The organism is Citrobacter sp. LUTT5 (assembly GCF_009905315.1).
Lineage (GTDB): Bacteria > Pseudomonadota > Gammaproteobacteria > Enterobacterales > Enterobacteriaceae > Citrobacter > Citrobacter freundii.
In genome coordinates this window covers 2,238,662-2,296,332 of the sequence record NZ_CP047606.1, presented here as the reverse complement: position 1 = coordinate 2,296,332, position 57,671 = coordinate 2,238,662, and the positions used below count along the sequence as shown (strand labels likewise).

55 protein-coding genes, 2 tRNA genes, 1 other RNA gene, 1 pseudogene and 1 other annotated feature (2 of these 60 running past the window's edge) are annotated in these 57,671 nt (G+C 50.3%); of the genes and pseudogenes, 25 read left to right on the top strand and 34 right to left on the bottom strand.

The window, feature by feature from the left end:
• The 4 genes from pyrF to pgpB form a co-directional block, all read right to left on the bottom strand.
• Positions 1–364 carry the 5' end (the start) of an orotidine-5'-phosphate decarboxylase gene (pyrF, locus tag GUC46_RS10985; protein ID WP_003840720.1) on the bottom strand. It extends 374 nt beyond the left edge of the window, so the window shows 364 of its 738 coding nt (coding positions 1–364); its start codon is at positions 362–364; its stop codon lies beyond the left edge, outside the window.
• Between the two features lie 190 nt (positions 365–554).
• Positions 555–1,724 (bottom strand): lipopolysaccharide assembly protein LapB, encoded by a 1,170-nt coding sequence (gene lapB / locus GUC46_RS10980; RefSeq protein ID WP_003020592.1) that lies wholly within the window; start codon positions 1,722–1,724, stop codon positions 555–557.
• Between the two features lie 6 nt (positions 1,725–1,730).
• The gene (locus tag GUC46_RS10975) at positions 1,731–2,039 is read right to left on the bottom strand and encodes a LapA family protein (protein ID WP_003020595.1); all 309 of its coding nucleotides are present in this window, start codon (positions 2,037–2,039) and stop codon (positions 1,731–1,733) included.
• Positions 2,040–2,188: 149 nt separating this feature from the next.
• The gene (gene pgpB / locus GUC46_RS10970) at positions 2,189–2,953 is read right to left on the bottom strand and encodes a phosphatidylglycerophosphatase B (protein WP_003840717.1); all 765 of its coding nucleotides are present in this window, start codon (positions 2,951–2,953) and stop codon (positions 2,189–2,191) included.
• Between the two features lie 202 nt (positions 2,954–3,155).
• On the opposite strand from pgpB, the gene ribA reads away from it, so the two are divergent.
• Complete coding sequence (gene ribA, locus GUC46_RS10965) at positions 3,156–3,746, top strand: GTP cyclohydrolase II (RefSeq protein ID WP_003020601.1); 591 nt, start codon at positions 3,156–3,158, stop codon at positions 3,744–3,746.
• A 49-nt stretch (positions 3,747–3,795) separates the two neighbouring features.
• Here ribA and acnA read toward each other — a convergent pair whose 3' ends face one another.
• The 5 genes from acnA to topA form a co-directional block, all read right to left on the bottom strand.
• The gene (gene acnA / locus GUC46_RS10960; RefSeq protein WP_032935577.1) at positions 3,796–6,471 is read right to left on the bottom strand and encodes an aconitate hydratase AcnA; all 2,676 of its coding nucleotides are present in this window, start codon (positions 6,469–6,471) and stop codon (positions 3,796–3,798) included.
• Between the two features lie 307 nt (positions 6,472–6,778).
• Positions 6,779–6,949, bottom strand: a complete 171-nt coding sequence (locus tag GUC46_RS23920; RefSeq protein WP_169328871.1) for a hypothetical protein — start codon at positions 6,947–6,949, stop codon at positions 6,779–6,781.
• A 2-nt stretch (positions 6,950–6,951) separates the two neighbouring features.
• Entirely contained in the window at positions 6,952–7,092 is a 141-nt protein-coding gene (locus tag GUC46_RS10955; protein ID WP_213083937.1) for a YmiA family putative membrane protein, read from the bottom strand.
• Between the two features lie 314 nt (positions 7,093–7,406).
• Entirely contained in the window at positions 7,407–8,381 is a 975-nt protein-coding gene (gene cysB / locus GUC46_RS10950; RefSeq protein WP_003020610.1) for an HTH-type transcriptional regulator CysB, read from the bottom strand.
• A gap of 208 nt (positions 8,382–8,589) precedes the next feature.
• Positions 8,590–11,187, bottom strand: a complete 2,598-nt coding sequence (gene topA / locus GUC46_RS10945) for a type I DNA topoisomerase (protein ID WP_121540120.1) — start codon at positions 11,185–11,187, stop codon at positions 8,590–8,592.
• A gap of 398 nt (positions 11,188–11,585) precedes the next feature.
• Here topA and GUC46_RS10940 point away from each other — a divergent pair, with 398 nt between their 5' ends.
• A complete protein-coding gene (locus tag GUC46_RS10940; protein ID WP_003020616.1) occupies positions 11,586–11,837 on the top strand; it encodes a YciN family protein in 252 nt (83 codons plus the stop codon).
• A gap of 110 nt (positions 11,838–11,947) precedes the next feature.
• On the opposite strand, the gene sohB is transcribed toward GUC46_RS10940, so the two are convergent.
• Positions 11,948–12,994 (bottom strand): protease SohB, encoded by a 1,047-nt coding sequence (gene sohB, locus GUC46_RS10935; protein ID WP_003843986.1) that lies wholly within the window; start codon positions 12,992–12,994, stop codon positions 11,948–11,950.
• A gap of 221 nt (positions 12,995–13,215) precedes the next feature.
• Here sohB and GUC46_RS10930 point away from each other — a divergent pair, with 221 nt between their 5' ends.
• Complete coding sequence (locus tag GUC46_RS10930) at positions 13,216–13,977, top strand: YciK family oxidoreductase (protein ID WP_044710922.1); 762 nt, start codon at positions 13,216–13,218, stop codon at positions 13,975–13,977.
• Positions 13,974–14,564 (top strand): cob(I)yrinic acid a,c-diamide adenosyltransferase, encoded by a 591-nt coding sequence (cobO, locus tag GUC46_RS10925; protein WP_071685618.1) that lies wholly within the window; start codon positions 13,974–13,976, stop codon positions 14,562–14,564. Before GUC46_RS10930 ends, cobO begins: the two co-directional genes overlap by 4 nt.
• An 83-nt stretch (positions 14,565–14,647) precedes the next feature.
• On the opposite strand, the gene rluB is transcribed toward cobO, so the two are convergent.
• The 3 genes from rluB to rnm all read right to left on the bottom strand — a co-directional run bounded on the left by rluB (position 14,648) and on the right by rnm (position 17,119).
• The gene (gene rluB / locus GUC46_RS10920) at positions 14,648–15,523 is read right to left on the bottom strand and encodes a 23S rRNA pseudouridine(2605) synthase RluB (RefSeq protein ID WP_016150338.1); all 876 of its coding nucleotides are present in this window, start codon (positions 15,521–15,523) and stop codon (positions 14,648–14,650) included.
• Between the two features lie 100 nt (positions 15,524–15,623).
• The gene (locus GUC46_RS10915) at positions 15,624–16,244 is read right to left on the bottom strand and encodes an L-threonylcarbamoyladenylate synthase (RefSeq protein ID WP_003020628.1); all 621 of its coding nucleotides are present in this window, start codon (positions 16,242–16,244) and stop codon (positions 15,624–15,626) included.
• Entirely contained in the window at positions 16,241–17,119 is an 879-nt protein-coding gene (rnm, locus tag GUC46_RS10910) for an RNase AM (protein ID WP_130714608.1), read from the bottom strand. Before rnm ends, GUC46_RS10915 begins: the two co-directional genes overlap by 4 nt.
• Before the next feature lie 135 nt (positions 17,120–17,254).
• Between rnm and trpL the strand changes: the two genes are divergently transcribed.
• The 6 genes from trpL to trpA all read left to right on the top strand — a co-directional run bounded on the left by trpL (position 17,255) and on the right by trpA (position 23,923).
• Positions 17,255–17,299, top strand: coding sequence for a trp operon leader peptide (gene trpL, locus GUC46_RS10905; RefSeq protein ID WP_191229385.1), 45 nt, complete (start codon positions 17,255–17,257; stop codon positions 17,297–17,299).
• Positions 17,276–17,370, top strand: a sequence feature (Trp leader region). Its footprint overlaps the gene before it by 24 nt.
• 23 nt (positions 17,371–17,393) lie before the next feature.
• The gene (locus GUC46_RS10900) at positions 17,394–18,956 is read left to right on the top strand and encodes an anthranilate synthase component 1 (protein WP_057064033.1); all 1,563 of its coding nucleotides are present in this window, start codon (positions 17,394–17,396) and stop codon (positions 18,954–18,956) included.
• Positions 18,956–20,551 carry a bifunctional anthranilate synthase glutamate amidotransferase component TrpG/anthranilate phosphoribosyltransferase TrpD gene (trpD, locus tag GUC46_RS10895; RefSeq protein ID WP_003020639.1) on the top strand — a complete coding sequence of 532 codons (1,596 nt, stop codon included), beginning with the start codon at positions 18,956–18,958 and terminating at the stop codon, positions 20,549–20,551. Before GUC46_RS10900 ends, trpD begins: the two co-directional genes overlap by 1 nt.
• Before the next feature lie 3 nt (positions 20,552–20,554).
• Positions 20,555–21,913 carry a bifunctional indole-3-glycerol-phosphate synthase TrpC/phosphoribosylanthranilate isomerase TrpF gene (gene trpCF, locus GUC46_RS10890; RefSeq protein ID WP_003841280.1) on the top strand — a complete coding sequence of 453 codons (1,359 nt, stop codon included), beginning with the start codon at positions 20,555–20,557 and terminating at the stop codon, positions 21,911–21,913.
• Between the two features lie 10 nt (positions 21,914–21,923).
• Positions 21,924–23,117, top strand: coding sequence for a tryptophan synthase subunit beta (gene trpB / locus GUC46_RS10885; protein WP_003841283.1), 1,194 nt, complete (start codon positions 21,924–21,926; stop codon positions 23,115–23,117).
• Positions 23,117–23,923, top strand: a complete 807-nt coding sequence (gene trpA, locus GUC46_RS10880) for a tryptophan synthase subunit alpha (RefSeq protein ID WP_130714606.1) — start codon at positions 23,117–23,119, stop codon at positions 23,921–23,923. Before trpB ends, trpA begins: the two co-directional genes overlap by 1 nt.
• A 32-nt stretch (positions 23,924–23,955) precedes the next feature.
• Here the strand turns inward: trpA and GUC46_RS10875 are convergent, their stop codons facing one another.
• Both GUC46_RS10875 and GUC46_RS10870 read right to left on the bottom strand, forming a co-directional pair.
• Complete coding sequence (locus GUC46_RS10875) at positions 23,956–25,428, bottom strand: GGDEF domain-containing protein (protein WP_032935568.1); 1,473 nt, start codon at positions 25,426–25,428, stop codon at positions 23,956–23,958.
• A gap of 186 nt (positions 25,429–25,614) precedes the next feature.
• Positions 25,615–25,890, bottom strand: coding sequence for a hypothetical protein (locus GUC46_RS10870; RefSeq protein WP_003841288.1), 276 nt, complete (start codon positions 25,888–25,890; stop codon positions 25,615–25,617).
• A 260-nt stretch (positions 25,891–26,150) separates the two neighbouring features.
• On the opposite strand from GUC46_RS10870, the gene GUC46_RS10865 reads away from it, so the two are divergent.
• The gene (locus GUC46_RS10865; protein WP_226807665.1) at positions 26,151–26,588 is read left to right on the top strand and encodes a hypothetical protein; all 438 of its coding nucleotides are present in this window, start codon (positions 26,151–26,153) and stop codon (positions 26,586–26,588) included.
• Positions 26,589–26,660: 72 nt separating this feature from the next.
• Here GUC46_RS10865 and GUC46_RS10860 read toward each other — a convergent pair whose 3' ends face one another.
• Both GUC46_RS10860 and ompW read right to left on the bottom strand, forming a co-directional pair.
• The gene (locus GUC46_RS10860) at positions 26,661–27,377 is read right to left on the bottom strand and encodes a YebC/PmpR family DNA-binding transcriptional regulator (protein WP_003020658.1); all 717 of its coding nucleotides are present in this window, start codon (positions 27,375–27,377) and stop codon (positions 26,661–26,663) included.
• Positions 27,378–27,945: 568 nt separating this feature from the next.
• Positions 27,946–28,584 carry an outer membrane protein OmpW gene (gene ompW / locus GUC46_RS10855; RefSeq protein ID WP_003833354.1) on the bottom strand — a complete coding sequence of 213 codons (639 nt, stop codon included), beginning with the start codon at positions 28,582–28,584 and terminating at the stop codon, positions 27,946–27,948.
• 283 nt (positions 28,585–28,867) lie between these two features.
• Between ompW and GUC46_RS24055 the strand changes: the two are divergent.
• From GUC46_RS24055 to yciA, 4 genes and pseudogenes are all read left to right on the top strand, one after another.
• Positions 28,868–28,954: pseudogene (locus GUC46_RS24055) on the top strand (YkgJ family cysteine cluster protein); the annotation flags it as partial.
• Positions 28,955–28,982: 28 nt separating this feature from the next.
• Positions 28,983–29,726 carry a YciC family protein gene (locus GUC46_RS10850; RefSeq protein WP_003020663.1) on the top strand — a complete coding sequence of 248 codons (744 nt, stop codon included), beginning with the start codon at positions 28,983–28,985 and terminating at the stop codon, positions 29,724–29,726.
• Between the two features lie 54 nt (positions 29,727–29,780).
• The gene (locus GUC46_RS10845) at positions 29,781–30,320 is read left to right on the top strand and encodes a septation protein A (protein ID WP_003020667.1); all 540 of its coding nucleotides are present in this window, start codon (positions 29,781–29,783) and stop codon (positions 30,318–30,320) included.
• Positions 30,321–30,485: 165 nt separating this feature from the next.
• Entirely contained in the window at positions 30,486–30,887 is a 402-nt protein-coding gene (gene yciA, locus GUC46_RS10840) for an acyl-CoA thioester hydrolase YciA (RefSeq protein ID WP_003020670.1), read from the top strand.
• Between the two features lie 64 nt (positions 30,888–30,951).
• Here the strand turns inward: yciA and tonB are convergent, their stop codons facing one another.
• Positions 30,952–31,680, bottom strand: coding sequence for a TonB system transport protein TonB (gene tonB, locus GUC46_RS10835; protein ID WP_168150127.1), 729 nt, complete (start codon positions 31,678–31,680; stop codon positions 30,952–30,954).
• Positions 31,681–31,895: 215 nt separating this feature from the next.
• Between tonB and GUC46_RS10830 the strand changes: the two genes are divergently transcribed.
• Positions 31,896–32,192, top strand: a complete 297-nt coding sequence (locus tag GUC46_RS10830) for a YciI family protein (protein WP_003020675.1) — start codon at positions 31,896–31,898, stop codon at positions 32,190–32,192.
• Positions 32,193–32,242: 50 nt separating this feature from the next.
• On the opposite strand, the gene GUC46_RS10825 is transcribed toward GUC46_RS10830, so the two are convergent.
• Positions 32,243–32,416: a YciY family protein gene (locus tag GUC46_RS10825; RefSeq protein WP_003020684.1), complete on the bottom strand. Its 174-nt coding sequence runs from the start codon at positions 32,414–32,416 to the stop codon at positions 32,243–32,245.
• A 142-nt stretch (positions 32,417–32,558) separates the two neighbouring features.
• Here GUC46_RS10825 and cls point away from each other — a divergent pair, with 142 nt between their 5' ends.
• Both cls and GUC46_RS10815 read left to right on the top strand, forming a co-directional pair.
• Positions 32,559–34,019: a cardiolipin synthase gene (cls, locus tag GUC46_RS10820; protein WP_003020687.1), complete on the top strand. Its 1,461-nt coding sequence runs from the start codon at positions 32,559–32,561 to the stop codon at positions 34,017–34,019.
• Between the two features lie 34 nt (positions 34,020–34,053).
• Complete coding sequence (locus GUC46_RS10815; RefSeq protein WP_003020691.1) at positions 34,054–34,383, top strand: HI1450 family dsDNA-mimic protein; 330 nt, start codon at positions 34,054–34,056, stop codon at positions 34,381–34,383.
• Between the two features lie 37 nt (positions 34,384–34,420).
• Here GUC46_RS10815 and GUC46_RS10810 read toward each other — a convergent pair whose 3' ends face one another.
• From GUC46_RS10810 to ychE, 7 genes are all read right to left on the bottom strand, one after another.
• Entirely contained in the window at positions 34,421–35,257 is an 837-nt protein-coding gene (locus GUC46_RS10810; RefSeq protein WP_003020693.1) for an ion transporter, read from the bottom strand.
• Positions 35,258–35,302: 45 nt separating this feature from the next.
• Positions 35,303–36,307, bottom strand: coding sequence for a murein tripeptide/oligopeptide ABC transporter ATP-binding protein OppF (gene oppF / locus GUC46_RS10805; RefSeq protein WP_003020696.1), 1,005 nt, complete (start codon positions 36,305–36,307; stop codon positions 35,303–35,305).
• Positions 36,304–37,317, bottom strand: coding sequence for a murein tripeptide/oligopeptide ABC transporter ATP-binding protein OppD (oppD, locus tag GUC46_RS10800; RefSeq protein WP_003833364.1), 1,014 nt, complete (start codon positions 37,315–37,317; stop codon positions 36,304–36,306). The genes oppF and oppD overlap by 4 nt, the downstream gene beginning before the upstream one ends.
• A gap of 11 nt (positions 37,318–37,328) precedes the next feature.
• Entirely contained in the window at positions 37,329–38,237 is a 909-nt protein-coding gene (gene oppC, locus GUC46_RS10795) for an oligopeptide ABC transporter permease OppC (RefSeq protein ID WP_003020701.1), read from the bottom strand.
• Between the two features lie 14 nt (positions 38,238–38,251).
• Positions 38,252–39,172, bottom strand: coding sequence for an oligopeptide ABC transporter permease OppB (gene oppB / locus GUC46_RS10790; RefSeq protein WP_003020708.1), 921 nt, complete (start codon positions 39,170–39,172; stop codon positions 38,252–38,254).
• 122 nt (positions 39,173–39,294) lie between these two features.
• Positions 39,295–40,926: an oligopeptide ABC transporter substrate-binding protein OppA gene (gene oppA, locus GUC46_RS10785; protein ID WP_003844005.1), complete on the bottom strand. Its 1,632-nt coding sequence runs from the start codon at positions 40,924–40,926 to the stop codon at positions 39,295–39,297.
• Positions 40,927–41,697: 771 nt separating this feature from the next.
• A complete protein-coding gene (gene ychE / locus GUC46_RS10780; RefSeq protein ID WP_003020714.1) occupies positions 41,698–42,345 on the bottom strand; it encodes an NAAT family transporter YchE in 648 nt (215 codons plus the stop codon).
• Between the two features lie 487 nt (positions 42,346–42,832).
• Between ychE and adhE the strand changes: the two genes are divergently transcribed.
• Positions 42,833–45,511: a bifunctional acetaldehyde-CoA/alcohol dehydrogenase gene (gene adhE, locus GUC46_RS10775; protein ID WP_003020717.1), complete on the top strand. Its 2,679-nt coding sequence runs from the start codon at positions 42,833–42,835 to the stop codon at positions 45,509–45,511.
• Positions 45,512–45,748: 237 nt separating this feature from the next.
• Here the strand turns inward: adhE and tdk are convergent, their stop codons facing one another.
• On the bottom strand, positions 45,749–46,366 hold the full coding sequence (tdk, locus tag GUC46_RS10770; protein WP_003020720.1) for a thymidine kinase: 618 nt from the start codon (positions 46,364–46,366) through the stop codon (positions 45,749–45,751).
• Between the two features lie 610 nt (positions 46,367–46,976).
• On the opposite strand from tdk, the gene hns reads away from it, so the two are divergent.
• Complete coding sequence (gene hns, locus GUC46_RS10765; RefSeq protein WP_003020723.1) at positions 46,977–47,390, top strand: histone-like nucleoid-structuring protein H-NS; 414 nt, start codon at positions 46,977–46,979, stop codon at positions 47,388–47,390.
• A 136-nt stretch (positions 47,391–47,526) separates the two neighbouring features.
• Here hns and galU read toward each other — a convergent pair whose 3' ends face one another.
• The 3 genes from galU to rssA form a co-directional block, all read right to left on the bottom strand.
• Positions 47,527–48,435 carry a UTP--glucose-1-phosphate uridylyltransferase GalU gene (galU, locus tag GUC46_RS10760; protein ID WP_003020727.1) on the bottom strand — a complete coding sequence of 303 codons (909 nt, stop codon included), beginning with the start codon at positions 48,433–48,435 and terminating at the stop codon, positions 47,527–47,529.
• A gap of 204 nt (positions 48,436–48,639) precedes the next feature.
• Positions 48,640–49,653 carry a two-component system response regulator RssB gene (rssB, locus tag GUC46_RS10755; protein WP_003841305.1) on the bottom strand — a complete coding sequence of 338 codons (1,014 nt, stop codon included), beginning with the start codon at positions 49,651–49,653 and terminating at the stop codon, positions 48,640–48,642.
• Between the two features lie 90 nt (positions 49,654–49,743).
• On the bottom strand, positions 49,744–50,655 hold the full coding sequence (gene rssA, locus GUC46_RS10750) for a patatin-like phospholipase RssA (RefSeq protein WP_003020732.1): 912 nt from the start codon (positions 50,653–50,655) through the stop codon (positions 49,744–49,746).
• Between the two features lie 111 nt (positions 50,656–50,766).
• Between rssA and GUC46_RS10745 the strand changes: the two genes are divergently transcribed.
• From GUC46_RS10745 to GUC46_RS10725, 5 genes are all read left to right on the top strand, one after another.
• On the top strand, positions 50,767–51,222 hold the full coding sequence (locus tag GUC46_RS10745) for a YchJ family protein (RefSeq protein WP_057101424.1): 456 nt from the start codon (positions 50,767–50,769) through the stop codon (positions 51,220–51,222).
• Between the two features lie 55 nt (positions 51,223–51,277).
• Positions 51,278–52,120 carry a formyltetrahydrofolate deformylase gene (gene purU / locus GUC46_RS10740; protein ID WP_003020737.1) on the top strand — a complete coding sequence of 281 codons (843 nt, stop codon included), beginning with the start codon at positions 51,278–51,280 and terminating at the stop codon, positions 52,118–52,120.
• 156 nt (positions 52,121–52,276) lie between these two features.
• Positions 52,277–52,361, top strand: a tRNA-Tyr gene (locus tag GUC46_RS10735).
• 44 nt (positions 52,362–52,405) lie between these two features.
• Positions 52,406–52,537: non-coding RNA, RtT sRNA (locus tag GUC46_RS10730), on the top strand.
• 36 nt (positions 52,538–52,573) lie between these two features.
• Positions 52,574–52,658: transfer RNA gene (locus GUC46_RS10725), tRNA-Tyr, on the top strand.
• Between the two features lie 235 nt (positions 52,659–52,893).
• On the opposite strand, the gene narI is transcribed toward GUC46_RS10725, so the two are convergent.
• The 4 genes in view from narI to GUC46_RS10705 are tightly spaced (each overlapping or abutting the next) and all read right to left on the bottom strand, a layout consistent with a single transcriptional unit that may run on beyond the window.
• Positions 52,894–53,571 carry a respiratory nitrate reductase subunit gamma gene (gene narI / locus GUC46_RS10720; protein ID WP_003020743.1) on the bottom strand — a complete coding sequence of 226 codons (678 nt, stop codon included), beginning with the start codon at positions 53,569–53,571 and terminating at the stop codon, positions 52,894–52,896.
• Entirely contained in the window at positions 53,571–54,281 is a 711-nt protein-coding gene (narJ, locus tag GUC46_RS10715; RefSeq protein ID WP_003020745.1) for a nitrate reductase molybdenum cofactor assembly chaperone, read from the bottom strand. The genes narI and narJ overlap by 1 nt, the downstream gene beginning before the upstream one ends.
• Positions 54,278–55,816, bottom strand: coding sequence for a nitrate reductase subunit beta (narH, locus tag GUC46_RS10710; RefSeq protein ID WP_003020747.1), 1,539 nt, complete (start codon positions 55,814–55,816; stop codon positions 54,278–54,280). Before narH ends, narJ begins: the two co-directional genes overlap by 4 nt.
• Positions 55,813–57,671: the 3' portion of a nitrate reductase subunit alpha gene (locus GUC46_RS10705; protein WP_016150348.1), read on the bottom strand. 1,885 nt of this gene lie beyond the right edge of the window; the window shows 1,859 of its 3,744 coding nt (coding positions 1,886–3,744); its start codon lies beyond the right edge, outside the window — the gene reads right to left on this strand; its stop codon occupies positions 55,813–55,815. Before GUC46_RS10705 ends, narH begins: the two co-directional genes overlap by 4 nt.

Below are 57,671 nucleotides of genomic sequence, written 5' to 3'. Positions count from 1 at the left end.
GTGCGTCCTTGCCAAAAGGTAATAAGGCTTCACGTGCGGCGGTCATCATACGCGCCCCACCAGAAGCATGAACGTTAACCATCCACACGCCAAGCTCAGCCGCTGCCGCAACGGCATGCGCGGTAGTGTTGGGAATATCATGAAATTTCAAATCAAGAAAAACGTCAAAACCACGCTGTTGTAAATCGCGAACCAACTGAGGTCCAAAAAGCGTGAACATCTCTTTGCCCACTTTCAAACGGCAATCACGAGGATCAATTCTGTCGACAAAAGCTAATGCTTTATCACGATTGGAATAATCGAGAGCGACAACGACAGGAGAATCAGTAACAGCACGAGAAGAAGATGAAGCAGTAAACGTCATGACCAGACCTTCTTGAGGATGGGCGCCGACAGTAGCGCGAAATGGGTAAACGGCGTGCATTCTACCTGCGGTAATAGAAAATTAACAGGCGCGATTCCATTTCTGCCAGGCGAATTTGGCAACGGTGGCTGAGGATGGCTTTGTTATCCATCATTAGTATGTTGTAACTAAAGTAAGATTTTTTTAAAAATTACAACCCATCAAGTCCGCGAATAGGCTTAATGGTTGACCATGAGCGACAAGATGGACAGTGCCAGTACAGTGTATATGCGGTAAATCCGCACTTCTGGCAACGATAGCGCGGCTTGCTGCGCACCTGCTCCCCGACCATATCGCGCAGAACCATCAGGCTCTCTTTCGCGCGCCCTTCTTCTGCTTCGTTAAGATGGTAATCCATTAATTTGTGGAAAACGCGCATCGTAGGATGGCGTTGTAGTTGGCGGGTAATATAAACCTGAGCGGTATCAGTCCCCTCACGCGCTTCAAGAATATCGGCCAGCATCAGCTCGGCGGCGGCGCCAGTATTCTCTTCAACGGCCCGACGTAAAAACTCTGCCCACTCATCGGTTTTCCCCAGATGCTGGTAGCAGCTTTGCAGCATTTCCAGCGTTTCGCTGACCAGTTCTTTATCCTGAGAAATCACGCGTTGCAGACTTTCAACGGCTTTCGCGTACTCGCCTTTCACCATGTACACACGGCCCATCATGATGGAAACCCGGGCACTGTTTTTGTCTGCCGCAGCCCCTTTTTTCAACAGCGCCATGGCGCGATCCATATCGTCGCTGCCCATCTGCTGTAAGGCCAGTTCGCAGTAGAAGTGGGCTATCTCAATACGCTGTTTATCTTTGCCTAGCTTCACCAGACGTTCTGCGACATCAATGGCTTTCTGCCAATCGCTGGTCGCCTGATAAATTTGCAGCAGTTGCTGTAATGCACCGACGCGAAAATCTGTTTCATCGGTAAGCTGATTGAACATGTCTTCCGCGCGGTCGTACAGACCTGCGGCCATGTAATCGCGCCCCAGCTGTTGTACGGCCAACAAACGCTGCTCGTAGGTCAGCGAAGCACTTTCCATTAACGTTTGATGGATGCGGATTGCGCGATCGACTTCACCGCGCGAGCGAAACAGGTTTCCGAGAGTGAGATGAGCCTCAACGGTGCCCGTATCCTCTTTTAGCATATCGAGGAACAGATCCACCGCTTTGTCTTGTTGGTTGCTCAGGAGGAAGTTAACCCCGGCGACATAGTCACGGGAAAGACGGTTAGCTTCATCCTGCTTGGTTTGTTGCGCACTTCTGCGACCCATATACCACCCATAGGCAGCGGCTACAGGTAAAAGCAGAAACAACAACTCCAACATAAATAATTATTCCTTCACAACCGACGAATCGGCAGAAACCGCAACGTCGGTCGCAGGCGTAAGCTGGTTTTCCAGTCGTTTGATTTTACGTTCGGCGCGCGCAAGAGACACTCGAACCTTCAGCCAGAAAAGGCCGCAAATTAACCAACCAATCGCAAAACCTGCGGCAAACAATACAGCAAGCAGCGTAGAGATACGATACTCACCCTGAGCCAGCAGGTAATTAAACGTAACCTGTTGATCGTTTTGCGCACCTAATGTCACCGAAATAACAAAAATCGCCAACACCAGTAAGAAAATGAGTAAATATTTCACATTACTTCCCGTTATGTGGTTTAAGCGAATAAATCGTGTACAACTTACCGCGTTGAGCCCTTTAAATTACCATTTTCACAACGAGTGCGAAATGGAAAAGCGCTTTCCGCTTTCTGATTTAAGGGCAAAATTTGAAAAATCAATCATAGCTAGCTTTCTTGCTCGCGTTGCGCGATTTCTTTTGCCTCCTGCACAGGCGGCGTAAGTGGCCCGCATACTCGCTGCGCGAGCCAGGTCGCCAGCGTTACCAGCAGCCATGAAATCAGCGTTGCAACGACCAAATCACGCGGCCAGTGCATGCCCAACAGCAAGCGGCTACCCATAACACCTGTCGCCCAGATAAGCAAAAACACAATCGTCAGCGTACGTCGGCGTGGCCATAACAGCCCTACTGCCAGTAAAGCCCAACTGGCAGCAAACATTGTATGTCCTGACGGAAAGGCAAAACCCGTTTCTTTTTGCCAGTGCTTACGTAGAAACGTCGGAATATCCTGTTGTTCGGCCAATTGCTCTTTAACTAAGTTGCCACGATCTTTACGTTTTAAAGTGTAGAACTCATCAACCGGGATATGGTGCGTTTTTTCCAGCCATACGACAAAGGGCCGAGGTTCCTGCACCCTGTCTTTAACCCAGGACTTCACACCCTGACCGACTAAAATTGCCACGGCCAGGATCGCAAACAGCATTACCGCAGCTTTCAGACGAAAACGCAGACACCACAGAAACCATGCGCAGAGCACAACGTGAGTGATAATCCCCCACGGCTGCGTCACCGTTTCCGTTACCCAGTACAGAGATTTTAGCCACCAAACGTTGTGTCCCGGCTGCCAGCTCCAGCCCGATACCCATACAGCAACCGGCATAATAAGTAGCAGCCCGGCCCCGACCGCAGTGCGCTTTGCAATTGACAGCATTGCCTCTCCTTTCGTCTATAAGTCTCACAATCATAACTGAAAAAAGTGCATGCCGGGAAAATTGACATTTTTGTGCCATTCCAAAGGCGAATCCGTTGTCGCGATTAGGTGAACATCGTTGCCTTATGGCAAAATAGTGCAATACAGAACAAGAAGCCAACAGGCGACGGCACGACAGTGCCAGCATAATCTGGAGAATTACATGCAGCTTAAACGTGTGGCAGAAGCCAAACTGCCAACCCCCTGGGGTGATTTCCTGATGGTGGGATTTGAAGAACTGGCAACCGGACACGATCACGTCGCACTGGTTTTTGGCGATATCACAGGTCAAACGCCTGTTCTGGCGCGTGTCCACTCCGAATGTCTGACTGGCGATGCATTGTTTAGCCTGCGTTGCGATTGCGGCTTCCAGCTCGAAGCGGCTCTCACCCACATTGCTGAAGAAGGGCGCGGTATCCTGCTTTATCATCGTCAGGAAGGACGCAATATCGGCCTGCTCAATAAAATCCGCGCCTACGCGTTGCAGGACCAGGGTTATGATACCGTTGAGGCTAACCATCAGTTGGGCTTTGCAGCAGATGAGCGTGATTTCACGCTGTGTGCGGATATGTTCAAGCTGCTGGGCGTGGACGAGGTTCGTTTGCTGACCAATAACCCGAAAAAAGTGGAAATTCTGACCGAAGCGGGAATCAATATTGTTGAACGCGTGCCGCTGATTGTGGGTCGTAACCCGAACAATGAACATTACCTGGACACCAAAGCCGCCAAGATGGGGCATTTGCTGGGCAAGTAATGGTTGTTACCGCCGATAAAAAAGCCTGCTCTCGCAGGCTTTATACATTTTAATTCAACATATTACGAATCACGTAGTGCAGAATACCATCGTTCTGGTAGTAAGTTAGCTCCGTCGCGGTATCGATACGGCAGCGGCATAAAATCACCTCTTTACGTCCATCTGAGCGAACCATATTCACCGGCACTGTTGCGCCCGGCTTGATGTTTTGCAGGTCCGTAATATCGATCGCTTCCTCACCGGTTAGTCCCAGCGTTTTGCGCGTGACGCCCTGTGGAAATTCCAGCGGCAAAATCCCCATACCAATCAGGTTAGAACGGTGAATTCGCTCAAAGGACTCAGCGATAACCACGCGAATCCCCAGCAAGCGTGGGCCTTTTGCCGCCCAGTCGCGACTGGAGCCAGAGCCATACTCTTTCCCGGCAATAACCGCCAGGGGGATATTCTCCTGTTGATATTGCATAGCCGCATCATAGATAGCCACTACCTCGGTTCCCGGCAAATGACGCGTCATCCCACCTTCCACTCCGGGTACCATCTCATTACGAATACGAATATTGGCAAAGGTACCGCGCATCATCACTTCATGATTCCCGCGGCGTGAACCATAGGAGTTAAAATCTTTACGCTCAACGCCGTGGCTTTGCAGATAACGACCTGCCGGGCTATCCGGCTTAATACTGCCGGCAGGAGAAATATGGTCGGTGGTGACGGAATCTCCAAGCATTGCGAGGATACGCGCACCATGAATGTCCTGGACCGGATCCGGCGTAGCCTGCATACCATCGAAGAACGGCGACAAGCGGATATAAGTTGAGTCAGACTGCCAACCATAGGTATCAGCCCGATCAACCTGGATAGCTTTCCATTCTGGCGTACCTTCAAAGACTTCAGCGTATTCTTTATGGAACATGGCGGTAGAAACCTGCTCCACGGCACGGGCAATTTCCTGAGCCGTCGGCCAGATATCTTTCAGATAAACGGGATCGCCCTTTCTGTCATGGCCTAACGGATCTTTCGTCAGATTGATATTCATATTCCCTGCTAGCGCATAGGCCACCACCAGCGGCGGAGACGCCAACCAGTTGGTCTTCACGAGCGGATGGATACGCCCCTCAAAGTTTCGGTTGCCGGAAAGCACGGCGCCAACGGTGAGATCGCCTTTTTTGATGGCTGTCTCGATAGGATCGGGTAACGGACCCGAGTTACCAATACAGGTGGTACAGCCATAACCTACAAGGTTAAATCCCAGCTCATCAAGGTACGGCGTGAACCCAGCCTGCGCCAGATAATCAGACACCACCTTCGATCCTGGCGCCAGCGAGGCTTTCACCCACGGCTGACGTTTCAGACCAAGTGTCACTGCTTTTTTCGCCAACAGTCCCGCCGCCATCAATACGCTTGGGTTGGAGGTGTTGGTACAGGAAGTGATAGCTGCTATCACCACCGCACCGTCCGGCAGCTTATACTGCTGGCCGCTCATGGTGTAGTCCACGGGCTGACGGTCTTTCAGCGAGCTATTTACTTCGAGTTCATTGCTCGCCGAAAACGCTTTCGGAACATCAGCCAGTGCCACCCGATCCTGCGGGCGCTTCGGTCCGGCAAGGCTAGCTTCCACACTGCCCATATCCAGCTCCAGTGAACTGGTAAATACGGGTTCATCCCCTGGATTACGCCACATTCCCTGCGCTTTGGCATAGGCGCTGACCAACTCAACCTGCTCCTCACTGCGTCCACTCAGACGCATATATTCAAGAGTGATGCCATCGATCGGGAAGAAACCGCAGGTTGCGCCGTATTCCGGTGACATGTTCGCAATGGTTGCCCGATCGGCCAGCGGTAAGGTGTCGAGGCCATCACCATAGAATTCAACAAATTTACCGACCACGCCGTGCTTACGCAGCATCTGGGTAACGGTTAAAACCAGGTCGGTAGCGGTGATACCTTCCCGCAGTTTGCCCACTAGTTTAAAGCCTACGACATCCGGGATAAGCATAGAGACCGGTTGACCCAGCATTGCTGCTTCAGCCTCAATGCCTCCAACGCCCCATCCCAGCACACCGAGACCATTAATCATTGTCGTATGGGAATCGGTACCGACCAGCGTATCGGGATAAGCCACCCACTCACCGTCCTGTAACTCGCTCCAGACGGCTTTGCCAAGGTATTCAAGGTTTACCTGGTGGCAAATCCCCGTTCCCGGCGGTACAACGCTGAAGCGACTAAATGCCTGCTGTCCCCATTTCAGGAACACATAACGTTCATGGTTACGTTCCATTTCCAGGCGAACGTTTTCTTCGAAAGCATCATCATCACCAAAACGGTCCACCGTTACCGAGTGGTCAATGACAAGGTCCACTGGCGAAAGCGGATTCACTTTTGCCGTATCTCCCCCCAGACGTTTCACCGCTTCGCGCATGGCGGCAAGATCGACCACCGCCGGAACGCCGGTAAAATCCTGCATCAGAACACGAGCGGGTCGATAGGCAATTTCACGATCGGCGTGGGCGGTCTTCAGCCAATGTGCGAGAGCATGAATATCATCTTCGGTAACGGAATTACCATCCTGCCAACGAAGCAGGTTTTCCAGCAACACTTTTAGCGATTTGGGTAGTCGGGTGATATCACCCAATGATTTAGCAGCCAGGGGTAAACTGTAGTAGCGGTAGGTTTTATCTTTAACCTGCAATGTGTCCTTACTGGCTTCTCGTAGGGTCGACGACATAGCTCCTCCTTAAATGACAGGGTTGGATCCCCTGACTTTCCTCAGGGTTAGTATTAAAGATAACACAAACAAAATGTAACGCTTTGATAACAACTCAAAATGATAAAAGTAGCGGGCGATATAAAAGCGCGAACTTAGGTCGATGGTAAGGAGGAAGGTCTAACCGTGTAGTTAATAGGATGAATATTCAGCAGGCAATAGAGCAATGGATAATACGTTGATTAGGTTGTTGATGACGATTACATGGATAAATGATTCGATATTCAAGGGCACAAGGTAATCGTTATTATTATAAAATACGTACGAATTATTGTTTCTGTTCATCATCATCAGTTAACAGATCAATAAACGCCCGTTGTTCAGGAGAAAGGTTCCAGGATTCGGGTACCTTCTGCCCCTTCTCTGCGACGGTTTTGCTCTCTTGTTCATGGTCATGAGGCGATAGCCTTTCGGTAGAGTGCTGCTCTGGTGCGGACATACTTACCCCCACACATTCCAGGCCACGAGTGCGACAATAATCCAGAATATCGCAGAACCAAGAAATACGGCGAACCAGGCTTTACGTTTCATCACCGGATCCCTGCGTGCTGGCTGGTTTCCTGAAGGCATCGCTAACCTCATACTATCGAAATCACTTATCATTTAGGCACCAAACAATCGGTACAATTAATCATCAGATAGGAGGAATCCTAATAAAAAAGGCGAAAAAAAGCCAGTTAATTTTCAGACTCGTCCTGATAAATAAATCGATTGTTTGATCGGTTATAAATATTTGAAAGGAATTTTTGGCAAGCTGACTAATTTGAAACTACTTTAGAGAATTTTTTCCACAAGCTATATATGGTTAATTTATCCACGGTAAATTATCAATTAATTCAGTGTTTCCCGTCGGTATCGCTTTATGCTTATGGATACCGACGAGGTTACAGTCGTTATTATTTCTCAGGCAATTTAATATCTTTAAACATGGCTTCAATATCATCGTTGGAACGCAGCGCCACCGCCGTGTCCACCACATCACGCGTCAGATGCGGCGCGAAACGTTGAATGAAATCATACATGTAACTACGTAAGAAGGTGCTGCGACGAAAACCAATTTTGGTGGTGCTATGGCTGAAGATATCGTGAGCATCCACGCGTACCAGGTCAGGATCGGAAACAGGATCAACCGCCATACTGGCAATCACACCCACGCCAAGGCCCAGACGGACATAGGTTTTAATGACATCAGCATCGGTCGCGGTAAAGACAATACGTGGCTCCAGACCCGCGCGGTTAAACGCGGTGTCCAGCTCCGAGCGTCCGGTAAAACCAAACGTGTAGGTCACCAGCGGATACTGTGCCAGTTCCTCAATAGAAACCGAAGATTTCCCCGCCAACGGATGATCCGGCGTGACGACGATCGAGCGGTTCCAGTGGTAGCAAGGTAACATCACCAGGTCGTCATACAGGTGCAAGGCTTCCGTCGCGATAGCAAAATCTGCATTTCCTTTCGAAACGGCTTCGGCGATTTGTGTCGGCGATCCCTGGTGCATATGCAATGAGACGCGAGGATAGCGCTCAATAAAACCTTTAATCACGTTCGGTAAAGCGTAACGCGCCTGAGTGTGCGTAGTGGCGATATATAACGAGCCTTTGTCCGGCCAGGTATGTTCGCCAGCAACGGACTTAATGGCATCCACCTTCGACAGAACTTCTCGCGCAATACGAATAACTTCCTGCCCCGCTGGCGTAACTTGCGTCAGGTGCTTACCGCTACGGGCAAAAATCTGGATGCCAAGTTCATCTTCCAGCATACGAACTTGCTTACTGATACCGGGCTGCGAGGTATAAAGCCCTTCCGCTGTTGAGGAGACATTAAGGTTGTGGTTCACCACCTCAACAATGTAGCGAAGCTGCTGTAATTTCATGTTATGCCATCCCGATTCGCGCCATCAAATCATCGTTTCAGTGCAGGCTCGCGGGCGCTGCTAATACGATTTAATAATAAAAACTCTGTTAACTATAACCACTATATCATTTATATGTACGCTGTATAGGTATGACAAAAAATAATATGCGAGAAACAAAAAGGGCCGCTTACGCGACCCTTTGAGGAGAAATTCAGCCGAAACGCTGTTATTTCTTCCCTTCTACCCATTTGCCGTCAACAAAGAACGCGGACCAGCCAGTCGCCTTACCGTCTTTCTCAGCGGCAACGTATTGCTGCTTGGTTTTACGGCTGAAACGAACCATGGACTTGTTACCATCCGGATCAGTTTGCGGCGCATCTGCCAGATAACGCAGTTTTTCCGGCAGGCGATCGCGGAAGCGGTACAACTCTTCCACCAACGGCGCACGAGTCTCACGTGATTTCGGGAACGTATTGGCCGCCAGGAAGATACCTGCAGCACCATCACGTAACACGAAATACGCGTCAGATTTTTCACACGGCAGTTCCGGCAACGGAACTGGGTCTTCTTTCGGCGGAGCGACTTCACCGTTACGCAGGATCTTACGGGTGTTTTTGCACTCGTCGTTAGTACACGCCATGTACTTGCCGAAACGTCCCATTTTCAGGTGCATTTCAGAACCACATTTTTCGCACTCGACGATAGGACCGTCATAACCCTTGATACGGAACTCGCCCTCTTCGATCTCGTAGCCGTCGCAGGTTGGGTTATTACCACACACATGCAATTTACGCTTAGGATCGATAAGATAACTGTCCATTGCCGTACCGCACTTCTGGCAGCGGCGTTTGGCGCGCAATGCGTTCGTTTCCGCGTCGTCGCCTTCCAACACGTTCAATACTTCGTTTTCCGGCACCAGGTTAATGGTGGTTTTGCAACGCTCTTTCGGGGAAAGTGCATAGCCGGAGCAACCAAGGAAAACGCCGGTACTGGCGGTACGAATACCCATCTTGCGTCCGCAGGTCGGGCAATCAATGCTGGTCAGCACCATCTGGTTCGGACGCATACCGCCTTCTTCAGGATCTTTCTCGGCTTTATCCAGTTGCTGAGTAAAATCAGTGAAGAAGTTGTCGAGTACGCCCTTCCATTCGGCTTCTTTATTCGCCACCTGGTCGAGGCTATCTTCCATCTGCGCGGTAAAATCGTAGTTCATCAGTTCGCGGAAGTTTTCTTCCAGACGATCGGTGACGATTTCACCCATTTTTTCAGCGTAAAAGCGACGGTTTTCAACGCGAACATAACCACGATCCTGAATCGTAGAAATGATCGACGCATAGGTAGATGGACGACCAATGCCACGCTTTTCAAGCTCTTTAACCAGCGAAGCTTCACTGAAGCGCGCAGGCGGTTTAGTAAAGTGCTGTGCTGGCGTCAGTTCGATAAGCGTCAGCGTATCGCCTTTGTTCACCGCCGGTAAGATGCGATCTTCATCGCCTTTACGCAACGCTGGCATCACTTTCGTCCAGCCATCGAAGCGCAGAATACGACCGCGCGCCTTCAGGCGGAAATCACCCGCACCCACGGTGAGCGTTGTGGAATCATATTTAGCTGGGGTCATCTGACAGGCAACAAACTGGCGCCAGATCAGCTGATACAGTTTTTGCGCATCAGCTTCCATATCTTTCAGCGATTCCGCCTGTACGGCGACATCGGAAGGACGGATAGCTTCGTGCGCTTCCTGCGAGTTCTCTTTGCTGGCGTACTGATTCGCGTTTTCCGGCAAATATTTTTTACCAAAATTATCGCTGATGTAATCGCGAACCATGGTCACTGCATCCTGGCTCAGGTTGGTTGAGTCAGTACGCATGTAAGTGATGTAACCCGCTTCATACAAGCGCTGCGCCATCATCATGGTTTTCTTCACACCGAAGCCGAGACGCGTGCTCGCAGCCTGCTGTAGCGTGGAGGTAATGAACGGTGCGCCCGGCTTGCTGCTGGTCGGTTTATCTTCACGTTCCAATACGCTATAGCGCGCTTTTTCCAACAGGCTAACAGCGGCAAGCGTTTGTTCCCGATTTACGGGACGGAACGGCTTATCATTTTGATGCGTCACCTCAAGCGGCAACGCGTCGCCGCCCGGCGTGGTCGTGTTAGCATCAATTTCCCAGAACTCTTCTGGAACAAATGCTTTGATTTCGCGTTCACGCTCAACCACCAGACGCACAGCCACAGACTGTACGCGACCGGCAGACAGACCGCGTGCAATTTTTTTCCACAGCAGTGGCGACACCATATAGCCCACAACACGGTCCATAAAGCGGCGCGCCTGTTGCGCATTAACACGATCGATGTTCAACTCGCCCGGTTTTTCAAACGCCTGGCGAATAGCATTTTTGGTAATTTCATTAAACACCACGCGGCTGTAGCGGGTGTCGTCGCCACCGATGACTTCCCGCAGGTGCCATGCAATGGCTTCCCCTTCGCGGTCAAGGTCAGTTGCGAGATAGATGTGGTCGGCTTTTTCAGCCAGTTGCTTCAGTTCAGAAACAACTTTCTCTTTACCAGGCAGCACTTCATAGCGCGCATCCCAGTTGTGCCACGGGTCAACACCCATACGGTTGACGAGAGCGCCACGTTCATCCTTTTTGGGCTTTTTAGCCGTTTTGGTGGAGGTTGAGTCGGCGCTCTTTTTAGTTGCTGAGCCACTGGTCGGCAAATCACGGATATGACCGACGCTGGATTTCACCACGTAGTCATTACCCAGATACTTGTTGATCGTTTTGGCTTTTGCCGGGGACTCAACGATGACAAGAGCTTTACCCATATTCACCTTTACCTAATTTGATTCTTCCAGAATGCGTCGCACGTTGATTCACCTTCCACTGGCGACGAGACATCGATATGGTCTCTGCGTCGGCGGATATCAACCCTTTAAACTGATTCGCGCTTGTAATGTAACTCTCATGTAACTGAGTTAACAGGCTTTTTTTCTCACAAACGCTCTAGCACGACGAAGTATTGGTCGAATGTCAAGCAAATCTGTTGCCAGATTGACGAAAGCGTCACACTGTACCTGATAAAATGCGTTACGCAACTTTATTAGCATGCAAAAACAAATCTCGCCAGTTGTAACACTGTCGTAAAACCTTCATTTATGTCAGGGAATATTTGCCCATAAGGCGGGCTCAGCGTAGACTAATGTCCTTGTTTAAGGAGTAAATCATGCATAAAGACACTCAACCCATCGATCGCGAAACACTGCTGATTGAAGCCAACAAAATCATTCGTGAGCATGAGGACACGCTGGCGGGGATTGTCGCCACCGGCGTTACGCAGCGAAACGGCGTGCTGGTTTTCAGCGGAGATTACTTTTTAGACGAGCAAGGGCTACCAACGCCCAAAAGTACGGCGGTGTTTAATATGTTTAAACACCTGGCGCACGTACTTTCCGAAAAGTATCACTTGATCGATTAACACGAGTAATAATTTGCCGGATGGCGGCATCGCCTTATCCAGCCTATATTGATGCATATTTGTAGGCCGGATAGGAGATATATGAGCATCGCTATCCGGCAATGACAATTTTACATCAGTGGCTTCTGCCCCCGCTGCCACCAGCGCATCAGCAAACGATCGGCGCTCTCCGCCGCACTACCGGTAAAACGATCCATCAGCTTTTTACGCTGCAGATAGCGAACGTTCAATACTTCACGACCTTCCATCAGCCCGAGGATCACCTCATCGCTGGTATTGATCTCATCCACCAGCCCATTTGCCAGCGCCTGTTGACCAAACCAGTGTTCACCGGTGGCAACCTGCTCAATGTCCAGAGTCGGACGCATGCGCTGCACAAAATCTTTAAACAGATGATGCGTTTCGTTCAGATCTTCGCGGAATTTCTGCCGCCCTTCTTCCGTGTTTTCACCGAGTAAGGTCAACGTACGCTTATACTGTCCGGCGGTGTGCAGTTCGATATCAATATCTTTCCCTTTCAGGAAGCGGTTAAAGTTCGGGATCTGCGCCACCACGCCAATTGAGCCGACGATAGCAAACGGCGCCGAGACAATTTTATCCGCCACGCAGGCCATCATATATCCGCCGCTCGCAGCGACTTTATCTACCGTAACGGTCAGCGGGATCTGCTTATCGCGCAGACGTTGTAACTGGGACGCAGCCAGGCCATAACCATGTACCACACCACCCGGACTTTCCAGACGAACCACCACTTGATCCTGAGGTTTAACAACCGCCAGCACAGCCGTCACCTCTTCGCGTAATGCGCTGACCTCATGGGCATCCATACTGCCTTTAAAATCAAGCACCCATACACGAGGTTTATCTGATGACGTACTGTCACCCAGTTTCGCTTTTGCCTTAGCCGCTTTCGCCTCCAGCTTTTGTTTCTTTTTCTGCGCCTTATGCCAGAATTTTTGCTGATGCCCATCCAATAAGGCTAGCGACAGGTCTTCCTTCATCTCTTTATATTGATCGCTGAGGTTAATAACCCGCAATTCCCCACGCTGACGTTTGCGTTGTGTCGCGTTTACGATCAGCATCACCACCACTGCAATAGCCACCACGACAGTGACAATTTTTGCCAAAAACAACCCATATTCAGACAACAATTCCACGAGACCCACCTTGGTTAAACAACGCGACTTCCGCTCAGTGTACAACAGGCGTGTCACCTCGTCTTGCTTCATACATCCAGTGCTGAATCAGTAAAAAGCATGACAAAGCGTTCATTTTGCGGTGTTATTGCCTTTGGCTGATTGAAAAAGTACAGGGTTTAAGGCATAAAGCCCAAAAGTTATCGCGAACGAGATATCCAGGACGTCGCCGAGGAGTAGCCGTGCATTACCAACCTAAACAAGACCTTCTACAGGGCCGCATTATTCTTATCACCGGTGCCAGCGATGGTATCGGACGCGAAGCCGCGCAGACCTATGCACGCTATGGCGCGACCGTTATCCTGCTTGGGCGTAAAGAAGAAAAACTGCGTCAGGTTGCCCGCACTATCGCCGATGAAAACGGAACACAACCACAGTGGTTTACACTGGATCTACTGACCTGTACCTCTGAAGAATGCCACCAGCTTGCGCAGCGCATTGCTGCACATTTCCCTCGTCTGGATGGCGTACTGCATAACGCCGGATTACTCGGCGATATTTGTCCAATGAGTGAACAAAACCCGCAGGTCTGGCAGGATGTGATGCAGGTAAATGTAAATGCCACTTTTATGCTGACTCAGGCATTGCTGCCGTTGTTACTCAAATCCGATGCCGGATCGCTGGTCTTTACCTCTTCCAGTGTCGGTCGCCAGGGACGCGCCAATTGGGGAGCATATGCCACCTCAAAATTTGCGACCGAAGGGATGATGCAGGTTCTGGCTGATGAGTATCAAAACCGTCATCTGCGCGTAAACTGTATCAATCCTGGTGGGACGCGAACTGGCATGCGAGCCAGCGCATTCCCAACGGAAGATCCGCAAAAATTGAAAACTCCCGCCGATATTATGCCGCTCTACCTGTGGCTGATGGGCGATGACAGCCGCCGTAAAACCGGTATGACTTTTGATGCCCAGCCGGGCCGTAAACCAGGAATTGCCCAATGAGTGAAGAACGCTATCAGCAACGTCAACAGCGCGTAAAAGATCGGGTTGACGCACGCGTTGCCGCAGCGAAAGATGAGCGCGGAATTATCATCGTGTTCACCGGAAATGGTAAGGGTAAAACCACCGCCGCATTCGGTACCGCCACGCGTGCTGTGGGCCATGGTAAAAAAGTCGGCGTCGTACAATTTATTAAAGGTACGTGGCCAAACGGAGAACGTAACTTACTTGAACCCCACGGCGTAGAGTTTCAGGTTATGGCGACAGGATTTACCTGGGAAACGCAGAACCGCGAGTCTGACACCGCAGCCTGTATGGCCGTGTGGGAACACGGCAAGCGGATGCTGGCCGACGATGAACTGGATATGGTGATACTGGATGAGCTGACCTACATGGTGGCATACGACTATCTGCCGCTTGAAGAGGTCATCAATGCCCTGAACGCGCGCCCAGCCCATCAAACGGTCATTATTACCGGCCGTGGATGTCATCGCGATATTCTGGAGTTAGCTGACACGGTTAGCGAGCTGCGCCCGGTCAAGCATGCGTTTGAAGCGGGCGTGAAAGCCCAAGCAGGGATCGATTATTGAGTGTAGGCCGGATAAGGCGTTTGCGCCGCATCCGGCTCCACGCTAACGCCTGATGGCGCTTAGCTTATCAGGCCTGGTCATGATTAACCGTTGTTGCTGCGACCACCCGGACGACGGCTGCCGCCGACCTGAGAGTGGCGCTTCACCGCACGACGGATCTGATTCGCCTTCATGCGACGACGATCTTTCTCGACGGCCACTTTAGAGGTCGTTTCCGGCTTCAGGTCCACCAGTTCACGCAGATAGTTGGTCTGAGCAAGATCAAGCTCTGTCCAGCCACCACGCGGCAGGCCTTTCGGCAGAGGGATATCACCATAACGGACACGAATCAGACGGCTTACCTGTACACCTACAGCTTCCCACAGGCGGCGGACTTCACGGTTACGTCCTTCGGTCAGCGTGACGTTATACCACTGGTTGATCCCTTCACCACCGCTGAACTTGATCGTTTTAAATGCCGCCGGACCATCTTCCAGCTGCACGCCACGACTCAGATCGCGCAGTTTTGCATCATCAACCTGACCAAACACACGTACCGCATATTCACGCTCAACTTCGCGGCTTGGGTGCATCAGACGGTTAGCCAGTTCACCATCGGTGGTAAACAGCAGTAAACCGCATGTATTCACGTCCAGACGCCCTACGGCAATCCAGCGCGCATCACGCAGTTTTGGTAAACGATCAAACACGGTCGGACGACCTTCCGGGTCGTTACGGGTACACAGTTCGCCTTCTGGCTTGTAATAGGCCAGAACACGGCAGATTTGCTCCGCAGACTCTTTAACCGAAATCAGATGACCGTCGATACGGATTTTCAGACCCGGAGTGACTTCAACGCGATCGCCGAGCGTGGCAATTTTGCCATCAACGCTCACGCGACCCGCGGCAATAATAGATTCGATTTCACGGCGAGAACCGTGGCCAGCGCGCGCCAGCACTTTTTGTAACTTTTCGCTCATAGAGCTTCCTTTAGGTGTCGCCTTCACAGGCGTCGAACAGGAGAATCAACGGCGCCAGTCAGCGCCATTTTAAGGCCGCGTAGTATAGCGGTTCACGCCCTTATAAGAAAGGTTTAACGTCACCGACGCCTTCACGCAACACCACCGGAGAATCGTCGGTTAAATCAATGACCGTGGTCGGCTGTTGGCCGAGATATCCGCCGTGGATAATTAAATCCACCTGTTTCTCCAGGCGGTCTTTAATTTCTTCCGGATCTGACTCGGTAAATTCGCTACCCGGCAGCATCAGTGACGTGGAGAGCATCGGCTCGCCCAGCGCTTCAAGCAGCGCCAGTGCTATCGGGTTTGAGGGTACACGCAGGCCGATGGTCTTACGTTTTTCTTGCAACAAGCGGCGCGGAACCTCTTTCGTCCCCTTCAGGATGAAGGTGTAGTTGCCCGGCGTGTTGTTTTTGATTAAACGGAAGGCCACGTTGTCGACAAACGAATAGGTCGACAGTTCAGACAGGTCACGGCACATCAGCGTAAAGTTGTGCCCGTCCGGCAGGTGACGGATTCGGCAAATGCGCTCCATTGCGCCTTTATCTTCAATTTTGCAGCCCAACGCATAGCCGGAGTCGGTTGGATAGACGATCACCCCACCTTTACGCACGATTTCAACGGCCTGATTGATCAGGCGCTGCTGCGGGTTTTCGGGATGAATATAAAAAAACTGGCTCATACTTTCCTCTCTGTGATCTCGGGCTGCTCCCAAAGTTGCCAGACGCCTTCTACGCCTGCGGGCAACCAAAGTTTACGACCCAACTCAATCCATGGGCAGGGTAGATGAAAATCAGACCCTTGCGATGCCCACAATTGATGCTGACGCGCAAGCGTCGCCAGATGGGTGCGTTCATTGGGAGACTGCTGACACTGCGCTACTTCCATCGCGTCACCGCGATGTTCAGCAAAATGTGCAACCAGTCTTTTCAGCCACTTAGCGCTAAGATCGTACCGCCCAGGATGAGCCAGAACAGCCTTACCGCCAGAATGATGAATGACATCAATAGCTTGTTCTATTGTACACCACTGTGGCGGAACGTAACCGGTTTTCCCACGGGCAAGATATTTTTTAAAGACATCCGCCATGGTTGTGGCTTTGCCACATTCCACCAGGAAACGCGCAAAATGGCCTCGCGTAACCGCCCCGCCATCAGCCAGGCGCAACGCCCCTTCCCACGCGCCGGGGATATGCGCTTTGTCGAGTCGTTCGGCAATCAGGCGCGCACGCTGCTGACGACGTTCCGTTTGTTGCGCCAGAAAATCGCACATCATGGGATGGGCGATATCAATGTTCAGACCCACTATATGGATCTCATGGTTTTCCCAGACAGTTGATATCTCGACACCAGGGATCAAATTTAACGCTAAACCCGAACGTGAAATTTCTTCTCTTGCCGCCGCAATCCCCGCCGTAGTGTCATGATCGGTGATCGCCAGTGTACCGACTCGCATCTCTACCGCACGCTGTACTAAGGCTTCTGGGGTTAATCGCCCATCGGAGGCTGTAGTATGACTATGCAGGTCATAAATCACTGCGTAATTCGTGTCGCTCAAGGCGGCTCCCGTTTCAATAAATGTCGTAACACGCCCATCATAGCGGTTTCGGCAAATATACTGAAATCAGGTGTTGACTTTATCCCATCGAACTAGTTAACTAGTACGCAAGTTCACATGAAGAAGGTATCTGCAATGAAAGCAACATTTTTTCTGCACGGTTGGTGGCGCACTTCCTGATTTCGGGCAGTGTCTTACGTCTGCAATTTGCAACCAGATACCCGGCCCGCCTAATGAGCGGGCTTTTTTTTGAACAAAATTAATGAGAATAACGATGCAAACACAAAAACCGATACTCGAACTGCTTGCCTGCGATGCCGCCTACCGTGAGAATCCGACGTCGCTGTTTCATCAGGTGTGTGGCGCACGTCCGGCAACGCTGCTGCTGGAATCTGCAGATATCGACAGCAAAGACGATCTGAAGAGCTTGCTGCTAGTCGACAGCGCATTGCGCATTACCGCTCTCGGTGACACCGTCACTATTCAGGCGTTATCCGCAAACGGCGCATCGCTGCTGCCCTTGCTGGATGCTGCCCTGCCCGCTGGCGTTGAGAATGAAAAACAGACGAATGGTCGTCATCTGCGATTCCCTGCCGTCAGCCCGCTGTTGGATGAAGACGCCCGTTTATGTTCTCTTTCCGTATTTGATGCTTTTCGCTTACTGCAGGGGCTGGTGAATGTTCCTGTGCAAGAACGTGAAGCGATGTTCTTCGGCGGTCTGTTTTCCTACGACCTGGTTGCCGGTTTTGAAGATTTACCTCAGCTTGAAGCGGGCAACCGTTGTCCTGACTACTGCTTCTATCTGGCAGAAACGCTGATGGTTATCGACCACCAGAAAAAAAGCACCCGAATTCAGGCCAGTGTTTTTACCCCCAATGATGCGGAAAAACAGCGACTTAACGCCCGTCTGGCGCAGCTGAGCCAGCAGCTTACCGAGCCTGCGCCGCCGTTGCCGGTCACTGAAGTCCCGCAGATGCGCTGCGAGTGCAATCAGAGCGATGAAGAGTTCGGCGCCGTAGTACGTGGCATGCAAAAAGCGATTCGCGCGGGCGAAATTTTCCAGGTAGTTCCGTCCCGACGTTTCTCGCTGCCCTGCCCGTCACCGCTGGCAGCCTACTATGTGCTGAAGAAAAGTAACCCCAGCCCATACATGTTTTTCATGCAGGACAACGACTTCACGCTGTTTGGCGCCTCCCCGGAAAGCTCGCTGAAATACGATGCCACCAGCCGCCAGATTGAGATCTACCCGATTGCCGGCACTCGCCCGCGTGGTCGTCGTGCGGACGGTTCGCTTGACCGCGACCTTGACAGCCGTATCGAGTTGGAGATGCGTACCGACCATAAAGAGCTTTCTGAGCACCTGATGCTGGTTGACCTTGCGCGTAACGACCTGGCGCGCATCTGTACGCCTGGCAGCCGCTATGTTGCTGACCTCACCAAAGTCGATCGTTACTCCTTCGTAATGCACCTGGTTTCGCGTGTGGTAGGCGAGCTGCGTAGCGATCTGGATGTGCTGCACGCTTACCGCGCCTGTATGAATATGGGCACGTTAAGCGGAGCGCCAAAAGTTCGCGCTATGCAGCTTATCGCCGAGGCAGAAGGTCGTCGCCGTGGCAGCTACGGCGGCGCGGTAGGTTACTTCACGGCTCATGGCGATCTGGATACCTGTATTGTCATTCGTTCCGCCCTCGTGGAAGACGGTATTGCCACCGTACAAGCCGGTGCCGGGATTGTTCTGGATTCTGTACCGCAGTCTGAAGCCGATGAAACCCGTAATAAAGCGCGCGCGGTTCTGCGTGCTATCGCCACCGCGCACCACGCACAGGAGACCTTCTAATGGCTGACATTCTGCTGCTCGATAATATCGACTCTTTTACCTATAACCTGGCGGATCAGCTGCGTACTAATGGTCACAACGTGGTGATTTACCGCAACCATATTCCGGCCCAGACGTTGATTGACCGCTTAGCAACGATGAAAAATCCTGTGCTGATGCTCTCTCCAGGCCCAGGTGCGCCAAGCGAAGCAGGTTGCATGCCGGAGCTGTTAACCCGTCTGCGCGGCAAGCTGCCAATCATCGGCATTTGTCTGGGACATCAGGCCATTGTTGAGGCCTATGGTGGATATGTGGGCCAGGCTGGAGAAATCCTGCACGGCAAAGCGTCCAGCATTGAACACGACGGTCAGGCAATGTTTGCTGGTCTGGCTAATCCGCTGCCGGTGGCACGCTATCATTCGCTGGTTGGCAGCAACGTTCCGGCAGGATTAACCATTAACGCCCACTTTAACGGCATGGTGATGGCGGTGCGTCACGATACCGATCGCGTCTGCGGCTTCCAGTTCCATCCGGAGTCCATTCTGACCACCCAGGGCGCGCGTCTGTTGGAACAAACGCTGGCCTGGGCGCAACAGAAGCTTGAACAAACCAATACGCTGCAACCAATTCTGGAGAAACTGTACCAGGCGCAGACGCTGTCTCAGCAGGAAAGCCACCAGCTGTTCTCCGCCGTGGTCCGCGGTGAACTGAAGCCGGAACAACTGGCTGCGGCGCTGGTGAGCATGAAAATCCGTGGCGAACACCCGAATGAAATTGCCGGTGCGGCAACCGCGCTACTAGAAAACGCCGCTCCGTTCCCGCGTCCTGATTATCTGTTTGCCGATATTGTCGGTACCGGCGGCGACGGCAGCAACAGCATCAATATTTCTACCGCGAGCGCCTTTGTTGCAGCGGCTTGCGGACTGAAAGTTGCCAAACACGGCAACCGCAGCGTCTCCAGCAAGTCAGGTTCTTCGGATCTGTTAGCGGCATTTGGCATCAATCTGGATATGAACGCCGACAAATCACGTCAGGCGCTTGACGATCTCGGCGTGTGTTTTCTGTTTGCGCCGAAATACCACACCGGTTTTCGCCATGCCATGCCGGTACGCCAGCAGTTGAAAACCCGCACGCTGTTTAACGTGCTCGGCCCGTTGATTAACCCGGCACATCCGCCGCTGGCGCTGATCGGCGTTTACAGCCCGGAGCTGGTGCTGCCGATTGCCGAAACGCTGCGCGTGCTCGGATATCAGCGGGCAGCCGTAGTGCACAGTGGTGGCATGGACGAAGTTTCGCTGCATGCACCGACCATTGTGGCAGAGCTGCACGATGGGGAAATCAAGAGTTATCAACTGACGGCAGAAGACTTTGGCCTGACGCCTTACCACCAGGAACAGCTGGCTGGCGGCACGCCGGAAGAAAACCGTGACATTCTTAGTCGCTTGTTACAAGGTAAAGGTGAAGCCGCTCATGAAGCCGCTGTTGCCGCGAATGTCGCCATGTTAATGCGCTTGCACGGTGAAGAAGATTTAAAAGCCAATGCGCAAACCGTGATTAATGTACTGCGCAGCGGTGCGGCCTATGACCGTGTCACTGCACTGGCAGCAAGAGGGTAAATGATGCAAACCGTTTTAGCGAAAATTGTCGCAGACAAGGCGATTTGGGTAGAAGCCCGCAAACAGCAACAACCGCTGGCCAGCTTTCAAAATGATGTTCAACCCAGCTCTCGTGATTTCTACGATGCGCTGCAAGGTGCGCGCACCGCCTTTATTCTGGAATGTAAAAAAGCATCTCCGTCAAAAGGCGTGATCCGTGATGACTTCGATCCGGCACAGATTGCGGGCGTTTATAAACATTATGCTTCCGCGATTTCCGTACTGACCGATGAGAAATATTTCCAGGGCAGTTTTGATTTCCTGCCTATCGTCAGCCGCATCGCGCCGCAACCTGTTCTGTGTAAGGACTTTATTATCGATCCTTACCAGATTTACCTGGCGCGTTTCTACCAGGCGGACGCCTGTTTGTTGATGCTGTCGGTCCTCGATGATGAACAATATCGTCAACTCGCCGCCGTCGCCCACAGCCTGAAAATGGGCGTACTGACCGAAGTCAGCAACGAAGAAGAGCTGGAGCGCGCTATCGCACTGGGCGCCAAAGTCGTTGGTATCAACAACCGCGATTTACGCGACTTGTCGATTGATTTGAATCGCACCCGCCAGCTTGCGCCGCGACTGGGCCACGGTGTGACCGTCATCAGCGAGTCCGGGATCAATACCTATGGTCAGGTGCGCGAGCTCAGCCACTTCGCCAACGGTTTTCTGATTGGTTCCGCGCTGATGTCGCATGATGATCTGCACGCTGCCGTGCGTCGCGTACTGCTCGGCGAGAATAAAGTCTGCGGTTTAACCCGGGCTCAGGATGCCAACGCGGCGTATAAATCCGGCGCGATTTATGGCGGACTGATTTTTGTACCCACATCGCCACGCGCGGTTAGCGTTGAGCAAGCGCGAGAGGTCATGACCGGCGCGCCGCTGCAATATGTCGGGGTGTTTCGCAACACAGATATTATCGACGTACGTGAAACAGCGGCTGCTCTGGGACTCACTGCCGTGCAACTGCATGGTAGCGAAGATCAAGCCTACGTAGACGCGCTACGCAATGCGCTACCCGCACAGGTACAAATCTGGAAGGCGCTCAGCGTCAGCGATAAGTTGCCAGCCCGGGATTATCAGCATGTCGATAAATACGTATTCGACAACGGTCAGGGCGGCAGCGGGCAACGCTTCGACTGGTCACTTTTAGGCGGACAATCGCTGGATAACGTATTACTGGCTGGCGGACTGGGCGCAGATAACTGCGTTGACGCGGCAAAAACCGGCTGTGCCGGTCTCGATTTCAATTCTGGCGTAGAGTCACAGCCGGGCATCAAAGATGCACGTCTTCTGGCTTCGGTCTTTCAGACGCTGCGCGCATATTAAGGAAAAGGACATGACAACATTACTCAATCCGTATTTTGGTGAATTTGGCGGTATGTATGTGCCACAGATTCTGATGCCTGCCCTGCGCCAGCTGGAAGAAGCTTTTGTCAGCGCGCAAAAAGATCCTGAATTTCAGGCGCAGTTTACAGACCTGCTGAAAAACTATGCGGGTCGCCCAACCGCACTGACCAAGTGCCAGAACATTACTCAAGGCACCAACACGACGCTGTATCTCAAGCGTGAAGATTTACTGCACGGCGGCGCGCACAAAACCAACCAGGTGCTGGGCCAGGCGTTGCTGGCGAAGCGCATGGGTAAAACGGAAATTATCGCCGAAACAGGCGCGGGGCAGCACGGTGTTGCATCTGCTCTCGCCAGCGCACTGCTGGGGTTGAAATGCCGTATTTACATGGGCGCGAAAGATGTTGAACGTCAGTCGCCGAACGTTTTCCGTATGCGTTTGATGGGTGCAGAAGTTATCCCCGTTCACAGCGGTTCCGCAACGCTGAAAGATGCCTGTAACGAAGCGCTGCGCGACTGGTCTGGCAGTTACGATACTGCGCACTATATGCTCGGTACAGCGGCAGGTCCGCACCCCTTCCCGACTATTGTGCGTGAGTTCCAGCGGATGATCGGTGAAGAAACCAAGGCGCAGATTCTGGAAAAAGAAGGTCGTCTGCCGGACGCCGTTATCGCCTGCGTGGGTGGCGGTTCTAACGCAATCGGTATGTTCGCCGATTTTATTAATGAAACCAGCGTCGGTCTGATTGGCGTAGAGCCAGGCGGTCACGGGATTGAGTCTGGAGAACACGGCGCGCCGTTGAAACATGGGCGTGTTGGGATTTATTTCGGCATGAAGTCCCCGATGATGCAGACCGAAGAAGGACAGATTGAAGAGTCTTACTCTGTTTCCGCCGGGCTCGACTTTCCGTCGGTCGGGCCACAGCATGCGTACCTGAACAGCATTGGTCGCGCCGATTATGTTTCAATAACCGATGATGAAGCACTGGAAGCCTTCAAAACGCTGTGTCTGCACGAGGGGATTATTCCGGCACTGGAGTCCTCCCATGCCCTGGCGCACGCGTTGAAAATGATGCGTGAAAATCCGGAAAAAGAGCAGCTACTGGTGGTTAATCTCTCCGGTCGCGGCGACAAAGACATTTTCACCGTACACGATATTCTGAAAGCGCGAGGGGAAATCTGATGGAACGTTACGAAAACCTGTTTGCACAGCTGAAGGACCGCAAAGAAGGTGCTTTTGTCCCCTTCGTAACCCTGGGCGATCCGTCTGTTGAGCAGTCACTGAAAATCATTGATACGCTGATTGAAGCTGGTGCCGACGCGCTTGAACTCGGCATTCCGTTCTCCGATCCGCTGGCCGATGGCCCAACCATTCAGGAAGCCACCCTGCGTGCGTTTGCCGCCGGCGTCACACCATCGCAATGCTTTGAGATGCTGGCGCTGATTCGCCAGAAACATCCGACGATTCCCATTGGGTTGCTGATGTATGCCAACCTGGTCTTCAGCAAGAGCATTGACGAGTTTTACGCCCAGTGCGAAAAAGTGGGTGTGGATTCTGTGTTGGTAGCCGATGTCCCTGTTGAGGAGTCTGCGCCATTCAGAACTGCTGCACTGCGTCACAACATCGCACCGATTTTCATCTGCCCGCCGAACGCTGATGAAGAACTGCTACGCCAGATTGCCTCTTACGGTCGCGGCTACACTTATCTGCTTTCACGTGCAGGTGTGACCGGTGCCGAAAATCGTGCGGCATTACCGCTGCATCATTTGGTTGAAAAGCTGAAACAATATGATGCACCGCCTTCTTTACAGGGCTTCGGTATCTCTGCGCCTGAACAGGTAGCCGGAGCTATTGAAGCCGGTGCTGCCGGTGCAATTTCCGGCTCGGCAATTGTGAAAATCATTGAGAAAAATGTTGCGGCACCGGAACAGATGCTGGCTGAGCTGAAAGCGTTTGTCAGCACGATGAAAGCCGCCACCCACCAGTAAGTTAAATCAACCGCCAGAGACGTCTGGCGGTTTCACCCTTCTTCCGTGTGCTTCATTCTATACATAGCGCTATCCGCATTCTGAATGGCCACATCCAGTTCACCGTTCACCTCTGCAATTCCCCACGATACTGACAATGGCACGGTATGCCCATCCACCACAAACACATGACTGGTCACCTGCCCGCTAATACGTTGCGCGATTGCTATGGCGTCAGTTGCCTGCGATCGAAACAGCAGGATCATAAATTCATCCCCGCCGGTACGAATCACAATATCGTGGCTGGTGCGGGTGTTTGACAGCATCCTGTTGGCGATAATTTGCAACGCGCGATCGCCTGCCGCGTGGCCCCAGGTATCATTGACGGCCTTAAATTTATTGCAGTCCAGTAGCACCACCGAACAGTGTGATAAATCCCGACGCTTGATAATGTCGAGTATTCGGCGGTTAAAACAGCCGGTCAGAGTATCGATATAAACCTTGAGGTCGCTTTCGTTTAGCCATGACTTTAACGAGAAGCTAATGATGATGAAAAAGAACGGCGCCAGCAGGATAACAATCCCGGCATGTGTATCGCGCGCCATAAAACGGCCTAATGAAAGCGAATAGTGCAGCGCATATTTCTCCGAAAAATTGCGCACCAAATAGCTGGATTGCCCCGCACATTTGCCGGATAAGCAGAGGCTCTCTTTGTTGGTCAGATTCACTAACTCCACGTTCAATCCGGGAAGGATTTGATTATCAAACGCCTCGGCTAACGCTTCCTGCAGCTCAGGCTTCGAATGATCATAGACCAGATAGGCAACGATTTGGTCTGATATCTCCTTACCCGACAGATCGTAGATATAGCTCACTACGCTGTAGGCTTTTTCACCGGTAATTTTATCGGTATAGAAGTTTGTTGAACTGAGAGCTTTGTTTTTGACGTTTTTTTGCAACAACCGGGTATAGAAATCGGTGGGTGGATAGAAAAAATGCGTTATATCCATCGCCATTTCAGAGTCAGAAAAACTGAAATTGCGCGAGTCGGAAGCCATAAACCAATAAAAATAATCTGAATTGCTGGCGATAATGTAACGGTGTGCATCGAAGCTGCCTGGATTTAGCTCATTAACCATTCCGCGAATGAACTCCGCCGCAGTATACATACACAGCGCATTATGGCTGGGTTGCTGAGCAATAATTGTCCCCGTTGCAGAATGAACCCGCTTTGGGTCGGCGTTAATTCCCCATTCATCTTTGTTTCGCGGAACAAACTGCGCCATAACACCACACTGTTCGCCGGTTTTGATGTGGTAATAACGCTCGCCAATCGCATCGGCAATCAGTTCATTATCGTTAAAAATGTCCAACATGTGAGCTTGCAGGCGGCTAACGCCTTCACTGGCGGCCGCCATACGCTGTTCATAAATGATAAACAGAAACAACGAGGTAAAAATCAACGTAATGAGCCCGGATACCAGCAGAGCCTGCCTGTTTCTGAGCTTATCCTGCACAATCTTCACGAGTCCACCCTGATAGTTAACAGTATTGCCAAATCGGTTACCCGTTTATGTTGTTGCATAACAGCGTTGTACGTTGATAGAGAATGTTTGCCACTCCGAAGCAGGTAAGTTGATGTAGCCCGCAGCAGCGCGCGTAGGTTACAGATTTATACAATAAAAGCACATATTTGTTAACATAAGCGCAAACTAATCATCACCTTCGATAGGATACCCTGCCCGCCGGATGGCCTCGCGGCAGTCGTTTACACCTGCGGCATAGCCCGCCTCAATCTCACAAACCGGACTTGCGCTGCAATAAGGTAGTGTAACCGGAGTCGCAATAAGTTTCTCCAGCGCCTCAATTTTATCCATGCAAAGCAATAATTCACGTGCAACACTCACGGCAAACGCTGCCGTTTGATCCTCGTAGAACGGTTCCAGAAGTGTGATTTTTTGCTGTAGCAGATGGCGGGTCAACATCATCAGCAATCCCCTCAAAGTTGGTTTGCTTAAAGAGTAGCACTACATCAAAGGGGAGAAAGGCAGGATGTTTTCCCCAGAATTTTTTAAATGAAGAACGAGGGGAATTTTTCCTGGCTGCTAACCGCGGGCAGGTATGCCCGGAATCTATACAGTTCAGTCGTTTTGGTTGTGCAACCATTAATGAAGTTGACTTCAAAAAGTCCCTTGCGAGACACTGAAGGAAAGCATGCCAAATATGGGTGAACTTGTTGAGACATCTGTTGATTAAATTAGTTATGTTAAGCGTTGGATTTTTAAGCGCTGGGGACATACTGGCAAATACTCCGGAACAGGTAATCACCGCTTTCCAGAGGGATTATAAATATTGGAATGACCAGTCATTTCAGAGAAATCAGAACTACGGAAAGCAAGAAGTTATGCTCCTGGCCCAGAAGGGTTGGAATGAGCTTTTGAATAAATATACAAAACCTGGTTTTCAGGGCGAGCCTATAGCTTTTGGTTCTGAGTCTAGTCATGATCCTGAGCAAGAGAACATCATATCGGTTCAGATTACTGAAAAAGTAGCGACCGTGACGACCAGATTATCGAGGCAGTATTATTCACCTATTTATGAATATCAATTATCCAAAGAGAATGATACCTGGTACCTATCTCAGATATTTTTAGTTGATGATGATGGAAAATATCCGAGTTTGTAATAAATAGTGCACTCATTACAACCTTATGAGTTAAAAAAATCTGCCATAATGACAGATTTCTTTAATCTATCATTAGAGATTTGCAACGTTATGATATACTTTTTGAACATCATCGTCATCTTCAAGAGCATCAACAAGCCCTGCAAAGACTTCTAAATCTTCTGGTGAAAGTTCAATTTCTGATTGAGCAATCATCTCTAATTCTGTAGTTGAGAACTCAGTAATTCCTGCTGCTTTTAGAGCTGCAATGCCTTTATGAAGATCTGTAGATTCAGTATAAATAACGATGTTTCCTTCTTCCTCGGTTACATCACGAACATCTACTTCAGCATTAAGCAGAATTTCAAAAATATGGTCAGGGTCTGTCCCTTCAAATACAATTACTCCGGTATTGTCAAACATATAGCTGACAGAACCCGCCGCTCCGATATTCCCGCCTTTTTTATTAAAAATTGAGCGGACATTAGCAATCGTACGGTTAACGTTTGAAGTCAATGTTTCAGCGATAATCAGTGAGCCACTGGGACCAAAGCCTTCATAACGCCCTTGCACGAACGTTTCATCGCTGCCGCCTTTGGCTTTATCAATGGCTTTATCAATAACGTGTTTTGGAACCTGCGCTTGTTTCGCACGTTCAATAACGAATTTTAAAGATGTATTTAATTCTGGGTCTGGTTCGCCTTGTTTAGCAGCAGCATAAATTTCTACACCGAATTTTGCATATACATTAGACGTTGCACCGTCTTTAGCTGTTTTTTTAGCAACAATATTTGCCCACTTACGTCCCACTGGAATGATCTCCTCGAAAATTCATTTACATTATTGAATGGTAAATAATCTGCCATCACATTATATCATGATGTATAAACATTAGTCCATGAAAAATAAAATATCCAAATTTTACGATATGTTACTTTAATTTTATCAATAGGTAACATTTTGGATAAGTTATCCCCTGATTATCTGCAGGTTCTTTTTTGTACGTAATAAATGAGCCGCAGCAATAATGCATAAGAGAATAGAAACAAAAGCGATATTCCAGATAAACACACAGGCTATTATAGTTACCGCGGTACTGCTTAAAGAGAGCGCTACAAGTCATCTTGCACAGCGCCTTATTTGATAGTGTGTTCGTTTAGTACCGGGGCAAGATACTTAGCCTATATTTACTCCACCACTACAACAAAGGGAAATGCTAAATGGGTGGAACGGTACAACCAGCATCTCTGACTGATGCGTTCAGAAGCACACGTGACTCAGTTGACTACAGCTGGTCAAAACAACAATACGCGTGGAACAGAATGGAAAAAACTGGTCATTTGATGACCAGTTTTGCAGAGGAGTTTTGCAGAAGAACTTAAAAACGATAACCCGCAGAGAACATAAACACCCACGGATCGAGGCGTACACTGTCGCGCTGCTGGACGCCACCCATTTTATAGCTTGCGGTGGTGTCGATATCCATGTACCAGACCGACATGTTAATCAGCCAGTCGCGGTTAATCAGATAGTCCATACCGACTTGCCCTGCTGCACCCCAGGAATCTTTCAGACTCAGGTCCGATAATCCTGTTTCTTTACCGTTATCGTTAAAGCCTTCATCGAAGAAGGTCGTGTAGTTCACACCAACACCTACGTACGGACGCAGTTTACTGCTGGAGTCACCGAAGTACCACTGTGCCATTAACGTCGGCGGCAAATGATGTACGGTGGCAATATCACCCGTTGCTGCAGTACCAATTTTATGGCGGAACGGTGTCGCCGCCAGTAATTCAACACCGATATTGTCGGTTGCCATGTAGGTAAATGTCAGACCCAACTGCGTGTTATTGCTGACATCAAAGCCACCTAAGCTGCCCAGCGTACCACCTGCACCTTCCGTCGGTCTGACGGTGGCAGAACCTGCACGAATAAAGAACTCTCCAGCTTCATGCGCAAATGCGTTACCAGAGAGAAGAGTTGTTAAAGCCAATGCTGCAACTGTTAATTTTTTCATGTCCGCTCCATCGTTATGGTTATAAAAGCGGAATGAATATACCTACTTTGGAGTAATAAATGATCTAACATGGATCACATTGACTTTGATAATTTAACATTTATTGATCCAGATTAAGTTAGAACTTGCATTCAAAATCCTGGTTAAATTAATTCAGATCAATTTTGATATATTTTCAATGTGCAAGTACCTCCAGCTCATTGCTGATGGGTGATGGTTATCTGCACGCGATGCGCAGATAACAAACAGCGTTCATGCACGACGCTGAAGTCATAGCCAAAAATTACCGCAGCTTTACAAAGATATGCTTTTCCATACATCGCGCGATGCTGCCACTGTAGAGTTATCCAGGGTACAATTGCCCGCAAATGAACACCTGCAAAACTCAAGGAGAGTGCATGTCTATCACGGCGAAATCCGTTTACCGTGACACGGGAAACTTTTTCCGTAATCAATTCATTACCATCTTGCTGGTATCGTTGTTGTGCGCGTTTATCACAGTGGTGTTAGGGCATGCCTTTTCCCCCACTGACGCACAAATTGCGCAACTCAGTGAAGGCGATCAGTTAACCAGCAGCGTGGGGTTGTTCGATCTGGTGCAAAACATGACCCCGGAGCAACAGCAAATTTTGCTACGCGCTTCCGCGGCGTCTACGTTTTCTGGTCTGATTGGTAATGCCATCCTTGCCGGTGGGGTCATCCTGATGATTCAGCTGATTTCAGCAGGTCATCGGGTCAGCGCATTACGTGCCATCGGCGCCAGTGCGCCAGTGTTGCCAAAGCTGTTTATTCTGATTTTTTTGACTACTCTGCTGGTGCAAATCGGTATTATGCTGGTTGTTGTTCCCGGTATTCTGCTGGCCATCCTGCTGGCACTCGCACCTGTGATGTTGGTACAGGACAAAATGGGTGTCTTTGCCGCGATGCGCAACAGTATGCGTCTGGCGTGGTCGAATATGCGACTGGTTGCGCCGGCAGTAATCGGTTGGTTGTTGGCAAAAACGCTGCTGTTGCTTTTTGCGCCAAGTTTTGCAGTACTTACGCCGAATGTAGGCGCGGTATTGGCGAATACGCTGAGCAATATGATCTCCGCGGTGTTGCTGATCTATTTGTTCCGCCTGTACATGCTGATTCGCCAATAAACCCTGAACGCATTCCGGGCTTGTACCCGGTGCTTTTGATGACGGAATCGAAGAATGAAGCAGTTTCTTGATTTTTTACCGCTGGTTGTCTTTTTTGCTTTTTATAAGCTTTACGACATCTATGCGGCGACCTCGGCGCTGATTGTCGCAACGGCTGTAGTGTTGATTTACAGCTGGGTTCGCTATCGCAAGGTCGAGAAGATGGCGTTAATCACCTTTGTCCTGGTGGCCGTATTTGGTGGCCTGACTATTTTTTTCCACAACGATGAATTCATTAAGTGGAAAGTAACGGTGATTTACGGGCTGTTTGCTGGAGCATTGCTGGTAAGCCAGTGGGTGATGAAAAAACCGCTGATCCAGCGCATGTTAGGTAAAGAACTGACCCTGCCGCAACCAGTGTGGTCGAAACTAAATTTAGCCTGGGCAGTCTTTTTCATCCTGTGTGGTCTGGCGAATATCTATATTGCATTTTGGCTACCGCAGAACATTTGGGTCAACTTCAAAGTGTTCGGCCTGACCGCCCTGACTTTATTCTTTACGCTGCTGAGTGGGGTCTATATTTACCGTCATCTGCCGCAAGAAGATAAATCGTAATACATGCTCGCCAGATCTGCGGATCTGGCGAATTTTTATCCCCTCGCGTTCCATAGAGCTGACAACCTGACTTACATCTGCTCTGCATGCCGCATCCCCTCTGTTCTCGACGCACAAATTCTAGTAGCATCGCGCCTGTAATCTTTCTCTATAGTCGGTTCTACAATGACAACAACGAATAACACTCCCCAGGGTGAACTGGTTTTACGCACTCTGGCCATGCCTGCCGATACCAACGCGAACGGTGATATTTTTGGCGGCTGGCTGATGTCACAAATGGATATAGGTGGCGCGATTCAGGCCAAAGAGATCGCACATGGTCGTGTGGTAACTGTGCGGGTTGAAGGAATGAGCTTTTTGCGCCCGGTCGCCGTAGGTGATGTAGTGTGTTGCTATGCTCGCTGTGTGAAACGCGGGACAACCTCAATCAGCATCAATATTGAAGTTTGGGTGAAGAAAGTCGCTTCTGAACCTATTGGCCAGCGTTATAAGGCCACCGAAGCTCTGTTTATCTACGTTGCCGTTGATAAAGACGGGAAACCGCGTCCAATCCCCACGTTGGCCTGATAGCACACGCCAGTAATGCTATCCGGCAATGATCAAGAGTGATCATTGCCGGACGGCCTGATGCTTACTCGATCTGCGTTGTGCCGTTTAATTTGAAAACAATATTCACCACGAGTCCGGATCCGGGTTTACCTGCTTCATAACGCCATCTACGCATCGCGTTTTTCACTTCACGCTCAAACATATTGGCAGGCTGCGCAGACAGGATCTCCACATTTTCAACCCGACCATCCGGTGTTACATTAAATTTGACCTTTACCCGCCCTTCAATGCGCAGCGCCTGTGCTCGCGCCGGATACTGAGGCTGATTACGGCTTAAAGCACGTGGACCCGATGGCGCACTGACCACCGGTTTGCTGGTAGTTGCTGGCGCGGTATTGGTCATTGTGCGCGTAGGTGCCGTATTTTCCAGCGGGGAGGCCGGGCGCGGTTCTGCTGGTTTAACATCGCGTTTCGGCTGCTCTTCCACCTTTTTCACCGGTTTTGGCTTCGGTTTAGGCTTGGGCTTCGGTTTTTCAATCACCACCGGCGCCTCTTTTGGTGGCTCTGGAATCGGCTCTGGTTCCGGTTCAGGCTCGACAACGGGTTCCGGCGGCGGCTGAACGGCCTGAGGTGGTTCGAGATCGGCAGGCGCGACCATCGTGACAGAGATCGGCTGCGCTGGCGCAGGCAGTTCAATAACCTGATGTACCGAGGTATACAGCAAACCAGCCACCACGGCACCATGAATGCCGACAGACAGTAACGTTGGCCAGGGAAAGCGACGAGGTAAATCAAGGGTCATTGAAGTCATAATCGTTTCAGTAAAAAAACCAGGCCCCGATTTTAAATGCAAATAGCAATCATATTCAATAAGCCCGTGGCGGTAACTGACATTTAGAACGCGATTTTATGATAAAAAACCACTTTCAGAGTATGGCCTTAACATATCAGTTATCTTTCCGTTGCAGTTGTTAGGCCTTTCCAATAACGTTATTAACGACTTTTACCGTTCAAGGAGTTCTACCCGTGCTGTATGTTATTTACGCCCAAGATATCGCAGACTCTCTCGAAAAACGTCTTTCCGTGCGCCCTGCTCATCTGGCTCGCCTGCAACTCCTTCATGACGAAGGTCGTTTGCTCACGGCGGGCCCCATGCCAGCGGTCGATAGTAACGATCCCGGTGCGGCGGGTTTTACCGGCTCGACGGTGATTGCCGAATTTGAATCTTTGGAGGCGGCACAGGCGTGGGCGGAAGCCGATCCGTATGTTGCAGCGGGCGTTTACGCGCAGGTTTCAGTAAAACCGTACAAAAAAGTATTTTAAAAACAAAACAAAAACAGACATTGGGCACCGCCAGCGGTGCCCTTTTAGGATCAGATGCTGTGGATCGCAAACAGCAACGAGTTGCGTTGATGGTTGAGAATGCACTTTCTGATAGTGTGGATACGCATATTACGACGCGATTGTCCTTCAAGCCAACGTGCTTTACGGCGGCTAGCCTGACGCAGCATCCGCCAGCGTCCCACTTCCGTTCTACTACGCTTCATGTTTACTACTCTTTCAGTCACTGAGTGGCCATTATAACGCCACACCGAATGCAGACCAGCGGTTTTCCCGTGTTTTTATTTGCCAGATTAATCCTGATGCGTAAACTCTTAACAATACGCTTTCAAAAGGATTTTTAAATTTATGACAACCTTCTACACCGTGGTGAGTTGGCTGGTCATTCTGGGTTACTGGGTACTCATTGCTGGCGTAACATTACGCATTCTAATGAAACGACGCGCAGTGCCCTCCGCAATGGCCTGGCTTTTGATCATCTATATTCTGCCATTGGTAGGGATCATTGCTTATCTGTCCTTCGGTGAGCTCCACCTGGGTAAACGCCGCGCCGAACGCGCCCGGGCAATGTGGCCGTCAACGGCCAAGTGGCTGAACGATCTTAAAGCCTGTAAGCATATTTTTGCGCAGGAAAACAGCAGCGTCGCCTCCTCCTTATTTAAACTGTGCGAGCGTCGTCAAGGAATCGCCGGCGTTAAGGGAAATCAGCTGCAGCTGCTCACCAGTTCAGATGACGTGATGCAGGCGCTGATCCGTGATATTCAACTGGCGCGCCACAACATAGAGATGGTGTTCTACATCTGGCAGCCGGGTGGTATGGCCGACCAGGTAGCCGAGTCGTTAATGGCTGCCGCGAGGCGTGGCATTCACTGTCGCCTGATGCTGGACTCCGCCGGCAGCGTGGCGTTCTTCCGCAGCCCTTGGGCGGCGATGATGCGTAACGCAGGTATCGAGGTTGTAGAAGCGCTGAAGGTGAACCTGATGCGTGTATTTTTACGCCGTATGGACCTGCGTCAGCACCGCAAAATGATCATGATCGACAACTACATTGCGTATACCGGCAGCATGAACATGGTCGATCCGCGCTTCTTCAAACAAGATGCAGGCGTTGGGCAATGGGTTGATTTAATGGCAAGAATGGAAGGCCCGGTAGCCACCGCTATGGGCATCGTCTATTCTTGCGACTGGGAAATTGAGACCGGAAAGCGCATTTTGCCCCCGCCACCGGACGTCAATATCATGCCGTTTGAGCAGGCCAGCGGGCACACCATTCACACAATTGCCTCGGGTCCTGGTTTCCCAGAAGACTTGATTCATCAGGCGCTGTTAACCGCAGCTTATTCAGCGCGCGAATATTTAATTATGACCACGCCTTACTTTGTTCCCAGCGACGATTTGCTGCATGCAATTTGTACGGCAGCACAGCGTGGGGTCGACGTCAGTATCATTCTTCCGCGTAAGAATGATTCCCTGCTGGTTGGCTGGGCAAGCCGGGCCTTTTTCACTGAGTTGCTGGCAGCTGGCGTTAAAATTTATCAGTTCGAAGGCGGCCTGCTGCATACCAAGAGCGTACTGGTCGATGGCGAGCTGAGCCTGGTCGGTACCGTTAACCTGGATATGCGCAGTCTGTGGCTCAATTTTGAAATCACGCTGGTCATTGACGATGCTGGATTCGGCGGCGATCTCGCCGCCGTGCAGGATGATTATATTTCGCGTTCCCGCCTGCTTGATGCCCGTTTGTGGGTAAAACGACCACTCTGGCAGCGGATAGCAGAGCGACTGTTTTACTTCTTTAGTCCGTTGCTGTAAAACGTGCCCATCAGACAGTAAACAGGTAGTCATTATGGATATGGATTTGAACAATCGCCTGACCGAAGACGAAACGCTTGAGCAGGCTTACGACATTTTTCTCGAACTGGCTGCGGATAACCTCGATCCGGCAGATATCATTCTGTTCAATTTGCAGTTTGAAGAACGCGGCGGTGCCGAGTTATTCGATCCGGCAGAAGACTGGCAGGAGCATGTTGATTTTGACCTGAACCCTGATTTCTTTGCCGAAGTGGTGATTGGTCTGGCAGATACAGAAGACGGCGAGATTAACGATATTTTTGCGCGCGTTTTATTATGTCGCGAAAAAGATCATAAGCTCTGCCATATTCTCTGGCGCGAATAATCAAACAAAAAAGCTGCTCTCGCAGCTTTTTTCATTTTTAGCCCGGTAGTTTGCTTCCGCAACGGTTACAAAACTGCGCGCTATGTTCGTGCTGCGCCTGCTGACACTGGGGACATTTTCGTTGGTGCCCGCGATGCTGGAACGCACTGCTCATGTGCGTGGTAATCAATCCCGTCGGTATGGCAATCACCGAGTAACCAATCAGGATAAGCACGGACGCCACCATGCGCCCCAACGGGGTGTGCGGTGTGATATCGCCATAGCCGACGGTGGTTACAGTAACAATCGCCCAATACACCGACGCATTCAGCGTAGTAAATCCATATTTTGGCCCTTCAATCAGATACATCATCGCACCAAAAACCACCATCAGAATGGCGATAAAGGAATAGAACAACATCAGCTGATGTCGGGCACTTTTTAACGCATTCCAGAACACCCGTAGAGAAGGCATAAAGCGCAACAGCTTGAGAATACGCAGGACGCGCAGGACACGCATCGCCCGCCAGGCGAAAACATAACTCAGACTGATTTCCGGCCATAGCCACATCACATACAGCGGCAGAATGGTGGCAAGGTCAACTATCCCCCAGAAACTAAACACATATTTGGCGGGATTGGCCCAACAGCATAAGCGCAGAAGATATTCGAGAGTAAAGACCAGAGTAATAAAGATCTCCAGCCAGACAAAAACGCGCCATTCCTCAAAGGTTAAATGGTATTGCGTCCCTACTCCGGACTCAATGAAGATAACAATAACGCTGAGCAAGGCGAATAGCGCGCACATACCTTCAAAGCGACGCCCTGAACGGGTGTTTAAATCGAATAATTTGCGAAAGAGCGCGCGGCGGACAGAAGAGACTAAACCTGGCACAGATACCTCACCAAAAAAAGGGCTGACTTTTGTCAGCCCTCGGAATTATAGCGGGTCTACTTTCAGGCAGGAAACTGCGTGTCGGAAACTTCCTTCGAGAACCGGGCGCGTTTTTGCGCATTCCGGCCCTGCAATCGGGCAGCGCGTACGGAACACGCAACCGGAAGGAGGGTTAATCGGGGACGGTAACTCGCCTTCCAGCAACTGGATAACCTTGTTCCTTTCCTGATCCGGATCGGGGATCGGCACCGCAGACATCAGCGCTTTGGTATAAGGATGCAGCGGGTTATGGTACACCTCGTCATAGGTCCCTAATTCCACCGCATGTCCAAGATACATAACCAGCACACGGTCGGAGATATGTTTAACCACCGCGAGGTCGTGGGCAATGAAGATTAACGATAATCCCATTTCTCGCTGAAGTTGTTGCAGCAGGTTAACCACCTGGGCCTGGATTGACACGTCCAACGCCGAAACGGGTTCATCGCAGATAATCAACTTCGGTTCGAGGATCAGCGCGCGGGCAATACCAATACGCTGACACTGGCCACCTGAAAACTCATGTGGGTAGCGGTTAATCAGGTTGGGCAATAATCCTACCTTCATCATCATCGCTTTCACACGATCGCGGACTTCCTGACCAGGAAGATTCGGATGATAAGTACGCAGCGGTTCGGCAATGATTTCACCAATGGTCATGCGCGGGTTTAACGATGCCAGCGGATCCTGGAAAATCATCTGGATATCGCTGCGTACTTCCCGCCACTCATCGGGTTTCATACCCAGTAAATCTTTACCCAGCCAGGCAACCTTTCCATCGGTGGCCTTCACCAGGCCGATAATCGCACGGGCAAAGGTCGATTTCCCGCAGCCTGATTCACCGACCACGCCCAGGGTTTCGCCCTCATACAGTCGCAGGGTTACGCCATCAACTGCCTTAAGGGTTTTAGATGGTTGCCAGAACCACTGTTTGCCATCTTTAATATCGAAATGGACTTTAAGGTCAGCAATCTCAAGGAGCACTTTACGTTGTTCGGTTACCGCATTCATACCAGTTCCTCCACCGGCTTAAAGCAGGCGCGCAAACGGCCTGGACTAAATTCCTCCAGTGGCGGAGCACTGCTACAGATTTCCATCGCATGCGGGCAACGCGGCTGGAACGGACAGCCTTTTGGCAGACGCAGCAGGTTCGGTGGGTTGCCCGGGATCGTGAGCATCTCTTCCCCTTCTGCATCCAGACGAGGTACGGCATTCAGCAAACCAATCGAATACGGATGAACGGGCTTATAAAAGACATCCCGCGCACTGCCGTATTCCATCGTACGACCGGCGTACATCACCAGAACTTTATCGCAAATACCGGCAACAACCCCCAGATCGTGGGTGATCATGATAATCGCGGTGTTGAATTCGCTTTTCAGTTCATTCAGCAGCGTCATGATTTGCGCCTGTACCGTCACATCGAGCGCAGTGGTCGGTTCATCGGCTATCAGTAATTTGGGCCTGCACAGCAACGCCATTGCGATCATAACGCGCTGACGCATACCACCGGAGAATTCATGCGGATACATTTTCATGCGCTTACGCGCTTCCGGCATTTTCACCGCATCCAGCATTCTGACCGACTCTTCAAAAGCTTCCGCTTTGCTCATGCCTTTATGCAGCATCAGAACTTCCATCAACTGCTCCCCGACCCGCATGTACGGATTGAGAGACGTCATCGGGTCCTGGAAAATCATCGAGATTTGCTCGGCGCGCAGTTTGTTCAGTTCACGTTCCGGTAAGTTCAGAATTTCACGTCCGTTGAACGTAGCGGAGCCCCCGATACGACCATTAGCCGCCAGCAGGCCCATCAGGGCAAAGGCCGTTTGCGATTTACCTGAGCCGGATTCTCCGACAATACCCAGCGTTTCTCCAGCTCGCAGAGAAAAGTTTAAATCGTTGACCGCAGTTACATCGCCGTCGGGGGTAGCGAACGTCACACGCAAATCTTTTACGTTCAGCAGTGCGTTAGCCTGTTGTTGCGCGAGCGGCGCGGTTGAGGTTTCAATTACGCTCATGGCTGCACTCCTTAACGGTCTTTCGGGTCGAGGGCATCACGCAAGCCATCGCCAATAAAGTTAAAACAGAACAAAGTGACCACCAGGAAACCTGCCGGAAAAAGCAGCAGCCATGGTGAGACTTCCATTGAGTTGGCACCATCACTGAGCAGAGCGCCCCAGCTACTTAACGGCTCCTGCGTACCTAATCCCAAAAAGCTCAGGAAGGATTCAAACAGGATCATGCTCGGCACCAGCAATGAAGCGTATACCACCACCACACCCAGCACGTTCGGCACAATATGGCGGATAACGATACGCACGGTAGACACTCCACCCACTTGCGCCGCTTCAATAAACTCTTTGCGCTTGAGGCTCAGCGTTTGTCCACGCACGATACGCGCCATATCCAGCCAGGAGACCATCCCGATAGCGACAAAAATCAGCAGGATATTTTGCCCAAAGAAGGTGACCAGCAGGATCACGAAGAACATGAACGGGAAGGAGTTGAGAATTTCCAGCAGACGCATCATCACCGAGTCGATTTTTCCGCCGAGGTAGCCCGACAGAGAACCGTACAGCGTACCGACAACCACCGCGACCAACGCCGCCGCAATGCCGACCATTAGCGAGATGCGCCCGCCAATCGCCACGCGTACCAACAGGTCACGTCCCGACGAGTCAGTACCGAAATAGTGGCCTGATTCCGTATCCGGCGCGCTGGACATCATGCCCCAGTCAGTATCGAAGTAGGTAAACTGCGACAGCATCGGCGCGAGCGTCACGAACAGCGCAATAATTACCAGCACCACCAGGCTTGCTACCGCAGCTCGGTTATGCATAAAGCGTCGACGCGCGTCCTGCCACAGGCTGCGGCCTTCGACCTCCAGCTTTTCACTGAAATTCTCCAGCGCTTCGCTGTTTTTCTTACTTAACATCATAGCGAGCTCCAGTATCAGTAACGAATTTTCGGGTCGATAACGGCATAAAGCACATCGACAATCGCGTTAAACACGATGGTCAGAGTACCCACCAGTATGGTCAGACTCAGAACCAGCGAATAGTCGCGGTTTAACGCGCCATTGACGAACAACTGACCAATGCCAGGTAAACCATAGATGGTTTCAATAACCATCGAACCAGTGATAATGCCGACAAATGCCGGTCCCATATAGGACAGCACTGGCAACAGCGCAGGTTTTAACGCATGGCGGAAAATAATCCGCCGCATCGGCAGCCCTTTGGCGCGCGCGGTACGAATAAAGTTAGAGTGCAGCACTTCAATCATCGAACCGCGAGTAATACGAGCGATACTGGCGATGTAGGCCAGTGACAAGGCCACCATTGGCAGGATCATAAATTTCAACGCCCCACCGTTCCAGCCACCGCCGGGCAGCCATTTCAAAGTTATGGCAAATATCATGACCAATAAGGGAGCGACCACGAAACTGGGGATAACTACCCCAGTCATTGCCACCCCCATCACCGTGTAATCCCAACGTGTATTTTGCTTCAGCGCGGCTATCACCCCGGCGCTAACGCCGACGAGTACCGCCAGAATAAAGGCTGCCGCACCCAGCTTCGCAGAAACCGGAAAACTCGAAGCAACGAGGTCGTTAACCGTGTAGTCTTTATATTTAAAGGATGGTCCAAAATCGCCATGCGCCAGCTGTTTCAGATAGCTGAAATACTGCGTCGAGATAGGATCGTTAAGATGATATTTCGCTTCAATATTCGCCAGCACCTCTGGCGGTAACGCGCGTTCCCCGGTGAATGGGCTTCCGGGCGCAAGGCGCATCATAAAGAATGAAATCGTAATAAGAATAAACAGCGTCGGAATCGCTTCCAGACAGCGACGTAATATGAATTTTAACATTGCCCGTACCTTCTGGCGTGTGCCTTTATACCTCTTTAACCCCGACGTTCAGGTAAAGCGGTATTAATAGTTCGAAGAAAAAAGACACTGTGGGGCAAAAATGATTGCCCCACGTCTTGCCATTAATGCTTGATAATATACAAGTCTTTAACGTGGATATTATCCATCGGGTCTTTACCGGAATATCCGCCAACCCATGGTTTCACCAGGCGGGCATTGACATAGTAATAAACCGGTACAATCGCAGAATCTTTATCCAGCTGCTGTTCCGCTTTCGAATACAGTTCGCTGCGCTGCGCTTCATCAGTCACTTTCAGCGTATCCGCAATCAGCTTATCAAATGCCGGGCTCTTATAGTGGACGGTATTATTGGAGCTGTCGGACAGCACCATATTCAGGAAGGACGTCGGTTCGTTATAGTCCGCACACCAGCCCGCACGTGAAACATCATAGTTGCCCTGATGGCGCGTATCGAGGAACGTTTTCCATTCCTGGTTTTCCAGCTTCACATTAGCACCCAGATTTTTCTTCCAGATAGATGCCGCGGCAATAGCCAGCTTCTTATGCAGATCTGAAGTGTTATACAGCAGGTCAAAGGTCAGCGGTTTCTCAGCGGTATATCCGGCCTCAGCCAGCAGTTTCTTCGCTTCTTCATTACGCTTTTCCTGAGACCACTTGAACCACTCTGGCTCAACCAGTTTCGCGCCATCGGTGTATGGAGGAGTAAAGCTATACGCCGGCAGGTCACCCTGGTTTTTCACTTTATTGACGATAATGTCACGATCCAACGCCAGCTTCAGGGCGGTACGAACACGAACATCGTTGAACGGTGCTTTCTGGTTATTGATTTCGTAATAATAGGTGCACAGATACGGGTCAACGTGGACTTCGTTCGGGATCTCTTTTTTCAGTTTCTGGAATAACTCAATCGGCATGTTGTTATAGGTCATGTCGATTTCACCGCTGCGATAGCGGTTAACGTCAGTCACTTCAGAAGAAATAGGCAGGTAGGTTACCTGGTTAATAACCGTTTTGGCGTTGTCCCAATAGTTGGTATTACGCTCAAGCACAATGCGCTCGTTCACAACCCAGTCTTTCAGTTTATACGCACCGTTAGTAATGATGTTAGCGGGCTGGGTCCACTTCTCGCCGAATTTTTCAACAGCAGCTCTAGGAACCGGTGAAACGGAAGAGTGCACAAGCAGTTTGTAGAAATAAGGAACAGGTTCGCTGAGGGTGACTTCAAAAGTATGATCGTCGAGAGCTTTTACACCGAGATCGGTGATCGGTTTTTTACCGGCGATAATATCATCAATATTGACGATATGACCGTACTGCAAATAACTGGCGTACGGTGATGCAGTATTTGGATTAGCCAAACGTTGCCAGCTATACACGAAATCTTGCGCGGTAACAGGCGTGCCGTCAGACCACTTAGCATCTTTACGCAGATGGAATGTCCAGACTTTAAAATCTTTATTTTCCCATTTTTCAGCTACGCCAGGCGATGGTTTGCCATCGACATCACTGATTAATAAACCTTCAAACAGGTCACGGTTAATGTTGGATTCAGGAACACCTTCGATTTTGTGGGGATCGAGTGACTGCACTTCCGAACCGTTATTACGCACCAGAGTCTGCTTTTCAGCAAGCTGCACACCCGCTGGCACTACTGCCGCCGTGGCAACATTTCCAGCGACTAGCGCAGTTAAGATCCCCGCAGCTACTAAACTTTTTTTAGTGATGTTAGTCATTGTGTTGTACTCCCTCATTATTATGGCTGGTTTTTTAACCAGACTGTTAATCCTGTCAGGATCACTGTACGGCACCGGAGATTTTCTGCCGTCAGGTCGTTTTTTGTTTTACTGCTTGCTATCACCGACTTTATTTATTCTGGCGGTTCGTATGACTGCCTTACGTCGATTATCTACGTGCCTCCCCTGCCGGAAACACGCTATTACCCTGTTGAGAGAAACTAACTGCAAATGATTCTCATCAACGTGAATTCTTCTGCATAATACCTGGCCGGAAAGTATCAAATGCGTTTCTTAACCGCCAATACATTTTACAAATTTGTTAACCAATTCTCTTTTATTGGAAATAAATCCCACAAAGAAAGTCTTACGAATGAAGGTTTTCTATAATAAACCCATGAAAAACAATAAATTATATCAAGCCAGGTGTTAACTACCCTGTCAGGTGTCAACACCACGTCAAAATGCACATAAATTTAACAATTGGTTATTAATTAGCACATTCAACTGAAAAAAACGCTGAAATAACTAATAACATTTCGATAATCCTTCAGCAAGCCCCAGAGTATGATGTTAATTAAATAACAGCGATATCAGGCTCTCTCTGGCAGATGGATGAGTGTTACATTCATAAAATCAATGAATAAACAAATGAATAACCATCAGCATTTTTTATTATCACTATGCTGATTTTCAACTTTAGTGAGAAGTTTTACTGATAATGAAAGGAAACGGAGCCGGGACCGACTCCGTTTGTACAGAAGAGAGATATCAGGCCAGCAAACCAGGGAAAATGGATTTGATACCTGTAACAATGAATTCGATACCCAAGGCCATTAACAGTAGCCCCATAATACGGGTAATGACGTTGATGCCAGTTTGTCCCAACAGTCGTACCAGCCATGGCGCCATGCGAAACAGCCCCCAGCAGCACAGGGCAAACAGCGCAATCGCGACAAAAAAGCCAAACAGGTTAATCGCACTGTGATATCGCGTACCCCAAACAATAGTTGAGCTTATCGCCCCCGGGCCCGCCATCAACGGCAATGCCAACGGTACAACGCCGATACTCTCACGAATTGCAGTTTCTGATTTTTCCTGTTTGTTTTGTTTATCTTCCCCTAGTTTTCCGCTAATCATTGACATCGCGATAGTCACAACCAGAATGCCGCCGGCAATCCTGAACGAATCTATTGAGATACCGAAAAGTTGCAGAATACCATCACCAAGAAACAGCGAAGTCCACAGAATGATAGCGACCGACAGGTTTGCCGTAAGGTTGGTTTTATTTCGCGCTGCAGCAGTTTGATAACTGGTCATACTGATAAAGACAGGGATGATCCCTACCGGGTTGACCAACGCAAATAACCCAATGAAAAATTTAAAATAGACAGGAAAATCAAATAGCGTTTGGATCACGGTTAGCTCCGAAGCGTTAGCCGGATAAAATGAGTCATAAAAATTGATAAAATCCGCGCTGAAGATACGCCTTTTGTCAGCATACTTCACCTTCTATCTTCGTATATCTACGTAAATACGCTACCAATACTCAGTGTTATTAATATGTATTAATTATGCTAACGTTATTAGCATTCATTACGTCAATTTATTAACACTTGACGAGAAACGCTAAAAGGGCCTGCTGAAAGGTGTCAGCTTTGCGAATTTTTGATCCAGATCACGCAATTACTACTCAGAAGTGAGTAATCTTGCTTACGCCACCTGGAGGTAACGCGTTAGAGTTAACTGGCACTAGCGTATAAGCTCTTTTAGTAAATCAAAGTAAAGTGGACGTTAATTAACCGTTTGATTTTCAAACCGTTACACAAATTTTCGTCGGTCTGTCTATACTCTCGTATCGAGCAGATGATTTACTAAAAAAGTTTAACATTATCAGGAGAGCATCATGGCTGTTACTAATGTCGCTGAACTTAACGCACTTGTAGAGCGCGTAAAAAAAGCCCAGCGTGAATATGCCAGTTTCACTCAAGAACAGGTTGACAAAATCTTCCGTGCCGCCGCTCTGGCTGCCGCAGACGCTCGAATCCCTCTCGCGAAAATGGCCGTTGCCGAATCCGGCATGGGTATTGTCGAAGATAAAGTGATCAAAAACCACTTTGCTTCTGAATACATTTACAACGCTTACAAAGATGAAAAAACCTGTGGTGTACTGTCTGAAGACGACACTTTCGGTACCATTACTATTGCGGAACCAATTGGTATCATCTGTGGTATCGTTCCAACCACTAACCCAACTTCTACTGCGATCTTCAAATCACTGATCAGCCTGAAGACCCGTAACGCCATCATCTTCTCTCCGCATCCGCGTGCAAAAGATGCAACTAACAAAGCAGCAGACATCGTTCTGCAAGCAGCAATCGCTGCTGGCGCACCGAAAGATCTGATCGGCTGGATCGATCAACCTTCCGTTGAACTGTCTAATGCGCTGATGCACCACCCGGACATCAACCTGATCCTTGCGACCGGTGGTCCAGGCATGGTTAAAGCGGCATACAGCTCCGGTAAACCGGCTATCGGCGTAGGCGCAGGTAACACCCCTGTTGTTATCGACGAAACCGCTGATATCAAACGTGCTGTTGCATCTGTTCTGATGTCTAAAACCTTCGATAACGGCGTAATCTGTGCTTCTGAGCAGTCTGTCGTCGTGGTTGACTCTGTATATGATGCAGTACGTGAGCGTTTTGCGACTCACGGCGGCTACATGCTGCAGGGCAAAGAGTTGAAAGCAGTCCAGGACGTTATCCTGAAAAATGGCGCGCTGAACGCAGCTATCGTTGGTCAGCCGGCATACAAGATTGCTGAACTGGCAGGCTTCTCCGTACCAGAAACCACTAAGATTCTGATCGGTGAAGTGACGGTTGTCGATGAAAGCGAACCGTTTGCGCATGAAAAACTGTCTCCGACACTGGCAATGTACCGTGCGAAGGACTTCGAAGACGCAGTCATTAAAGCTGAAAAACTGGTTGCGATGGGCGGTATCGGTCATACCTCTTGCCTGTACACTGACCAGGACAACCAGCCAGAACGTGTTGCTTACTTCGGCCAGATGATGAAAACCGCACGTATCCTGATCAACACCCCAGCTTCTCAGGGTGGTATCGGTGACCTGTACAACTTCAAACTCGCACCTTCCCTGACTCTGGGTTGTGGTTCCTGGGGTGGTAACTCCATCTCTGAAAACGTTGGTCCTAAACACCTGATCAACAAGAAAACCGTTGCTAAGCGAGCTGAAAACATGTTGTGGCACAAACTTCCGAAATCTATCTACTTCCGTCGTGGCTCTCTGCCAATCGCACTGGATGAAGTGATTACCGATGGTCACAAACGTGCGCTGATCGTGACCGACCGCTTCCTGTTCAACAACGGTTATGCAGACCAGATCACCTCCGTTCTGAAAGCTGCTGGCGTTGAAACCGAAGTGTTCTTTGAAGTTGAAGCTGACCCGACTCTGACCGTCGTTCGCAAAGGTGCTGAGCTGGCTAACTCCTTCAAACCAGACGTAATCATCGCGTTGGGCGGCGGTTCCCCGATGGACGCCGCGAAAATCATGTGGGTTATGTACGAGCACCCGGAAACTCACTTCGAAGAACTGGCGCTGCGCTTTATGGACATCCGTAAACGTATCTACAAGTTCCCGAAAATGGGTGTGAAAGCGAAGATGGTCGCCGTCACCACCACTTCCGGTACCGGTTCTGAAGTGACTCCGTTTGCGGTTGTTACTGACGATGCAACTGGGCAGAAATACCCGCTGGCAGACTATGCGCTGACTCCGGATATGGCGATTGTTGACGCCAACCTGGTGATGGATATGCCGAAGTCCCTGTGTGCGTTCGGTGGTCTCGATGCCGTAACTCACGCTCTGGAAGCTTACGTTTCCGTACTGGCTTCTGAGTTCTCCGACGGTCAGGCTCTGCAAGCGCTGAAACTGCTGAAAGAAAACCTGCCGGCGTCCTACCATGAAGGTTCTAAGAACCCGGTAGCACGTGAGCGTGTACACAGTGCAGCAACCATCGCCGGTATCGCGTTTGCTAACGCCTTCCTGGGTGTATGTCACTCAATGGCGCACAAACTGGGTTCTCAGTTCCACATTCCTCACGGTCTGGCGAACGCCCTGCTGATCAGCAACGTTATTCGCTATAACGCGAACGACAACCCGACTAAACAGACTGCATTCAGCCAGTACGACCGTCCGCAGGCACGCCGTCGCTACGCTGAAATCGCAGACCATCTGGGTCTGAGCGCACCGGGCGACCGTACTGCCGCGAAAATCCAGAAACTGCTGGGCTGGCTGGAAGAAATCAAAGCTGAGCTGGGTATTCCTAAGTCTATCCGTGAAGCTGGCGTTCAGGAAGCTGACTTCCTGGCACACGTGGACAAACTGTCTGAAGATGCGTTTGATGACCAGTGTACTGGTGCAAACCCACGTTACCCGCTGATTGCTGAACTGAAACAGATCCTGCTGGATACATACTACGGTCGTGAGTACAGCGAAGGCCAGACCACCGCTAAGACTGAAGCAGTAGCTGCACCGAAAGCAGAAAAGAAAGCGAAGAAATCCGCTTAATTTTCTCAGATAAGTTTTAGTTTCACCATAAACGGTCCCAGTTGGGACCGTTTTTTTTCGTCTTTTGTTATGAAAATTGAGTGATCCCCAATTTAACCATGTGAATAGAATGGCACGGTAAGAGATGTATTCAGGAAGATGTGAGAATAGCCGTCAGAAGAGAGTCTGACAGGGTAGAGAACATTGACGAATGTCCCGGCCTACCCTGTATTTATAAGCGCTCAGAAGCCTGCAGGGTTAATCGTGGCTGTGTCGTTCTTGTATCGCCGTCAGAGAGCCCTCAGACTGCGCCTGTTTGTAGTGTTTACGGCATACCGACACATAGCGTTCATTCCCACCAATAACCACCTGCTCGCCCTCGTTATAGGGCCTTCCAGACTGATCAAGACGTAAAACCATGCTGGCCTTACGCCCACAGAAACAAATGGTTTTTAATTCAACGAGCTTATCAGACCACGCAAGCAGGTATTCGCTGCCGCCAAATAATTCACCACGGAAATCTGTGCGTAAGCCATAGCACAACACGGGAATATCCAGCCGATCGACAACTTCAGATAATTCATAAACCTGTTGTCGAGTCAGAAACTGTGACTCATCAACCAGTACACAGTGAATTCTTTGCTGCTCATTTTCAGCACGAATCTCTTCGTACAATGATGAATTTTGGTTAAACAATTTTGCAGGCGACGACAGACCTATACGTGAACTTACTTTTCCAGCACCAAAACGGTCATCAATTTCCGCTGTATATACAACAGCACGCATCCCACGTTCCTGATAATTGTACGAAGATTGCAGCAATGCAGTCGACTTACCGGCATTCATTGCAGAATAGTAAAAATATAGCTGTGCCATTGACCGAAGGCCCTCACATGGGGAAATAAATATGCGCGGGATTGTATCATATTTCACGAAAGTGTCGGTGTAGCGTTGCGCCCAAAGGCGTATAAATGCGCGGGCAAGCCCGCTCAGTGCCGCCTGAATTTCAGTAGCAGGTTGTGAGAGAGCATACAACCATCGACCATACAGCCCAAGCTCGGACGCGTATATACACTCTCTTTCACAAATAGTGCTCATGAAATTTATCAATGTCACTTATCATCATACGGCAATAAAGAAACCCTTCCCATATTGTTATTGAATCTACCCACTCTCACCATGTATTAGCGAATTCACGTAAGCAAAACTAATACAAAAGGTTGAAATCACTGCAAAGAGATACTATTTGTACACCATAAAATGTGACCTGAATCTTGAATTTCTACTCTCAACCGCTGAGAAGCCCCCTCGCCAATAAGCCTTTTTTATGCCCAACATCATGGGGAATTTAAGACAGGAGAATTAATTCTGTTACTAAATAAAGCGCAATTTTGAATTCCTTACATTCCTGGCTATTGCACAACTGAATTTATCGCTCTATTATTAGCTCAACAAACCACCCCAATATAAGTTTGAGATTACTACAATGAGCGAAGCACTTAAAATTCTGAACAACATCCGTACTCTTCGTGCGCAGGCAAGAGAATGCACTCTGGAAACGCTTGAGGAAATGCTGGAAAAATTAGAAGTTGTAGTTAGCGAGCGTCGCGAAGAAGAAAGCGCTGCTGCCGCTGAAGTTGAAGAACGCACTCGTAAACTGCAACAATATCGTGAAATGCTGATCGCTGACGGCATTGATCCGAACGAACTGCTGAATAGCATGGCTGCTGTTAAATCTGGCACCAAAGCTAAACGCGCTGCACGTCCGGCTAAATATAGCTATGTTGACGAAAACGGTGAAACTAAAACCTGGACTGGTCAGGGTCGTACACCGGCAGTGATCAAAAAAGCAATGGAAGAGCAAGGTAAACAACTGGACGATTTCCTGATCAAGGAATAATTCAGAAATACTTTGCTTAAAATCCCGCCATTGGCGGGATTTTTTTTACTGGTACTTCGCTCAGCCCTACCCGCATTAGGTATAAAAAAACGGCGCTGTTAATACAGCGCCGTTCTGACCAGATAATACCAGAAGGTCACTTCTTAATACCCATCTCGTCTTCCAGCCAGGCTTTAAACTCAGCGCCGAGAGTATTATGGCGGATACCATATTCGACGAACGCCTGCATATAGCCCAGTTTATTACCACAGTCATGGCTTTTGCCCTTCATGTGATAAGCTTCAACCGTCTCTTTTTCAATCAGCATATCGATTGCATCTGTCAGCTGAATTTCATCACCCGCTCCCGGAGGGGTTTTAGCCAGCAGAGGCCAGATATCGGCACTAAGAACGTAACGACCCACAACGGCCAGATTAGAAGGCGCTACATCAGCTTTTGGTTTTTCAACCACGCCAACCATCGGGACGCTTTCGCCCGGGGATAATTCAACGCCTTTACAATCAACAACACCATAAGCCGTAACATCTTCTACCGGTTCAACCATAATCTGGCTGCTACCTGTTTCATCAAAACGATGAATCATTTCGGCAAGGTTGTCGCGGGATAAATCAGATTCGTATTCGTCAAGAATTACGTCCGGCAGGATTACAGCAACCGGTTCATCGCCAACCACAGGGTGCGCGCACAATACTGCGTGGCCCAGACCTTTTGCCAGACCCTGACGCACCTGCATAATAGTCACATGCGGCGGGCAAATAGATTGCACTTCTTCCAGCAGCTGACGTTTTACACGTTTTTCCAGCATCGCTTCAAGTTCAAAGCTGGTATCGAAGTGGTTTTCAATAGAATTTTTAGACGAGTGAGTTACAAGTACAATTTCAGTGATGCCCGCAGCAATACATTCGTTTACGACGTACTGAATTAATGGCTTATCAACCAACGGTAGCATCTCTTTCGGGATTGCTTTCGTAGCCGGTAACATCCTGGTTCCTAATCCCGCAACTGGGATAACGGCTTTTTTGACTTTTGAATTAAGGGCAGCCATTTAAAACTCTCCTGGACTGTTCATGTATTGAACGTGTTCATCATTCTGTATCGCATCCGAGTATATCAGTACAGCGACAAACTTCTGGTCTGAAAAGGACGCGCGTCGGTATAATTAAGATAAATACGAATAAATCTGGCGCTGATAGTAGCACTCACAACACGGGGAGGGTGAACCAATTTCATTTGCACGCCTCTCAATTGTTCATTCCGCAGACAACATCAAGCGCAGGCGCCCTCCCGCCCCCCATATTTGGCATTGCCATGACTCACAATGTTGGCTCAACTGATTAAGATACGTATTACCTAAGGTACCCAGCGGAACGCCATTGCTGATTTGCACTTGGTGGGAACCTGTATTTAATGTCGCATTCAGCCCTGCAGATACCAGAATCAGATTTTTTAATCCGCTGTGGTAATACCCCACCAGCAAGGGAAATTGCCCTGGTAAATTGGCTTGCCGCAACAAATGATTTACCTGTTTCAATAACGTACCTAACTCCGGCAACCGCTGATTTTGTTGTGTCAGTTGCTCCTGCAGTAAACCATTAAATAGCGCCCGCAATAATAATGCAGCCAAAACACCATTATCCCCTGCCCGCGTCACATCAAGGCAATAGAATGCAAGGTCATGATCCGACAGCGGCGCAATATCCAGCACCAGCCCCGGTTGGTCGGCTACTACCAATTGTCGATAGTTAATGCGACAGTGGGAAATCACTTGCGACACTGGAGGCTGTAATTCTTTTAGCAGCTTCGCGGCGGCGGCAGGATCGTCCACCATCGCATCCCAGTCGCGAAACAGCCGCTCTTCTTCTTCTACGCGTGAATTAAACATGTTGGGATAAAGACATGCAAAGACGGTTTCTCTCAAGCGATTAAGGTCTTTCACCGGCTTCAATAGGACATCATCCACCCCGAGTCGTAGCGCTTTGGCTATGTCGGACATGTTTTCCGTCGCAGAAATCACCAGTATCGGGGTCTGATCGCCACGATTGCGTAGATACTCAACCAGTTTGAGGCCGTTCATTCTTGGCATAGCCAGATCGCAAATCATCAGATCTGGCGTGAAGTGTCCAAGTAGTTCAAGTGCTTCAAGCCCGTCGCCAGCCACCGCCGTTGTCGCTCCCAAAGAGGAAAACCATGAGTCCATGAGTGAGCGAAATACCGGCTCATCCTCAACGATAAGAATCTGTTTTCCGACCAATGGCTGCGTCATATTCTCCCCCCTGACTGGCTTTAATAAATAGTGGCATGCTATTGCCACTCACGCCTGTCAGAATTAGCTTAAGTGTTGATAAAAAATGCGTTAGACGTTGGTTTTCACCAGGGGTAGAAGTTCATCCATTTTCTTCTCGACCGCCAACTGCCCGGCAGCAATTGCTGCACTGGCGCGGTGAAAATCCAGCGTGGATATTTGTGGACAAAACGGCTGAATCAGTATGTCTGGAGGGTCACCGGCCATGCGGTTACGTTTCAGACGATTTTCCAGAACCTGAATAGACGTCGTCATGATCTCCATCGCCGTCGGTGCCGTGACTGCACGCCTGGCCGTAATGTTGCTCAATCGCTCTTTCAGGCGGGCATGCCATGAAAGCTCGTCAGCATCATTACCCGATTCGGCATCGCTATTGACGTTGAAGGAGAGTAAATCTTGTTGCATGAGATGAGCATCGTGTTGCAGGTCGACCGCGATAACAATATCGGCCCCCAACGCACGAGTCAGGGATACAGGGACGGGATTCACCACCGCGCCATCGACCAGCCAGTAACCATTATGCGCCACGGGAGACATCAGACCAGGAATGCTACAGGAGGCTCGGACAGCCAGATGCAAATCACCTTCGGTAAACCACAGCTCCCGCCCCGTACTCAGATTAGTAGCAACTGTTGCGAAACGGCGTGTGCATTGCTCAATTGCTTCTACCGGCATAACATTACGGTACTGATTGAATACCCGTTCACCGCGCAGTAAACCTCCCCTGCGCCACGAGAGATCCATCAGCCGTAAAACATCCCAATAGCTGAAAGAACATACCCACTTTTCAAGAGCAGGCAACTTATTGCAGGCGTAGGCAGCACCAACCAGCGAACCGATGGAGCACCCTGCCACGATATCAACATCGATGCCCATATGCTTAAGGGCTTTAATAACCCCAATATGCGACCAACCTCGCGCCGCGCCGGAACCTAGCGCCAGCCCAATTTTTATTTTTCTCATTATACGTACAAACTTCCCCTGGCTTGCAGACGTAGCAACATCGCTACCGCTCAGTTAACATAGTGCCACTCTGGCGTTTTTACGCCGTTTTTATATTCCAGGGAGTACTTTGTGTCTCAGCTTTGTCCCTGTGGTAGCGCTGTCGAGTATAGCCTATGTTGCTACCGTTATGTGTCCGGCGCGCAAGTAGCACCTACGCCGTCACACCTCATGCGTTCTCGTTACTGTGCTTTTGTGATGAAAGACGCAGATTATCTTATCAGGACCTGGCATCCAGATTGTCATGCGACCTCGTTTCGCGACGACATTATCGCAGGATTTAATCATACTGAATGGCTTGGGCTGACCGTTTTTGAACAAGAGACGGCAGACACAGAAGATATCGGCTATGTCAGTTTCGTCGCACGGTTTTCTGAACAAGGTAAAACAGGTGCAATTATCGAGCGCTCTCGTTTTTTAAAAGAAAACGGTCAGTGGTACTATATAGACGGTACACGCCCTCAAATTGGACGAAACGATACCTGCCCTTGTGGCTCCGGTAAAAAATTTAAAAAGTGCTGCGGCTAATCAACGCCCGACAGTATCAATTTTGCAAACATTCTCAACAGGATCACCGCTGCAAATGCATTCATTACAAAGAAAAGTGCTGCGTACTATTTGCCCGGACCAAAAAGGTCTGATCGCGCGCATTACGAATATCTGTTACAAGCATGAACTGAACATCGTGCAGAACAATGAGTTTGTGGACCACCGCACCGGACGCTTTTTTATGCGCACCGAACTGGAGGGCATTTTTAACGACGTCACGCTGCTTGCCGATCTGGACAGCGCCTTACCTGAAGGCTCAATTCGTGAATTAACCCCAGCAGGCCGCCGCCGCATCGTCATTTTGGTCACTAAGGAAGCGCATTGCCTGGGCGATCTGTTAATGAAGGCCAATTATGGCGGGCTGGATGTTGAAATCGCCGCGGTGATCGGCAATCACGAGACGTTGCGTCCTCTGGTTGAACGGTTTGATATTCCGTTTGAGCTGGTCAGCCATGAAGGTTTAACACGTGACGAACATGATCAGAAAATGGCTGACGCTATCGACGCCCACCAGCCGGACTATGTCGTGTTGGCTAAATACATGCGCGTTCTGACCCCAACATTTGTTTCACGCTTCCCAAATAAAATTATCAATATTCACCATTCATTCCTGCCAGCATTCATTGGTGCTCGCCCGTACCATCAAGCTTATGAGCGCGGCGTGAAAATCATCGGCGCGACGGCCCACTACGTAAATGATAACCTTGATGAAGGCCCAATCATTATGCAGGACGTGATCCATGTTGATCACACCTACACTGCCGAAGATATGATGCGCGCGGGTCGCGACGTTGAAAAAAATGTTTTAAGCCGTGCGCTGTATCAGGTTCTGGCTCAGCGCGTCTTTGTTTACGGTAACCGAACGATTATTCTGTAATCGATTGATAAGTTAATTGGTTACCTTTACATCTTTGCGTGTAAAAATCAGGCAACCAGTTCTTTTTTATCAACGGAATGCTTTACAGGGGCGCATCATTTGATATGATGCGCCCCGCTTCCAACAGAAGCAGGCCAGTAATTAGCATTACCCCGTGGTGGGGTTCCCGAGCGGCCAAAGGGAGCAGACTGTAAATCTGCCGTCATCGACTTCGAAGGTTCGAATCCTTCCCCCACCACCATTTTTTACTACAGCGATGTAGTTATCCCGGTGAGCAATACAGAAGTTTGCACTTGTCGGGGAAGGGTGAGAACCTTCGATTAAGGTTCGACTCGAGCGAAAGCGAGAGAACGTTGCCAACGGCAACGGCCCGAAGGGTGAGGAGCGAAGCGACGAATAATCCTTCCCCCACCACCATTCATTCTTTTAGACTCACAAAATTAGTATACCCCTGGTGGGGTTCCCGAGCGGCCAAAGGGAGCAGACTGTAAATCTGCCGTCATCGACTTCGAAGGTTCGAATCCTTCCCCCACCACCATCACTTCATAAAGCACCAACACAAAATCAATCTGCATTGCCCTTTATTTGCCTGATGCGCTGTGCTTATCAGACCTACAAACTCGACACATGCCCACAAATTGCCTGATGCACTACGCAGGCCTACGGCGCTCGCTTAAACCTGCGTAGGCTGGATAAGGCGCTTGCGCCGCCATCCGGCAAACAGGCATAAAAAAACCCCGCCGAAGCAGGGTTTATCTTTCACAGAAATACGATTAGTGACGTGCACGAACAATCTGGTATTTGCGTGTCAGATATTCGACCGGGACGCTCCAGATGTGTACCAGACGCGAGAATGGGAACAACAGGAACAGCGTCATACCCAGCACAAGGTGCACACGGAAAATAAATGCGACGCCATCCAGATACTGAGACGCTCCGCCATGGAAGGTCACCACTGTCTGCGCCCAGTTCACCAGCTTCATCATCTCGCTGCCGTCCATATGCTGGGCGGAGAACGGAATGGTCAGCAGACCCAGCGCACACTGGATAACCAACAGAGAGAGGATCAGAATATCCGCTCCGGTGGTGGTGGCCCGCACTCGTGGGCTGAACAAACGACGTTTCAGCAGCAGTACACCGCCAATCAGACACATTACGCCGCTGGCGCCACCTGCGAACATCGCCATCTTTTGTTTCACTTCAAGCGGCAGCCACGCTTCATACATCCAGTGCGGCGTTAACATACCCAAGAAGTGCCCGGCAAAAATCCCCAGGATCCCGATGTGAAACAGGTTTGACGCCAGGTTCATCCCTTTGCGATCCAACATCTGACTGGAGGCCGCACGCCACGTATACTGCCCGTAGTCATAACGCAGCCAACTGCCGATCAGAAAGACAGAACCCGCGATGTACGGATAGATGTCAAAGAAGAACGTATTCAGGAAGTGCATTAGTGCTGTCCTCCGGTGGTGATATTCAGATACTGCGGCGCAACGGCCCCGGCAAAACGACGCTGGTGAGCGGAGATTTCCGACTCGCCACACCCCTGATCGGCGAAGAATTTTACCTGCTCTTCTTCCCAGACCGCATCCAGCGCTTGTGGGGTATCATCACGGGCTTCATCCGCAATTTTTTCAGCCACTTTATCGCTGTCGATAACGGTATTCGCCAGTTTTAACAGCAAATCGAACAGTACTGCATAACGGCTTCCACGCTGCTGCAAACGAGCGCTGAGCAAAGCCAGAATCGGCGCGATATCCTGCAAGCCACCTAGCGCTTCGCTTTTCGGCAGTTGCGCAAGATATTCCAGATACAACGGCAGATGATCGGGAAGTTCGCGGCTGTCGAGCTGCAAACCGTGCTGTTCATACTGTGCCATCAGGTCAACCATCGCCTGACCGCGATCGCGGGATTCACCGTGTACATGTTCAAACAGCAGCAGCGAGGTGGCACGGCCACGATCAAACAGTTCGCTGTAACTTGCCTGCACATCCAGCACGTCTTGCGCGATTAGATCGCGCAGGAAAACGCCCAGAGTCTGGGCATCCTCTTTATCCAGGTTCTCAGATGACGCGAGTGCATCGAAAAGCTCCTGCTGATGCTGCCACAGGGCAGCATCCGGGTACTCGAGCAAACGCGAAACAATGACGAGTTCAATCATTGGTGCGGCTCCGTTTTGCTGGTCACATCGACAGCGTCGATGCGGCGGCTGTTGAACAGATTGAATTTAGTATCAGAACCGTGGCAACCGTCACCGAAGGTAAAGCCACAACCGCTTTTCTCCGGGAACGCGTCACGCGCCAGTTCACGATGGCTGCTCGGTACCACGAAACGATCTTCGTAGTTCGCGATCGCCAGATAACGATACATTTCCTGTGCCTGCGCTTCGCTCAAGCCCACCTCTTCCAGCGCACGGGTATCGACTTTACCGTCAACGGTTTCCGTACGTTTGTAGTGACGCATTGCCAGCATACGTTTCAGCGCCAACAGCACCGGCTGAGTATCGCCTGCGGTCAGCAGGTTCGCCAGGTACTGAACCGGGATACGCAGACTGTCAACGTCCGGCAGAATACCGTTGCTGCCCAGCTCGCCCGCATCGGCGGCAGACTGAATCGGTGACAATGGCGGCACGTACCAAACCATCGGCAATGTGCGGTATTCCGGATGCAGCGGCAGCGCCAACTTCCAGTCCATCGCCATTTTATAAACCGGAGACTGCTGTGCGGCATCGATAACGCTCAGCGGAATACCATCTTTCAGCGCCTGTTCAATAACAGCCGGATCGTTCGGATCGAGGAACACGTCCAGTTGACGCTGGTACAGATCTTTCTCATGCTCGGTGCTTGCCGCGCTTTCAATCGCATCCGCGTCATACAGCAGTACGCCGAGGTAACGGATACGACCGACGCAGGTTTCGGAGCACACGGTCGGCTGACCGGCTTCGATACGTGGATAGCAGAAAATGCACTTCTCTGACTTACCGCTCTTCCAGTTGAAGTAGATTTTTTTATACGGGCAACCGGTGATGCACATACGCCAGCCGCGGCATTTGTCCTGATCGATCAGCACGATGCCATCTTCTTCACGCTTGTAAATGGCACCGCTCGGGCAAGTCGCCACGCACGCCGGATTAAGGCAGTGCTCGCACAGACGCGGCAAATACATCATGAAGGTGTTTTCGAACTGACCGTACATCGCCTTCTGCATGTTCTCGAAATTTTTGTCTTTCGCCAGCTTCTCGAACTCACCGCCGAGGTCATCTTCCCAGTTCGGACCTTTGGTGATTTTATCCATACGCTGACCGGTGATCAGCGAGCGCGGACGGGCAATCGGCTGCGCTTTGCTGTCTGCCGGGGTGTTGTGCAGAGTCTGGTAATCGAAGTCAAACGGTTCGTAGTAGTCATCAATACCTGGCAAATGCGGGTTAGCAAAAATTTTACCCAGCAGCAGCGCTTTGTTACCCATGCGCGGCACCAGCTTACCGTTGATTTTACGGATCCAACCGCCCTTCCATTTTTCCTGGTTTTCCCAATCAGTTGGGAAGCCAGTACCCGGTTTGGTTTCAACGTTGTTAAACCAGGCATACTCCGCACCTTCACGGCTGGTCCAGACGTTTTTACAGGTTACTGAACAGGTGTGGCAACCGATGCACTTATCGAGATTCAGCACCATGCCGACTTGTGAACGAATTTTCATTTTACGCTCTCCTGTACCTGGTCATTGCCTTCGCCATCCAACCAGTCAATGTTCTTCATCTTACGAACCACCACGAACTCATCACGGTTCGAACCTACGGTGCCGTAGTAGTTAAAGCCGTAGGCCAGGTGGGCATAACCACCAATCATGTGCGTCGGTTTCGGTGTGATACGGGTCACCGAGTTATGGATCCCGCCGCGCTGCTCGGTAATCTCCGACCCCGGAATATTCACAATACGTTCCTGGGCGTGGTACATCATGGTCATCCCGGCCGGGACACGTTGACTCACAACCGCACGAGCGGTGAGTGCCCCGTTACTGTTAAAGACTTCGATCCAGTCGTTATCCTCGATACCCAGATCTTTCGCATCCGCTTCGCTCATCCACACGATCGGACCGCCGCGACCTAACGTCAGCATCAGCAGGTTATCGCTGTAGGTGGAGTGGATACCCCACTTCTGGTGTGGCGTCAGGAAGTTGAGCGCTTTTTCTGGGTTACCATTTGATTTCTCGCCCATCACCTCTTTCACCGAACGAGTATCAATTGGTGGGCGGTAAACCAGCAGGCTTTCACCGAAGTCTCGCATCCACTGATGATCCTGATACAGCTGCTGGCGACCAGTCAGCGTACGCCATGGGATCAGCTCGTGAACGTTGGTGTAACCGGCGTTGTAAGAAACATGTTCATCTTCCAGTCCTGACCAGGTCGGGCTGGAGATAATTTTGCGCGGCTGCGCCTGAATATCGCGGAAGCGGATTTTCTCGTCTTCTTTATTCAGCGCCAGATGCGTATGGTCACGGCCGGTAAATTCACTCAGCGCAGCCCAGGCTTTCACCGCCACCTGACCGTTGGTTTCCGGTGCCAGGGTGAGGATCATCTCAGCGGCATCAATCGCCGTATTCAGCATCGGCTGGCCTTTTGCCGGGCCTTCAGCCTTGGTGTAATTGAGCTTGCGCAGCAGATCCATTTCGCTCTGGGTATTCCAGGCAATCCCTTTCCCGCCGTTACCGACTTTATCCATCAGTGGGCCGATGGACGTGAAGCGTTCGTAGGTTGCCGGATAATCACGCTCAACTGTCATGATGTGCGGCGCGGTAACGCCTGGAATCAGATCGCATTCGCCTTTCTTCCAGTCTTTAACATCCAACGGCTGCGCCAGTTCGGCGGCCGAGTCGTGCTGAATAGGCAGCGTCACTACGTCGGTTTCTTTGCCAAGGTGACCCACGCAAACTTCAGAGAATTTCTTGGCGATAGCCTTGTAGATTTCCCAGTCGCTCTTCGATTCCCAGGCTGGGTCAACGGCGGCAGACAACGGGTGAATAAACGGATGCATATCCGAAGTATTCATATCGTCTTTTTCATACCAGGTGGCGGTCGGCAGCACGATGTCGGAGTACAGACAGGTGCTCGACAGACGGAAGTCCAGGGTGACGACCAGATCCAGCTTGCCGTCCAGTCCGTTATCCTGCCATTCCACTTCTTCTGGCTTCACGCCCCCCTGTTTACCCAGATCCAGCCCCTGAATACCATGTTCAGTACCCAGCAGATACTTCAGCATGTACTCGTGGCCTTTACCGGAAGAGCCGAGCAGGTTAGAACGCCAGATAAACAGGTTACGCGGATGGTTTTTACCGTTCTCTGGTTGTTCAGCCGCAAAGCGAATAGAACCTTCCTTCAGAGATTTAACGGTGTAATCCACCGGTGTCATCCCGACTTTTTCCGCCTCACGCGCAATGTACAGCGGGTTAGTACCCAATTGCGGCGCAGATGGCAACCAGCCCATACGTTCAGCGCGAACATTAAAGTCAATCAAATGGCCACTATAGCGGGATTTGTCTGCCATCGGGGACAGCA

What these genes read in the sequence shown, in the direction of transcription:
- lapB (WP_003020592.1), bottom strand. Translation starts at nt 1,724, where the DNA reads ATGTTGGAGTTGTTGTTTCTGCTTTTACCTGTAGCCGCTGCCTATGGG.
- pgpB (WP_003840717.1), bottom strand. Translation starts at nt 2,953, where the DNA reads ATGCTGTCAATTGCAAAGCGCACTGCGGTCGGGGCCGGGCTGCTACTT.
- ribA (WP_003020601.1), top strand. Translation starts at nt 3,156, where the DNA reads ATGCAGCTTAAACGTGTGGCAGAAGCCAAACTGCCAACCCCCTGGGGT.
- acnA (WP_032935577.1), bottom strand. Translation starts at nt 6,471, where the DNA reads ATGTCGTCGACCCTACGAGAAGCCAGTAAGGACACATTGCAGGTTAAA.
- GUC46_RS23920 (WP_169328871.1), bottom strand. Translation starts at nt 6,949, where the DNA reads ATGTCCGCACCAGAGCAGCACTCTACCGAAAGGCTATCGCCTCATGAC.
- GUC46_RS10955 (WP_213083937.1), bottom strand. Translation starts at nt 7,092, where the DNA reads ATGAGGTTAGCGATGCCTTCAGGAAACCAGCCAGCACGCAGGGATCCG.
- cysB (WP_003020610.1), bottom strand. Translation starts at nt 8,381, where the DNA reads ATGAAATTACAGCAGCTTCGCTACATTGTTGAGGTGGTGAACCACAAC.
- topA (WP_121540120.1), bottom strand. Translation starts at nt 11,187, where the DNA reads ATGGGTAAAGCTCTTGTCATCGTTGAGTCCCCGGCAAAAGCCAAAACG.
- GUC46_RS10940 (WP_003020616.1), top strand. Translation starts at nt 11,586, where the DNA reads ATGCATAAAGACACTCAACCCATCGATCGCGAAACACTGCTGATTGAA.
- cobO (WP_071685618.1), top strand. Translation starts at nt 13,974, where the DNA reads ATGAGTGAAGAACGCTATCAGCAACGTCAACAGCGCGTAAAAGATCGG.
- rluB (WP_016150338.1), bottom strand. Translation starts at nt 15,523, where the DNA reads ATGAGCGAAAAGTTACAAAAAGTGCTGGCGCGCGCTGGCCACGGTTCT.
- GUC46_RS10915 (WP_003020628.1), bottom strand. Translation starts at nt 16,244, where the DNA reads ATGAGCCAGTTTTTTTATATTCATCCCGAAAACCCGCAGCAGCGCCTG.
- GUC46_RS10900 (WP_057064033.1), top strand. Translation starts at nt 17,394, where the DNA reads ATGCAAACACAAAAACCGATACTCGAACTGCTTGCCTGCGATGCCGCC.
- trpD (WP_003020639.1), top strand. Translation starts at nt 18,956, where the DNA reads ATGGCTGACATTCTGCTGCTCGATAATATCGACTCTTTTACCTATAAC.
- trpCF (WP_003841280.1), top strand. Translation starts at nt 20,555, where the DNA reads ATGCAAACCGTTTTAGCGAAAATTGTCGCAGACAAGGCGATTTGGGTA.
- trpB (WP_003841283.1), top strand. Translation starts at nt 21,924, where the DNA reads ATGACAACATTACTCAATCCGTATTTTGGTGAATTTGGCGGTATGTAT.
- trpA (WP_130714606.1), top strand. Translation starts at nt 23,117, where the DNA reads ATGGAACGTTACGAAAACCTGTTTGCACAGCTGAAGGACCGCAAAGAA.
- GUC46_RS10870 (WP_003841288.1), bottom strand. Translation starts at nt 25,890, where the DNA reads ATGATGTTGACCCGCCATCTGCTACAGCAAAAAATCACACTTCTGGAA.
- ompW (WP_003833354.1), bottom strand. Translation starts at nt 28,584, where the DNA reads ATGAAAAAATTAACAGTTGCAGCATTGGCTTTAACAACTCTTCTCTCT.
- GUC46_RS10850 (WP_003020663.1), top strand. Translation starts at nt 28,983, where the DNA reads ATGTCTATCACGGCGAAATCCGTTTACCGTGACACGGGAAACTTTTTC.
- GUC46_RS10845 (WP_003020667.1), top strand. Translation starts at nt 29,781, where the DNA reads ATGAAGCAGTTTCTTGATTTTTTACCGCTGGTTGTCTTTTTTGCTTTT.
- yciA (WP_003020670.1), top strand. Translation starts at nt 30,486, where the DNA reads ATGACAACAACGAATAACACTCCCCAGGGTGAACTGGTTTTACGCACT.
- tonB (WP_168150127.1), bottom strand. Translation starts at nt 31,680, where the DNA reads ATGACTTCAATGACCCTTGATTTACCTCGTCGCTTTCCCTGGCCAACG.
- GUC46_RS10825 (WP_003020684.1), bottom strand. Translation starts at nt 32,416, where the DNA reads ATGAAGCGTAGTAGAACGGAAGTGGGACGCTGGCGGATGCTGCGTCAG.
- cls (WP_003020687.1), top strand. Translation starts at nt 32,559, where the DNA reads ATGACAACCTTCTACACCGTGGTGAGTTGGCTGGTCATTCTGGGTTAC.
- GUC46_RS10815 (WP_003020691.1), top strand. Translation starts at nt 34,054, where the DNA reads ATGGATATGGATTTGAACAATCGCCTGACCGAAGACGAAACGCTTGAG.
- oppF (WP_003020696.1), bottom strand. Translation starts at nt 36,307, where the DNA reads ATGAATGCGGTAACCGAACAACGTAAAGTGCTCCTTGAGATTGCTGAC.
- oppD (WP_003833364.1), bottom strand. Translation starts at nt 37,317, where the DNA reads ATGAGCGTAATTGAAACCTCAACCGCGCCGCTCGCGCAACAACAGGCT.
- oppC (WP_003020701.1), bottom strand. Translation starts at nt 38,237, where the DNA reads ATGATGTTAAGTAAGAAAAACAGCGAAGCGCTGGAGAATTTCAGTGAA.
- oppB (WP_003020708.1), bottom strand. Translation starts at nt 39,172, where the DNA reads ATGTTAAAATTCATATTACGTCGCTGTCTGGAAGCGATTCCGACGCTG.
- oppA (WP_003844005.1), bottom strand. Translation starts at nt 40,926, where the DNA reads ATGACTAACATCACTAAAAAAAGTTTAGTAGCTGCGGGGATCTTAACT.
- adhE (WP_003020717.1), top strand. Translation starts at nt 42,833, where the DNA reads ATGGCTGTTACTAATGTCGCTGAACTTAACGCACTTGTAGAGCGCGTA.
- tdk (WP_003020720.1), bottom strand. Translation starts at nt 46,366, where the DNA reads ATGGCACAGCTATATTTTTACTATTCTGCAATGAATGCCGGTAAGTCG.
- hns (WP_003020723.1), top strand. Translation starts at nt 46,977, where the DNA reads ATGAGCGAAGCACTTAAAATTCTGAACAACATCCGTACTCTTCGTGCG.
- galU (WP_003020727.1), bottom strand. Translation starts at nt 48,435, where the DNA reads ATGGCTGCCCTTAATTCAAAAGTCAAAAAAGCCGTTATCCCAGTTGCG.
- rssB (WP_003841305.1), bottom strand. Translation starts at nt 49,653, where the DNA reads ATGACGCAGCCATTGGTCGGAAAACAGATTCTTATCGTTGAGGATGAG.
- rssA (WP_003020732.1), bottom strand. Translation starts at nt 50,655, where the DNA reads ATGAGAAAAATAAAAATTGGGCTGGCGCTAGGTTCCGGCGCGGCGCGA.
- purU (WP_003020737.1), top strand. Translation starts at nt 51,278, where the DNA reads ATGCATTCATTACAAAGAAAAGTGCTGCGTACTATTTGCCCGGACCAA.
- narI (WP_003020743.1), bottom strand. Translation starts at nt 53,571, where the DNA reads ATGCACTTCCTGAATACGTTCTTCTTTGACATCTATCCGTACATCGCG.
- narJ (WP_003020745.1), bottom strand. Translation starts at nt 54,281, where the DNA reads ATGATTGAACTCGTCATTGTTTCGCGTTTGCTCGAGTACCCGGATGCT.
- narH (WP_003020747.1), bottom strand. Translation starts at nt 55,816, where the DNA reads ATGAAAATTCGTTCACAAGTCGGCATGGTGCTGAATCTCGATAAGTGC.